At 66.4% G+C, this 54963-nt stretch carries 57 protein-coding genes and 3 pseudogenes (2 of these 60 running past the window's edge); 22 read left to right on the top strand and 38 right to left on the bottom strand.

What is annotated here, in order from left to right; translation table 11 throughout:
- The 3 genes from LFM09_RS15030 to LFM09_RS15020 all read left to right on the top strand — a co-directional run.
- Window positions 1–133 carry the 3' portion of a DinB family protein gene (locus LFM09_RS15030; RefSeq protein ID WP_414097043.1) on the top strand. Its footprint begins 371 nt before the window's first position, so the window shows 133 of its 504 coding nt (coding positions 372–504); its start codon lies beyond the left edge, outside the window; it ends in the stop codon at window positions 131–133.
- Window positions 134–212: 79 nt separating this feature from the next.
- On the top strand, window positions 213–1121 hold the full coding sequence (locus LFM09_RS15025; RefSeq protein WP_414097042.1) for an NADP-dependent oxidoreductase: 909 nt from the start codon (window positions 213–215) through the stop codon (window positions 1119–1121).
- Between the two features lie 71 nt (window positions 1122–1192).
- On the top strand, window positions 1193–2314 hold the full coding sequence (locus LFM09_RS15020) for an endonuclease (RefSeq protein ID WP_414097041.1): 1122 nt from the start codon (window positions 1193–1195) through the stop codon (window positions 2312–2314).
- Here the strand turns inward: LFM09_RS15020 and LFM09_RS15015 are convergent.
- Entirely contained in the window at window positions 2301–2747 is a 447-nt protein-coding gene (locus LFM09_RS15015; RefSeq protein ID WP_414097040.1) for an NUDIX domain-containing protein, read from the bottom strand. The two genes, LFM09_RS15020 and LFM09_RS15015, sit on opposite strands and share 14 nt — an antisense overlap.
- A 10-nt stretch (window positions 2748–2757) precedes the next feature.
- On the opposite strand from LFM09_RS15015, the gene LFM09_RS15010 reads away from it, so the two are divergent.
- Window positions 2758–3816, top strand: coding sequence for a DNA polymerase IV (locus LFM09_RS15010; protein ID WP_414097039.1), 1059 nt, complete (start codon window positions 2758–2760; stop codon window positions 3814–3816).
- Window positions 3817–3847: 31 nt separating this feature from the next.
- Complete coding sequence (locus tag LFM09_RS15005; RefSeq protein WP_414097038.1) at window positions 3848–4063, top strand: hypothetical protein; 216 nt, start codon at window positions 3848–3850, stop codon at window positions 4061–4063.
- Window positions 4064–4087: 24 nt separating this feature from the next.
- On the opposite strand, the gene LFM09_RS15000 is transcribed toward LFM09_RS15005, so the two are convergent.
- Entirely contained in the window at window positions 4088–4813 is a 726-nt protein-coding gene (locus LFM09_RS15000) for a class I SAM-dependent methyltransferase (protein ID WP_414097037.1), read from the bottom strand.
- A 75-nt stretch (window positions 4814–4888) separates the two neighbouring features.
- Between LFM09_RS15000 and LFM09_RS14995 the strand changes: the two genes are divergently transcribed.
- Window positions 4889–5707 carry a hypothetical protein gene (locus tag LFM09_RS14995; protein WP_414097036.1) on the top strand — a complete coding sequence of 273 codons (819 nt, stop codon included), beginning with the start codon at window positions 4889–4891 and terminating at the stop codon, window positions 5705–5707.
- Here the strand turns inward: LFM09_RS14995 and LFM09_RS14990 are convergent.
- Both LFM09_RS14990 and LFM09_RS14985 read right to left on the bottom strand, forming a co-directional pair.
- On the bottom strand, window positions 5693–6577 hold the full coding sequence (locus tag LFM09_RS14990; protein WP_414097035.1) for an SRPBCC domain-containing protein: 885 nt from the start codon (window positions 6575–6577) through the stop codon (window positions 5693–5695). The two genes, LFM09_RS14995 and LFM09_RS14990, sit on opposite strands and share 15 nt — an antisense overlap.
- Before the next feature lie 4 nt (window positions 6578–6581).
- On the bottom strand, window positions 6582–6893 hold the full coding sequence (locus LFM09_RS14985; RefSeq protein ID WP_414097034.1) for an ArsR/SmtB family transcription factor: 312 nt from the start codon (window positions 6891–6893) through the stop codon (window positions 6582–6584).
- Between the two features lie 89 nt (window positions 6894–6982).
- Here LFM09_RS14985 and LFM09_RS14980 point away from each other — a divergent pair, with 89 nt between their 5' ends.
- Window positions 6983–8119 (top strand): PLP-dependent aminotransferase family protein, encoded by a 1137-nt coding sequence (locus LFM09_RS14980; protein ID WP_414097033.1) that lies wholly within the window; start codon window positions 6983–6985, stop codon window positions 8117–8119.
- Window positions 8116–8736, top strand: a complete 621-nt coding sequence (locus tag LFM09_RS14975) for a class I SAM-dependent methyltransferase (protein WP_414097032.1) — start codon at window positions 8116–8118, stop codon at window positions 8734–8736. Before LFM09_RS14980 ends, LFM09_RS14975 begins: the two co-directional genes overlap by 4 nt.
- 16 nt (window positions 8737–8752) lie before the next feature.
- Here LFM09_RS14975 and LFM09_RS14970 read toward each other — a convergent pair whose 3' ends face one another.
- Window positions 8753–9076, bottom strand: a complete 324-nt coding sequence (locus LFM09_RS14970) for a hypothetical protein (protein ID WP_414097031.1) — start codon at window positions 9074–9076, stop codon at window positions 8753–8755.
- Between the two features lie 53 nt (window positions 9077–9129).
- Entirely contained in the window at window positions 9130–9543 is a 414-nt protein-coding gene (locus LFM09_RS14965; protein ID WP_414097030.1) for a PPOX class F420-dependent oxidoreductase, read from the bottom strand.
- Window positions 9544–9645: 102 nt separating this feature from the next.
- Here LFM09_RS14965 and LFM09_RS14960 point away from each other — a divergent pair, with 102 nt between their 5' ends.
- The gene (locus tag LFM09_RS14960) at window positions 9646–10344 is read left to right on the top strand and encodes an SDR family NAD(P)-dependent oxidoreductase (protein ID WP_414097029.1); all 699 of its coding nucleotides are present in this window, start codon (window positions 9646–9648) and stop codon (window positions 10342–10344) included.
- Window positions 10344–11135 carry a helix-turn-helix transcriptional regulator gene (locus tag LFM09_RS14955; RefSeq protein ID WP_414097223.1) on the top strand — a complete coding sequence of 264 codons (792 nt, stop codon included), beginning with the start codon at window positions 10344–10346 and terminating at the stop codon, window positions 11133–11135. Before LFM09_RS14960 ends, LFM09_RS14955 begins: the two co-directional genes overlap by 1 nt.
- Before the next feature lie 250 nt (window positions 11136–11385).
- On the opposite strand, the pseudogene rnhA reads toward LFM09_RS14955, so the two are convergent.
- From rnhA to LFM09_RS14935, 4 genes and pseudogenes are all read right to left on the bottom strand, one after another.
- Window positions 11386–11823: pseudogene (gene rnhA, locus LFM09_RS14950) on the bottom strand (ribonuclease HI); the annotation flags it as partial.
- 11 nt (window positions 11824–11834) lie between these two features.
- On the bottom strand, window positions 11835–12212 hold the full coding sequence (locus tag LFM09_RS14945) for a DUF1801 domain-containing protein (RefSeq protein WP_414097028.1): 378 nt from the start codon (window positions 12210–12212) through the stop codon (window positions 11835–11837).
- 63 nt (window positions 12213–12275) lie between these two features.
- Window positions 12276–12932 (bottom strand): hypothetical protein, encoded by a 657-nt coding sequence (locus LFM09_RS14940; RefSeq protein ID WP_414097027.1) that lies wholly within the window; start codon window positions 12930–12932, stop codon window positions 12276–12278.
- Window positions 12933–12983: 51 nt separating this feature from the next.
- Window positions 12984–13937, bottom strand: a complete 954-nt coding sequence (locus LFM09_RS14935; protein WP_414097026.1) for an amidase family protein — start codon at window positions 13935–13937, stop codon at window positions 12984–12986.
- 10 nt (window positions 13938–13947) lie between these two features.
- Between LFM09_RS14935 and LFM09_RS14930 the strand changes: the two genes are divergently transcribed.
- Window positions 13948–14517 carry a hypothetical protein gene (locus LFM09_RS14930; RefSeq protein ID WP_414097025.1) on the top strand — a complete coding sequence of 190 codons (570 nt, stop codon included), beginning with the start codon at window positions 13948–13950 and terminating at the stop codon, window positions 14515–14517.
- A 4-nt stretch (window positions 14518–14521) separates the two neighbouring features.
- On the opposite strand, the pseudogene LFM09_RS14925 reads toward LFM09_RS14930, so the two are convergent.
- Window positions 14522–14713, bottom strand: a pseudogene (locus LFM09_RS14925) (MBL fold metallo-hydrolase); the annotation flags it as partial.
- Between the two features lie 32 nt (window positions 14714–14745).
- On the opposite strand from LFM09_RS14925, the gene LFM09_RS14920 reads away from it, so the two are divergent.
- Window positions 14746–16251, top strand: a complete 1506-nt coding sequence (locus LFM09_RS14920) for a recombinase family protein (RefSeq protein WP_414097024.1) — start codon at window positions 14746–14748, stop codon at window positions 16249–16251.
- Window positions 16252–16287: 36 nt separating this feature from the next.
- Here LFM09_RS14920 and LFM09_RS14915 read toward each other — a convergent pair whose 3' ends face one another.
- Complete coding sequence (locus tag LFM09_RS14915) at window positions 16288–17043, bottom strand: hypothetical protein (RefSeq protein ID WP_414097023.1); 756 nt, start codon at window positions 17041–17043, stop codon at window positions 16288–16290.
- On the opposite strand from LFM09_RS14915, the gene LFM09_RS14910 reads away from it, so the two are divergent.
- The 3 genes from LFM09_RS14910 (at window position 17033) to LFM09_RS14900 (ending at window position 19543) form a co-directional block, all read left to right on the top strand.
- Complete coding sequence (locus LFM09_RS14910; RefSeq protein ID WP_414097022.1) at window positions 17033–17239, top strand: helix-turn-helix domain-containing protein; 207 nt, start codon at window positions 17033–17035, stop codon at window positions 17237–17239. The genes LFM09_RS14915 and LFM09_RS14910 overlap by 11 nt on opposite strands.
- A 391-nt stretch (window positions 17240–17630) precedes the next feature.
- Window positions 17631–17987, top strand: coding sequence for a hypothetical protein (locus LFM09_RS14905; RefSeq protein WP_414097021.1), 357 nt, complete (start codon window positions 17631–17633; stop codon window positions 17985–17987).
- Entirely contained in the window at window positions 17984–19543 is a 1560-nt protein-coding gene (locus LFM09_RS14900) for a relaxase/mobilization nuclease domain-containing protein (protein ID WP_414097020.1), read from the top strand. Before LFM09_RS14905 ends, LFM09_RS14900 begins: the two co-directional genes overlap by 4 nt.
- A gap of 164 nt (window positions 19544–19707) precedes the next feature.
- On the opposite strand, the gene LFM09_RS14895 is transcribed toward LFM09_RS14900, so the two are convergent.
- From LFM09_RS14895 to LFM09_RS14875, 5 genes are all read right to left on the bottom strand, one after another.
- Window positions 19708–20640 (bottom strand): S-4TM family putative pore-forming effector, encoded by a 933-nt coding sequence (locus LFM09_RS14895; protein WP_414097019.1) that lies wholly within the window; start codon window positions 20638–20640, stop codon window positions 19708–19710.
- The gene (locus tag LFM09_RS14890) at window positions 20637–21494 is read right to left on the bottom strand and encodes a CBASS oligonucleotide cyclase (protein ID WP_414097018.1); all 858 of its coding nucleotides are present in this window, start codon (window positions 21492–21494) and stop codon (window positions 20637–20639) included. The genes LFM09_RS14895 and LFM09_RS14890 overlap by 4 nt, the downstream gene beginning before the upstream one ends.
- 33 nt (window positions 21495–21527) lie before the next feature.
- Window positions 21528–22040 (bottom strand): hypothetical protein, encoded by a 513-nt coding sequence (locus tag LFM09_RS14885; protein ID WP_414097017.1) that lies wholly within the window; start codon window positions 22038–22040, stop codon window positions 21528–21530.
- Window positions 22037–22459: a hypothetical protein gene (locus tag LFM09_RS14880; RefSeq protein ID WP_414097016.1), complete on the bottom strand. Its 423-nt coding sequence runs from the start codon at window positions 22457–22459 to the stop codon at window positions 22037–22039. Before LFM09_RS14880 ends, LFM09_RS14885 begins: the two co-directional genes overlap by 4 nt.
- A 68-nt stretch (window positions 22460–22527) precedes the next feature.
- Window positions 22528–23427: an AAA family ATPase gene (locus tag LFM09_RS14875; RefSeq protein WP_414097015.1), complete on the bottom strand. Its 900-nt coding sequence runs from the start codon at window positions 23425–23427 to the stop codon at window positions 22528–22530.
- Between the two features lie 132 nt (window positions 23428–23559).
- Between LFM09_RS14875 and LFM09_RS14870 the strand changes: the two genes are divergently transcribed.
- Window positions 23560–23985: a helix-turn-helix domain-containing protein gene (locus tag LFM09_RS14870; protein ID WP_414097014.1), complete on the top strand. Its 426-nt coding sequence runs from the start codon at window positions 23560–23562 to the stop codon at window positions 23983–23985.
- A gap of 112 nt (window positions 23986–24097) precedes the next feature.
- On the opposite strand, the gene fxlM is transcribed toward LFM09_RS14870, so the two are convergent.
- The 12 genes from fxlM to LFM09_RS14810 all read right to left on the bottom strand — a co-directional run bounded on the left by fxlM (window position 24098) and on the right by LFM09_RS14810 (window position 37621).
- The gene (gene fxlM, locus LFM09_RS14865; RefSeq protein ID WP_414097222.1) at window positions 24098–26521 is read right to left on the bottom strand and encodes a methyltransferase, FxLD system; all 2424 of its coding nucleotides are present in this window, start codon (window positions 26519–26521) and stop codon (window positions 24098–24100) included.
- Window positions 26518–29586: a lantibiotic dehydratase gene (locus tag LFM09_RS14860; RefSeq protein ID WP_414097013.1), complete on the bottom strand. Its 3069-nt coding sequence runs from the start codon at window positions 29584–29586 to the stop codon at window positions 26518–26520. Before LFM09_RS14860 ends, fxlM begins: the two co-directional genes overlap by 4 nt.
- Before the next feature lie 84 nt (window positions 29587–29670).
- Window positions 29671–29844, bottom strand: a complete 174-nt coding sequence (locus LFM09_RS14855; protein ID WP_414097012.1) for a hypothetical protein — start codon at window positions 29842–29844, stop codon at window positions 29671–29673.
- A 112-nt stretch (window positions 29845–29956) separates the two neighbouring features.
- Window positions 29957–30274: a hypothetical protein gene (locus LFM09_RS14850; RefSeq protein WP_414097011.1), complete on the bottom strand. Its 318-nt coding sequence runs from the start codon at window positions 30272–30274 to the stop codon at window positions 29957–29959.
- Window positions 30271–30480, bottom strand: a complete 210-nt coding sequence (locus tag LFM09_RS14845; RefSeq protein ID WP_414097010.1) for a hypothetical protein — start codon at window positions 30478–30480, stop codon at window positions 30271–30273. Before LFM09_RS14845 ends, LFM09_RS14850 begins: the two co-directional genes overlap by 4 nt.
- Window positions 30477–30662 carry a hypothetical protein gene (locus LFM09_RS14840; RefSeq protein ID WP_414097009.1) on the bottom strand — a complete coding sequence of 62 codons (186 nt, stop codon included), beginning with the start codon at window positions 30660–30662 and terminating at the stop codon, window positions 30477–30479. The genes LFM09_RS14845 and LFM09_RS14840 overlap by 4 nt, the downstream gene beginning before the upstream one ends.
- 343 nt (window positions 30663–31005) lie before the next feature.
- The gene (locus LFM09_RS14835) at window positions 31006–32262 is read right to left on the bottom strand and encodes a helix-turn-helix domain-containing protein (RefSeq protein ID WP_414097008.1); all 1257 of its coding nucleotides are present in this window, start codon (window positions 32260–32262) and stop codon (window positions 31006–31008) included.
- Window positions 32263–32614: 352 nt separating this feature from the next.
- Window positions 32615–33256, bottom strand: a complete 642-nt coding sequence (locus LFM09_RS14830) for a hypothetical protein (RefSeq protein WP_414097007.1) — start codon at window positions 33254–33256, stop codon at window positions 32615–32617.
- An 11-nt stretch (window positions 33257–33267) separates the two neighbouring features.
- Window positions 33268–35112: a hypothetical protein gene (locus LFM09_RS14825; RefSeq protein WP_414097006.1), complete on the bottom strand. Its 1845-nt coding sequence runs from the start codon at window positions 35110–35112 to the stop codon at window positions 33268–33270.
- A gap of 270 nt (window positions 35113–35382) precedes the next feature.
- Complete coding sequence (locus LFM09_RS14820) at window positions 35383–36009, bottom strand: DUF2637 domain-containing protein (RefSeq protein WP_414097005.1); 627 nt, start codon at window positions 36007–36009, stop codon at window positions 35383–35385.
- Window positions 36010–36217: 208 nt separating this feature from the next.
- Window positions 36218–36805 carry a helix-turn-helix domain-containing protein gene (locus LFM09_RS14815; RefSeq protein ID WP_414097004.1) on the bottom strand — a complete coding sequence of 196 codons (588 nt, stop codon included), beginning with the start codon at window positions 36803–36805 and terminating at the stop codon, window positions 36218–36220.
- Window positions 36806–36943: 138 nt separating this feature from the next.
- A complete protein-coding gene (locus tag LFM09_RS14810) occupies window positions 36944–37621 on the bottom strand; it encodes an MBL fold metallo-hydrolase (RefSeq protein WP_414097003.1) in 678 nt (225 codons plus the stop codon).
- 138 nt (window positions 37622–37759) lie between these two features.
- On the opposite strand from LFM09_RS14810, the pseudogene LFM09_RS14805 reads away from it, so the two are divergent.
- A pseudogene (locus tag LFM09_RS14805) lies at window positions 37760–38719 on the top strand (acyltransferase family protein); the annotation flags it as partial.
- Between the two features lie 47 nt (window positions 38720–38766).
- Here LFM09_RS14805 and LFM09_RS14800 read toward each other — a convergent pair.
- Window positions 38767–39519: a maleylpyruvate isomerase family mycothiol-dependent enzyme gene (locus LFM09_RS14800; protein ID WP_414097002.1), complete on the bottom strand. Its 753-nt coding sequence runs from the start codon at window positions 39517–39519 to the stop codon at window positions 38767–38769.
- Between the two features lie 224 nt (window positions 39520–39743).
- Here LFM09_RS14800 and uvrA point away from each other — a divergent pair, with 224 nt between their 5' ends.
- From uvrA to LFM09_RS14785, 3 genes are all read left to right on the top strand, one after another.
- A complete protein-coding gene (gene uvrA / locus LFM09_RS14795; RefSeq protein WP_414097000.1) occupies window positions 39744–42623 on the top strand; it encodes an excinuclease ABC subunit UvrA in 2880 nt (959 codons plus the stop codon).
- A complete protein-coding gene (locus tag LFM09_RS14790) occupies window positions 42623–42805 on the top strand; it encodes a hypothetical protein (protein WP_414096999.1) in 183 nt (60 codons plus the stop codon). Before uvrA ends, LFM09_RS14790 begins: the two co-directional genes overlap by 1 nt.
- A gap of 304 nt (window positions 42806–43109) precedes the next feature.
- Complete coding sequence (locus LFM09_RS14785; RefSeq protein WP_414096998.1) at window positions 43110–43577, top strand: SRPBCC family protein; 468 nt, start codon at window positions 43110–43112, stop codon at window positions 43575–43577.
- Here LFM09_RS14785 and LFM09_RS14780 read toward each other — a convergent pair.
- From LFM09_RS14780 to LFM09_RS14770, 3 genes are all read right to left on the bottom strand, one after another.
- Window positions 43574–44758, bottom strand: a complete 1185-nt coding sequence (locus tag LFM09_RS14780) for a hypothetical protein (protein WP_414096997.1) — start codon at window positions 44756–44758, stop codon at window positions 43574–43576. The genes LFM09_RS14785 and LFM09_RS14780 overlap by 4 nt on opposite strands.
- A gap of 109 nt (window positions 44759–44867) precedes the next feature.
- Entirely contained in the window at window positions 44868–45155 is a 288-nt protein-coding gene (locus tag LFM09_RS14775) for a hypothetical protein (RefSeq protein WP_414096996.1), read from the bottom strand.
- 559 nt (window positions 45156–45714) lie between these two features.
- Window positions 45715–46311 carry a TetR/AcrR family transcriptional regulator gene (locus tag LFM09_RS14770; RefSeq protein ID WP_414096995.1) on the bottom strand — a complete coding sequence of 199 codons (597 nt, stop codon included), beginning with the start codon at window positions 46309–46311 and terminating at the stop codon, window positions 45715–45717.
- A 76-nt stretch (window positions 46312–46387) separates the two neighbouring features.
- Here LFM09_RS14770 and LFM09_RS14765 point away from each other — a divergent pair, with 76 nt between their 5' ends.
- Together LFM09_RS14765 and LFM09_RS14760 are read left to right on the top strand one after the other, a co-directional pair.
- Complete coding sequence (locus LFM09_RS14765) at window positions 46388–47539, top strand: FAD-dependent oxidoreductase (RefSeq protein WP_414096994.1); 1152 nt, start codon at window positions 46388–46390, stop codon at window positions 47537–47539.
- A 69-nt stretch (window positions 47540–47608) separates the two neighbouring features.
- Window positions 47609–48769, top strand: coding sequence for a hypothetical protein (locus LFM09_RS14760; protein ID WP_414096993.1), 1161 nt, complete (start codon window positions 47609–47611; stop codon window positions 48767–48769).
- 47 nt (window positions 48770–48816) lie between these two features.
- Here LFM09_RS14760 and LFM09_RS14755 read toward each other — a convergent pair whose 3' ends face one another.
- From LFM09_RS14755 to LFM09_RS14735, 5 genes are all read right to left on the bottom strand, one after another.
- Window positions 48817–50907, bottom strand: coding sequence for an alpha-galactosidase (locus LFM09_RS14755; RefSeq protein WP_414096992.1), 2091 nt, complete (start codon window positions 50905–50907; stop codon window positions 48817–48819).
- Window positions 50908–50995: 88 nt separating this feature from the next.
- Window positions 50996–51544 (bottom strand): hypothetical protein, encoded by a 549-nt coding sequence (locus LFM09_RS14750; RefSeq protein WP_414096991.1) that lies wholly within the window; start codon window positions 51542–51544, stop codon window positions 50996–50998.
- A 4-nt stretch (window positions 51545–51548) separates the two neighbouring features.
- The gene (locus LFM09_RS14745; RefSeq protein ID WP_414096990.1) at window positions 51549–52946 is read right to left on the bottom strand and encodes a GntP family permease; all 1398 of its coding nucleotides are present in this window, start codon (window positions 52944–52946) and stop codon (window positions 51549–51551) included.
- Entirely contained in the window at window positions 52943–54541 is a 1599-nt protein-coding gene (locus LFM09_RS14740) for an N-acyl-D-amino-acid deacylase family protein (protein ID WP_414096989.1), read from the bottom strand. The genes LFM09_RS14745 and LFM09_RS14740 overlap by 4 nt, the downstream gene beginning before the upstream one ends.
- Window positions 54542–54551: 10 nt before the next feature.
- A protein-coding gene (locus tag LFM09_RS14735) for an amino acid deaminase (RefSeq protein ID WP_414096988.1) crosses the window boundary here: on the bottom strand, window positions 54552–54963 show its 3' end. The gene runs 869 nt beyond the window's last position; the window shows 412 of its 1281 coding nt (coding positions 870–1281); its start codon lies beyond the right edge, outside the window; it ends in the stop codon at window positions 54552–54554.

Here is a 54963-nt window from a genome sequence, read left to right as displayed (position 1 = left end):
TGCAGTCGGGCCGGCGGAGGGGCCGTTCGCTGAGGAGCCGATGGCGACGTTGGTGCTGCACATCAACCGGGAGGTGATCCACCACGGCGCCGAGATCTCCCTGCTCCGCGACCTGTATCTGAGGGAGAGCTAGTTACCTCAAAGTGCCTACTTTCTAGAAGTTGGCGCTAACTGCAAGATGGTGCCCATCGAGATCATCGAAGGGGATCATCATGATGCGAGTCATCACGCAGAAGACCGTCGGGGACGCGTCCGTGCTGGAGGTCGCCGAGGTCGAGCGCCCCGTGCCCGGACCGGGTCAGGTGCTGGTCAAGGTGGGTGCGGCGGGCGTGAACCCGGTCGACACCTACATCCGCGCCGGTGGCTTCCCCGCGCTCGGCGAGCCGCCGTTCACGCTGGGCTGGGACGTCGCGGGCACCGTCGAGGAGGCCGGCGAGGGGTTCGAGGCCGGTGACGAGGTGTACGGGCTGCTCACCTTCCCGGGCACGGGCGGTGGCTACGCCGAGTACGCCGTCGTGAACGCCTCCGACCTGGTGCGGCGGCCGTCGTGGCTGACCGTCGAAGAGGCGGGCGCGGTGCCGATGGTCGCGCTGACGGCGTGGCAGGCGCTGGTGGGTCGTGGCGGGCTTTCCGCTGGTCAGCGCGTGCTGATCCACGCGGCGGCCGGTGGTGTCGGGCACGTCGCGGTGCAGATCGCCAAGGCGCGCGGCGCGTACGTGATCGGCACGGCGTCGGCGGCCAAGCACGACTTCCTGCGCTCGCTCGGCGTGGACGAGGTCATCGACTACCGGCACGAGGACTTCACCGAGATCGACCCGGTCGACGTGGTGTTCGACGCGATCGGCGGGGACTACGCCGAGCGTTCCGCCAAGGTGCTGAAGCCCGGCGGCGTGCTCGTGTCGATCATTCCGGGCAACCCGGGTTTTGACGTTGACCGAGCTGTGGACCTCGGCATCCGGTTCGAGCTCTTCACCGGTGTCTCCGCATCCGGTGCCGACCTCGCGGCATTGCCGCAGCTCAGGGTGCAGCTCGACCACGTCGTGCCGCTCGCCGACGTCGCGAAGGCACACGAGCTCGTCGAGTCGAAGAGGACCACGGGCAAGGTCGTCCTGGTGCCGTGATCGGGCGTTAACCATTTGTTGACCATGTCCACCGATCGTGTGCGAAACATCCACACGATCGGGGAGTGCTCATGGCGCGGTGGAGTCCACTGGCATTAGTCATCGGTTTGCTGGCGGCGGTCGGCCTGTACGGGTCGACCGCCGCTGTTGCAGCAGCTCCGCTCACCGTGGCCGAGGCGATCGCCGGTCAGAACGGGTCGTCGGCGACGGTCCGCGGGTACGTCGTCGGTCAGCCCACGGCCACGAACACCGTCATCACTTCGGGTTACCCGAACGACTACGCGCTCGCGCTGGCCGACTCGGCGTCCCAGACCAGCACTTCCAGCATGATCTACGTGCAGATCCCGTCGGCGTTCCGCGCGGAGTGGGGGCTTCGCACCAACCCGTCGTTGCGGGGCAGGCAGATCGACGTGACGGGCACGTTGAGCGCGTACTTCTCGCACGCCGGTCTGACCTCGTCGACGGCGTTCGCGTTCGCCGGCACAACAACACCGCCTCCCGTGACCTGCGAGGCCTACTACACGGGAGCGTGCGGCAAGTCGGGCGCGGCGCTGAAGTCCGCTCTGAACACGATCATCCGCGACCAGACCAAGCTCAGCTACGACGCGGTCTGGAACGCGCTGAAGGTCACCGACGAGGACCCGGCCAACGTGAACAACGTGATCCTGCTGTACAGCGGCACTTCCCGGTCGAAGTCGCTGAACGGCGGTGACCCCGACGACTGGAACCGCGAGCACGTCTGGGCGCAGTCCCACGGCGGTTTCGGCATCTCCGCGGGCCCCGGCACCGACCTGCACCACCTGAGGCCCGAGGACGTGACCGTGAACGCGGTCCGCGGCAACCTGGACTTCGACAACGGCGGCAACCTGACGCACCCCGAAGCTCCCGGCAACACCTACGACACCGACTCGTGGCAGCCGCGCGCCGCCGTGAAGGGCGACGTCGCGCGCATGCTCTTCTACATGGCCGTGCGCTACGAAAGCGGCGACGGCATCAACCTGGAGCTCAACAACACGACGTCCAACGGCTCGTCGCCGTACCACGGCAAGCTCTCGGTGCTGAAGCAGTGGAACGACGCGGACCCGCCGGACGCGTTCGAGAAGCGGCGCAACCAGGTGATCTTCGACAGCTACCAGCACAACCGGAACCCGTTCATCGACCACCCGGAGTGGGTCGCCTCTATCTGGCCGTGAGTCGTTCTAGGAAGGGGCGTTGCGCGGAGACGATCTTCGCGCTCGCCTCTTCCACGGTGAACCACTCGACCCGGTCGACCTCGGGGAACGTCTTCTTCTGCCCCGACTTCGGCGGCCACTCCATCTCGAACGTCCCCGGCGTGACCGTCTCCGGGTCGAGGTCGCCTTCGAGCGCCCAGACCGTGATGACCTTGCCGGAGCCCTTGGCCTCGCCGAGCGGGATCAGCTCTCCTTCGGGTACGGGCAGTCCGAGCTCTTCCTCGAACTCGCGGCGGGCGGCGGCTTCCGGCGTCTCGTCGTCGGTGTACTCGCCCTTCGGCACGGACCACGCGCCTGCGTCCTTGCGGGCCCAGAACGGGCCGCCCATGTGCCCGAGCAGCACCTCCAGCCGGGTCGTTCGTCTGAACAGCAGGATTCCGGCGCTCCGTTTCATACTGTCCAGCATGGCGGACTGGGTCCTGCACGTGGACCTCGACCAGTTCATCGCGGCGGTGGAGGTCCTCCGCGATCCGTCGTTGCGCGGCAAACCCGTGGTGGTGGGCGGCAACGGCGACCCGACCGAGCGCGCGGTCGTGGCCACCGCGTCGTACGAGGCGCGCGAGTTCGGCGTGCACTCGGGGATGCCGTTGCGGACGGCGTTCAAGAAGCTGCCGGACGCCGTGTTCCTGCCTGCCGACCACGCGCTGTACGAGGCGGCATCGGCAGACGTGATGGCGGTGCTGCGTTCGTTCCCCGTCGTCGTCGAGGTGATGGGCTGGGACGAGTGCTTCGTCGGCGCCTCGGTCGACGACCCGTTCGAGCTGGCCAGGTCGTTGCAGGCGGCGGTGCTGGACTCGACCGGGCTGCACTGCTCGGTCGGCATCGGTGACAACAAGCTGCGCGCCAAGCTCGCGACGGACTTCGGCAAACCGGCCGGCGTGTTCAAGCTGACCAGGGAGAACTGGGTCGAGGTCATGGGCCACCGGCCGACCTCCGCGCTGTGGGGGATCGGCGCGAAGACCGCCCGCAAGCTCTCCGACCTGGGGTTGGAGACCGTGACGGACCTGGCCACGGCCTCGGTCGAGGTGCTGGCCGCCCGGTTCGGCCCGCGGATGGGCCCGTACTTCCGCGACGTGGCGCTGGGCGCGGGCGACCCGGTCGTGAGTGCGACGCCGTGGGTCGTGAAGTCCCGTTCGCACGAGAAGACCTTCCAGCAGGACCTCGCCTCGCTCGACGACATCCGCCGCGAGGTCGTCGGTCTGGCCCACCAGGTGGCAGTTGACGTGGTCGCCGAGGGCCGCCCGGCCGTGCGCGTCGGCGTGAAGGTGCGCTTCGTGCCTTTCTTCACAAAGGTGCGTTCGATGAAGCTGCCAGCGCCAACGTCCTCCGCGGACGATCTTGCGGCGGCCGCTCTGGTCGTCCTGGACCGCTTCGAGCACGGCCGCGCCGTACGTCTTTTGGGGGTACGTGCGGAATTCTCTGAGGATCGTGTCGAACCGAGTCCTTCTTCTTCGACGTACTAGTAAGTACACGCTTTACCGCTAGGAGAAGAAGATGACCGCCTCATCGCTCACCCACCGCGACCGCGCAGTTCTCAGAGCCGTTGCCGACGGCCGTTGCGAGATCTCCGGAAGCGCCCTGCTCGTCGACGGCCTGTGCTGCGCCGACCAGTTCGCCGGCCTGCGCCTGCGGACCGCGGGCCTGATCAGCACCCGTCCCGGACCCGCCGCGCTGACCTCGGCCGGCTACGAAGTGTTGTCCGCTGCCTGATTTCCAGCTTCTGGGGACCTCCTTCTAGATCTCGTTCTTGCGGAAGACCGACATCAGGTACTTGTTGGCGAACCGATAGCCGCCATCTGCGGTCCGAAACTGTTCGGTCGCGCCCCTGATCTTCTCCGCGACACTTTCTTCGCCATCGCTCTCGATGAGTGGCTGGTAGCCGCCTGTGCTCAGGAAGGCGCGCACCATCGTGTCCTCATCCGGGTGGTGCTGGGGAATGTCGATCGTGAGTTTCTCGTGCGGCTCCGGCGTCCGCGCGCGCCGACGCCCGCTGGGTCCTTTGACGGTCCAGCCGACGGTGATGATGTCGCTCGGGTGGTCCGGGTGCCAGTCGCACACGACCACGAAGTCCCTGCTGACTCTGAGCGCTTCCGCGAACGCCGCCTCGGGATCGGGTGCGAAGAACAACGCGTTGAACGCCGTGACGACGTCGAAAGTGCCGTCCTCCCAAGGCAACGGGCCTAGCGCCCGCACGTGGAACTCAGCCGCGGGCGCGGTCTGCCTCGCGAGTTCGATCATCCCGCGAGACGCGTCGATGCCGGTGGCGTGCGCGCCGGCTTCCGTTGCGAGGGCACAGAACTCGCCGCTGCCGCACCCCAGGTCGAGCACCGTGGTGCCGCCTGTGACACGGGTGCGCTGAAGGGCGGTTTTCCACGCGGGCATGGACATCTTCGCGCCGAGAGCGGCCCGTTGCGCGGCCCGGCGGCCCCAGAGCTCGCCCACCTGCGTCGCGTCGGTCATGCTTTCGAGGGTAGCCAAGTGAGCTGTTGGAGTGCTTGCGGAAAACCACTGGCCGGTACGCGGATCATCGATGGCATGGGTGTGCTGATGCGGGTCTTGCGGACGTTGGGCGAGGACGCGCTGGACCGGCTCGACGGGTTGTCCGGCAGCGACCTCACGACCTTGCTGCTCGCGCTGATGCGCCGCCGCGCCGGTGCGCTGTCCGGCCCGGACGTGTTGCGCCGCTACCGTTCCGACCGGTTCGTGGCACCTTCCTCGGTACCGTTCGGCGTGCTGCGGGCGACGGAGGACCGGTTGCTGGGCGCATTGCCTTCGTCGTTCGACGTGGTGGGGCTCGCGCCGGTGGTGCCGCTCGGGACCTGCTCCGCGGTGGCCGAGATGGACCAGAACAACGTGCTGTCGACGATCCGCGGCACCGAGGTGGCTGCCGACGTGACCAACGCGCTGGCGCTCGAAGCCGCCGTGCGCCGCACTGGGTCTGACGTCCGGCTCGCGGCTGTGCAGCGCGTCGTGCGGGCGCAGCGTTTCGACGGTGCCGGGCAGTTCGCGCACTTCACGTTGTTCGGCGCGGTGTCAGCTGGCCGGGATCGCGGCTCGCTGGCGTTCGAACGCGAGCACTTCGCCGAGCACCTCTCGTTCCTGCGCGAGGCGTGCGGTGACGTCGAGGTGCGCGTGACGGTGCTGGACCCGCGGTTCGAGGTGCTGCGCGGGGACCTGCCGGCCAACCCGTCGCGGCAGACCGGGTACTACCAGGGCCTGTGCTTCAAGGTCCTCCGCGACGGGGTGGAGATCGGTGACGGCGGGTTCGTCGACTGGACTCAGCGGCTGCTCGGCAACCGCAAGGAGCGGCTGCTGATCTGCGGTGTCGGCGTGGACCGCCTAGCCACGCTCTGAGTAGCGCTTGGCCAGTTCCTCCTCACGGTCTTCTGGCCACGGGCAACGGATCTCGCCCTGTGTGGCCGCGAAGAACAGCTCAAGGTGCACGTGCCACGCAGCTAGCGCCTCAGGGCCGTGGGCGTTCTCCTGGGAGAGCGTGACCGTGGTGCCCTGCAGCGGCACGTGGTCGAACTCCCAGCGCACGACGCCCTGCGGTTCGCCGTCGTGGAGCCACTCGTACTCCAGCAGGCGTGGGGGTTCGGCTTTGGTGATCTTGCCCGGAGTGAGGCCGGGGTGCGCGGCGCGGGTTGGGACGGTGTCCTCGGTGCCTTCGGTGAGCAGCTGCCAGACCTCGTCAAGCGGCTTCCAGACCAGGTCGCGAACGAACTTGATGCCTTGGGGTTCGTCGGTGCCCTCGTCGAGACCGAACTTCGCGATGTAGTGCTCGATGCGCTCCAACCACTCCGTCGGTGCCTCGAACTCGGTGCCGTTGACGCGCGCTTCGAGGGCGTCCAGGCAGGTGGTCCAGCCCGGCGCGTCGCGGCCGACGGACAGCTTGTTCGTGACCACGGCGGTGAAGACCAGCAGGCAGCCGTCCTCGCGCGGCAGGATCTCGAAGCGCAGCACGTCGTTGATCCAGCGGAACGCGAAGACCTTCGGCGGGTCGTTCTCGAGCAGCTCGCCCTCGCCGCCGTCGGCGTCGACCGGGGCCGCGTCCGGGAAGGTGAAGCGCATCTTCTGGCCGTCGATCGTGACCTCGGCCGGGAACCAGTGCTTCATCTCGGCCGGCTCCGTGACCACCCGCCAGACCTTCTCCGGCGAGTGCCGCAGCCTGCGCTCGAAGCGCAGGACGGGCTTGCCCTCGATCATCTGCAGTTCGGCGTCCACGGGTTCAGTCCCCTTCGATCTCGTCGAGTCGTCGTTCGAGCGCGTCCAGGCTCTTCTCCCACATCCGGCGGTACGGCGCGAGCCAGGCGTCGATCTCGGCCAGCGGCCCGGGGGAGAGCCGGTACCAGCGGCGTTGCGCGTCGGTGCGCACCTCGACCAGGCCTGCCTCTCGCAGCACCTTCAGGTGCTTCGACACGGTCGGCTGGGTGAGCGTCAGCCTCTCGACCAGGTCGTTGACCGGCCGCTCGCGGTCCCGCAGCAGGTCGAGGATCTCCCTCCGACTGGGATCCGCCAGCACTGCGAACGTTGATGCCATGTGGGCAATATAGCTCATCCGGCATATACCGTCGACCACAGCGTGGGAAATCGTGTTGGACAGCGGGTCGATTTGGTTAACGTTCGTTCATGCACCGCACCCTTCCCGTGGCCAGCTCTCCGGTGCGCGACCTGCTCGCGCTGACCTCCCGCCCTGAGGTGATCTCCTTCGCGGGCGGGCTTCCCGCGCCCGAGCTGTTCGACCTGGACGGTCTGCGCGCCGCCTACGACCTGGCGCTGCAGGACCGCTCGGTGCTGCAATACGCGCCCACGGAAGGGAATCCGGCACTCCGCTCGCTGGTTTCCTCGCGCTTGACCGCTCGCGGACTGCCCACCTCGGACGTCCTGATCACCACCGGCTCCCAGCAAGCGCTGACCCTGGTGGCCACGGCCCTGCTGTCGCCGGGCGCGGTCGTCGCGGTGGAGGAACCGACGTATCTGGCCGCGTTGCAGTGCTTCCAGATGACCGGCGCCCGCATCGTGCCGGTCGCGAGTGACGCTTCCGGGTTGGATCCTGAGTCGCTGCGCTCCGTCATCGCTTCGGAACGCCCGACTCTGCTGTACCTGGTGCCGACGTTCGCGAACCCCACCGGCCGCACGCTGTCCGCGGCGCGCCGTGCGGAGATCGCTGCTTTGGCCCAGGAGCACGACCTCTGGGTCGTCGAGGACGATCCTTACGGCGAACTCCGGTACCGGGGTCCCGCTGTCCCGTCGCTCGCCTCGATGAGCGATCGGACCATCTACCTGGGCAGCTTCTCGAAGATCGGCGCACCCGGCATGCGCCTGGGCTGGGTGAAGGCGCCCGCGGATCTGCTCCGCACTTTGGTGATCGTGAAGCAGGCCGCCGACCTCCACACGTCCACAGTGGACCAAGCTGCGGCTGCTTTGTACTTGGCGAACAACGATCTCGACGCTCATGTCGCCCGGTTGCGCGTCGAGTACGGGGCTCGCCGGGATGCGATGATCGCTGCGCTGCCGTCGACGGTTCCCGATGGCACGACGTGGACCGATCCGGACGGCGGCATGTTCGTGTGGCTGCGGTTGCCGGGCTCCGTGGACACCGCCGAGCTGCTGAAGGAGGCTTTGCGGCACGACGTCGCTTTCGTGCCGGGCGCGCCTTTCTTCGCGACGACGCCGGACCACGCGACGTTCCGGATGTCCTTCACCACCAACACGCCTGCGGAGATCGCGGAGGGCATGGCACGCCTGGCCCAGGTGCTCCGGTGAGCCTGCTGGACGACGAAACGCTGTGGCGCTCCTCGGTCGTGGCGAACTGCGCGATGAACCGTGAGCGAGGCCTGGCGAGCTACTGCCGCGAGCTGGGCGTCGACCTGACGCCGGCGCCCGGCACGCGGTGGGTGGATCTCTGCTGTGGCTCGGGCAAGGCGCTCGCGGAGGCTGCGCGTGCGGACGTGGCCGTCGTCGGGGTGGATCTCGTCGACCACCACGTGCCGGCTCGTCCGGGCTTGAGCTTCGTGGTCGCGCCGGTGGACCAGTGGGAGCCTGCCGAGCCCGTCGATCTCGTGACATGCGTGCACGGCCTGCACTACGTCGGCGACAAGCTCGGCCTGCTGGTGCGCGCCGCGTCCTGGCTCGCGCCCGGTGGCCGGTTCGTCGCCAACTTCGACGCCTCCAGTGTGCGCCGCGCCGATGGCACCCTTCTAGGTCGCGCTCTGTCGAAAGCCTTGCGCGAGGCGGGGTTCACCTACGACAGCCGCAACCGCCGCGTCGCGTTCGCCGGCTCGGGGCGGCCGGAGTTGCCGTTCACCTATCTGGGCGCGGATGACAAGGCGGGTCCGAACTACACGGGCCAGCCCGCAGTCCACTCCTACTACGACACCTAGGCCGTGTTGCCGAAGGTCAGACGGGATCGGTGAACGAGATCGGCTTGCCGGTGGCCTGGGCGTAGGCGATCTCCCTGCTCGTGGACTCGCCGATGTACCCGCCTGGGTTGACGACCAGGACCCGGTCAGCCAGGTCGATCTTGCGCAGGTGGAGTGCGTCCAGCGCAGCCTTCTGCTCGTTGGTGATCAACGCGTCTGCCTCGCGATCCTCGGCGCGCAGGAAGACGCCTGGCGCGACGACGATGGCTCCTGCGAAGGTCAGATCACGGTTCGCCGCGCTCATCTCGTCCACGAAGCGGGTAGAGCCGCAGATGCAGACAATCTCAGGTCGGTCGGGCACGGCTCAGTCCTTCGGGGTCGTACGGGAAACCGTCAGTGTGCCCATAGCCATCACTAGGACGCCCAGGGACCGACGCCGGCCACGCGGTCAACTTTGATCCGTGTGACGAAGCCGGGCGGAGGGTTGTCGAACGGCGGGAACTTCACCTCCGGCCCGAGGTAGGTGTGCGCGAGGCGTTGGAGCAGCTCCGGTGCGCCGCCCTCGGTGATGCGCGCGGTGCCGTAGATGACGAGGTGTTCCTGCAGGCCCATCTCGTTGATCACGGGCGTTTCGAGGGACAGCACGACGCGGCCGTCGTTGCGGATGTTGCGGACCTTCTTGTGCGCCATGAGGTGGCCGGAGACGATCTCGTCGCCGTCCAGGCCCACCCAGACGATGGTGACCTGCGGCGCGCCGTCCGGGCCGAGCGTCACGAGGTGGCCGAGCGCGTTGGATTCCAGCACTGCCCTGGCGGATTCGGGAAGCATGCGGTGGACGCTACGCCGGTTCGCCGGGTTCAGCCTGGTCTTGGCAGACCCAGGAAACGGCGGGTCTGGTTCGCGGTCGCGGGTCGGTTGACTGTGGTTGCCATGAAGACGTTTCTGATCACGGGTGGCGGTAGTGGCATCGGGCTGGCGACGGCGAGGGTGCTGGTCGAGGAGGGCGCGCGGGTGGTGGTGACCGGGCGTTCCGAGGAGCGGTTGGCGTTGGTGCGCAAGGAGCTCGGCGTCGAGGCGGTGGCGGTGGCGGCGGACGTGTCGCGGGTGGCTGACGTCGAGGCGTTGATGGAGCAGGTCGGGGAGGTGGACGGGGTCTTCGCGAACGCCGGGGTGGGGGTGTTCACGGAGTTCGCGACGGTCACCGAGGAGGACGTGGATCGGGTGCTCGCCACGAACTTCAAGGGGGTGTACTTCACGGTGCAACGGGCGCGGCTCAGGGCCGGCGCGTCGGTGGTGATCAACGCGTCGTGGACAGTGCATCGGGGGTTTGCCGGTGCGTCGCTGTACACGGCCAGCAAGGCGGCGGTGCACAGCTTGGCGCGCACGCTCGGGGCCGAGTTGCCCGGGGTTCGGGTCAACACGGTGAGTCCCGGGTACATCGCCACGGACATGTTCCGGTCGAACGTCGTCGACGACGAGCCGTTCCGCCGGCAGGTGCCGATGGGGCGGTTGGGGACGCCTGAAGACGTGGCGCACGTGGTGGCGTTCCTGTTGTCGGAGCGTGCGGGGTACGTGACGGGGCAGGACTTCGTGGTGGACGGCGGCCTGGTCGGAGCGATCCCGGCATGATGGGTGCCGTGAGCGAGTTGGGGGAGTTTCTGCGCGCCCGCAGGGCAGCACTGGATCCGCCGGAGCGGGCCACGCGGCGGCGGGTTCCCGGGTTGCGGCGGGAGGAGTTGGCTCAGCTGGCCGGGATCAGCGTCGACTACTACACGCGCATGGAGCAGGGGCGTGCTCCCAACGCGTCCGACTCGATCCTGGACGCGTTGGCGCAGGCGCTCGGGCTCGACGGGGCCGAGCGCGCGCACCTTTACCGGCTGGCGCGCCCCTTGCGGGTGGAGGCGCCGTCGGAGGAGGTGCGGCCGGCGTTGCGGTGGTTGCTCGACGCGTTGCAGGGCGTGCCCGCGATGGTGCTCGGGCGGCGGCTCGACGTGCTGGCGTGGAACCCGTTGGCCGCAGCGCTCATCACCGACTTCCGCGAGCAGCCGAACATGGCGCGGTACATGTTCACCGATCCGGCGGCGCGGGAGTTGTTCCCGGCCTGGACGGACTGCGCGCGGGAGAACGTCGGCTACCTGCGCGCGGACTACGGCGTGCACCCGGACGACCCGGCGCTGCTCGCGCTGGTCGAGGAGATGGCAGAGGTGTCGCCGTTGTTCCGCGCGCTGTGGGCGGAACATCCGGTGCGCGAGCGGGAGCCCATGTTCAAGCGCATGAACCACCCGCAGCTGGGACCGCTGGAGCTGGCCGTCGAGACGCTGAACTCGGACGCCGGGCAGGCGCTCGTGACCTATGTGGCGGCGCCAGGCAGCCCGTCGGAGGAAGCGTTGCGGTTGCTGGCTTCTCTCGCCGCTAGTTGAACAGCTCCAACGCGTCCTGGTGGTACTCGCACCGGCCGCCGCCCGTCGCGATCGTGCAGGGCGCACCCTTCTTCGTGTGGGCGCCGCACTGCAACGCCGGGTCGTGCACGTGGCACAGCCCGTTCGCGCCGGCGGTGATCGGACACGGCGTGCCCTTCTTCGTGGGCGCGCCGCACGGTTCGCCGCTCAGCTCGCGCTGTTGCTTCGGCTTGGCCGCTTTCTTCGGTTTTGCTTGGGGCTGCGTGATCTCCCGTCCCGTCACCTCCGCTACTCCGCGGACGGCCAGGCGATCCGCGCGCTCGTTCTCCGGGTGGCCCGCATGGCCCTTCACCCAGTGCCACTCCACCTCGTGCCTGTCGGCGGCTTCTTCCAGGCGGCGCCACAGGTCGGCGTTCTTGACGGGCTCACGTGCCTTCGTGAGCCAGCCGTTCGCCTTCCACCCGTGCACCCAGGAGGTGATGCCGTTGCGGACGTAGGTGCTGTCTGTGTAGAGCTTCACAGTGGACGGGCGAGTGAGGCTCTCCAACGCCACGATGGGCGCCATCAGTTCCATGCGGTTGTTCGTCGTGGGGCCGGCATCACCGCCGTACATGTCCTTCTCATGCTCGCCGTAGCGCAGCACCGCGCCCCAGCCGCCAGGGCCGGGGTTGGGGCTGCAGGCGCCGTCGGTGTAGATCTCGACCTCCATGCTCGATGAGGCTACCGACGGGGTCTGACAGCCTTCCGCTCGCGGTTGTTCGCGATGATGTGGCGGAACATCTCGACCAGCGCCGGCCCGTTGATCGGCTGGTCGCGGTACACGGAGATCATGCGCGCGGTCTTGTTGCCGTGGCCGCTCGTGATGATGTTGTGCGGGTCCGGCACGATCGCCTTGTCGTAGAGCATCACGTTCACGTGGTCCTTGGTGCCGAGCAACGCGCAGATGTTGCCGTCCAGCACGAAGTACGGCCGGTTCGTGAACTTGATGGTCTCCTCGACGTCCGGGTCGGCCTCGTGGACGAGCCTGCGGACCTCGCGGCAGATGTCCTGCTGCCAGTCGGGCAGCCCGGCGATGTAGTCGTCAACGCGTGTGTCCATGACCCTGTGTCGCAGTCGCTTGCTGATTCTCTACATCGTGCCTGTGCAGGAACACGCCCGCGCCTAGCGCGGCAGCCAGCTCGCCAGGTCGGCGGCCGCGTCCAGCACATCTCCACCGACGTGGCCGGACGCGGTCTCGGCCTCGGCGATCACGACGGTGCTGCCGTCTGGCCTGGACTGGTAGTGCAGACCGGTGAACCGGATGTCCGCCAGGTCGAGCAGCGGGGTGGCGAGCGGGGTGATGTCGCCGGTGCCGTGCACGTCGATCAGCTTCTTGAACTCGCCGGCGTCGCCGCGGTTGCGGAAGCCGACCCACGCCACGGACACGACCGCGACGTTGCCCCGCTCGTCGCCGATCGCGAACAGCGTGCGGTCGAGCGACGTGCACGGGTTGCGCAGGAAGTGGTCCCGCACTTGGCCGAACGAGTGCGACACGCATTCCAGCGCGGGTTTCGCCGTGCGCTTCAGGGTTCGCATGTTCAGCTGACGCCAGGCGCAGTCCGCGTCACCTTTGCGCGCGGACTTCCGGCCTTCGGACTTCGCCCTGGTGAGGTTCGTGCCCACGGAGTCGACCGAGGTGGTCGAAGCACCACCGCCGAGCGACAAACCTCCGCTGCCCGCAGCGACCGACACGGCCAGTACTCCTGCGGCCACCACGGCGCCCGCCTTGCCCGCGCCGGGATCCGACCCGCCGCCCTTGCCGCCGATTCGTCGCGCCATCCGAGGCCTCCTCGCGCCACGAGGAGACCGCAGGCAGGGTGGTGCGCGAGGTCAATTGGGGTCAAAACACCCGATCGGATCAGCATCCCCGAGAACGGCGCGGGCGGCGGCGATCAGATCCGCCTCCCGTCCGTGCCTCGCCACCGCCTGCAACCCGACTGGCAACCCGCAGGAGTCGAACCCGGCCGGAATGCTGATCGCCGGATGCCCGCTCAGATTGAAAGCCCAGGTCAGCGACGTGTTGATGCGCGAACCCGGCCCGTCGTGCCCGTGCGGCGGCCCGGGCGTGGTCGGCGTGAGCAGCAGGTCCGCGCCGGAGAACAGCTCGTCCAGCACCGGATTCGGGCCGCAGCGGCCCGCGAACCAGTCCTCGGCGGGATCCCGCAGCACCAGCGAGACGGGCCGCGGACGCAACACGGAAGCCGCCCGCCAGGCGATCTCGGCCTGTTCCTCGTCCACCGAGGCAAAGCCCAGGTCAGAAGACCAGACAGCGGTGGGAGAACTGACCTCCGCCACACCGAGGTAGACAGCGAGCAGCGAAGGATCACGGGTGAACACACCAACCGCAGCCCGCTCTGACGAAGTGGTCTTCAGACCGAGCACACCGCACCAAGCGGCCGGAATGCGGATCGAGCCCGCACCGTCGACGCCCGTGGCCAGCGGCACCACACCGGAAGCGACCGCCACGGCCGAGCCCGCGGAGGAGCCGCCGGGCGTGCGAGAGAGATCCCACGGGTTGCGTGTGACGCCGCGAGAGTTGCGGCCCCACGTCTGCCAAGGGGTGCTGCCATCGGGCGTGGTGGTCAAACCGATGGGCACACACCCGAGAGCCATCAGCGCAGCACGGTGACTGAGACGTTCGCCGCGCTTCACCGCGATGGGCATGCCGGCGAGCGGCAACGAAGGGTCGACCGGCGCGAAAGTGCGGAAGACCTCGTGGAACGCGCACAGCGTCGGCTCGACGAGATCCAGGCGGGCCAAGGCCTCGCGAACCTGGTCAGGCATGATCCCCCACGTGAAGTGGACTCGCGCTGTGCACCACCTGGCTGAGCTCGCGGAGAAGTGCGGCGAGCTGCCGGCTTCGTTCTTCCGGTTCCAGGTGGTCGAGCTGTGGGTCTTCGGTGATCTTCTCGACGTGCCGAAGGACCTGGAGGTCATCCAGGTCGCGCTGGTCACGGACCTGCCGGAGGTGCCGTGGCTGACCGAGCCCACCGGCGCCGAGCACTGGGCGAACTCCACCCGGTTGTCGCGCAACCCGTTCGACGCGCGGTGGCGGTCGAAGAACGGGCCGGTCTGGAACCACCGGATCGTGCGGCCCGCGTTGATCTGGAGTGCGCAGGACGGGATCAACGAGGAAGCGCTCGTGGCGGTCGGCGACGGCACGGCTGAGCTGGTCAGGCAGGCCGCGCCGACGCCGGAGGAGCTCGCGGAACGGATCGAGGACGAGCGGGAGGTGAGCTTGCGGGCGTTGCGGCAGGCGAGCCAGGACTACACCGACCGCCGCTGGAGCCCCGGCAAGCTCACCCCCTACTCGGACGCCCTGTGGCGCACGACCACCGGTTATCTCGATCTGCTGGACGCCTAGAACGTCACCAGCCGCGGGCGCGCCACTCCGCCAGCGAGGGGCGTTCCTTGCCCAGCGTCGAGTCGTCGCCGTGGCCCGGGTAGAACCAGGTGTCGTCGGGCAGGACGGCGAACAGGCGGTCCTCCACGTCGTTGATCAGCGAGGCGAAGTTGTCGGGCGACGTGGTCTTTCCCACACCCCCCGGAAAGAGTAAATCACACTAGCGGTGAACATCGGTAGCCTCTTCTCATGACCGAGGTCGTGGGGATCTACGCTCGCATCAGCGAAGACCCGTTGTTGCAGGAGAAGGGCGTCACCCGCCAGCTTGAGGACGGCCGCGCACTCGCGCAGTCTCGCGGGTGGACCGTCCTTGACGAGTGGGTCGACAACGACCTCAGCGCACTGCGCGGGGGACCGCGGCCTGCGTACGAGGCGCTCATGAAAGCGGCTTCGCGCGGCGAGATCACCCGCATCGTCGCCTACGGCATGGCGAGGCTGTGGCGCAATCGCAAGGAACGCGTAGACGCGATCGAGCTGTTGGCGGCGGCCCGCGTGTCCATCTCGCTGGTGAAGGGCTCCGACATTGACCTCACGAGCGCAGCCGGCCGCATGGTCGCGGGCATCCTCGGCGAAGCCGACACGTTGGAGTCCGAGCTCAAGGGTGAGCGCGTTGCCCGTGCCGCACTGCAACGTGCGGAGGAGGGACGCGCCAACGGGGCAGTTGCATACGGGTGGCGCCGGGTCTATGAGCAGGACAAGAACGGCCGTGTCCTGAGCTTCACGGATGAGGTCGACGAAGCCGAAGCTGCCATCGTGCGCGAGATCGTCGATCGCCTGCTCGCACGCGAGTCCTTGAACGTGATCACCGCGGACCTGAACGCCCGCGAGGTGCCCACGCCGTACGGCGGCGACCGATCGTGGGGCACAAGCTCAGTCCGGAAATTGGCGCTTCGGCTGTCCAACATCGCTCGTCGGAAGCGTGCCGGAGAGGACTTCGGACCGGCAGCCTGGCCGCCAATCGTCGAGCAGGACAAGCATGATCAGGTGGTCGCGCTCCTCACCGATCCCTCGCGAGTGCAGACGCGTGGCGGTGCCCGACAGCATCTTCTGACGTTCGGAATCGGCTGCTGTGGCAAGTGCGGTTCAGCGCTTCGAGTCTCCAACAGGTGGGTGAACCAGCGCCGCAAGGAGCTCGGCAAGACACCGCTCTACGTCTGTGATGCGGCGTCCTCGTGCGTTGGGCGGCGTCAGGAATGGGTGGACGACCTGGTGGAACGCGTGGTCGTGCGACGGCTCCAGGAACCCGATGCCCGCGACCTGCTGACTCGGGACGATGTCGCCGCGCAAGCCGCGCGAGAGCATGCCGCTGGCATCCGCGCCCGGCTCCAGGCCGCAGCCGACGACTACGCGGATGACCTCCTTGACCGCGATCAGTTCCACAGGATCAACGCGAAGCTCCGGCCGGCTCTTGAAGAGGCTGACCGAGAAGCCATGCGTCTGGTCGTCGGTGTTCCCAGCGACATGGTCACTGAGATTGTTGGGCCTCAAGCGCAGGAGCGCTGGAAGCAACTGACCGTGCTTCAGCGCCGGGCACTTCTCACGGCGATGGGTGTCACGGTCACGATCATGCCGTCCCGAGGTGGCCCAGGCTTCAAGCCAGAGTCGGTCAAGATCCAGTTCGAACGGGACGACGATCATGCCACTCGCGAGGAGATTCGCAATCTGCCCACGGATCTCTTGGAAGCCCGTTCCTGAGCTGTCTACTGTGGTCACATGAGTACTCGGGGGAGCTCAGAGGCGCGGCGGGACGCAGTGGTGCGTCAGTTGACCGCGCCTGCCGCTCGCGCCGAGTGCTACTCCGCTCGTGAGATCCATCGAAGAGTGCACCTCGTTCGCGAGCTGCGTAAGTCCCTTCCGCCTGAAGAGATGCAGGGCATCGAGTCGGTATTGCCTCGCGGTCTGCTCGGTGGCTTCGAGGCCTTCGCCGACCGCATCGACGCGGCGAACACGAGGGTTGCCGCGAGTCATCCGAAGCGACTCAGGTTGATCGCGAAGGCGATGGATCTTCCGTTCACGGTCCACCAAGAGCTGATGATCCTCAGCGAACATGACCCGTTCAAGCGGTCCGTAAGCCGTGACTTCGGCCGTGCGTACGGCCTCGGTGTGAAGTCCGCGGATCGACCAACGATCGCGCTTGAGGTCGACGCGGCGATGCGACTCATCCGGCTCTTGGTGTTGCTGTCCAGGGCTGCCGAGCAAAAGTTTCCTGTGTCGGTCCTGCTGTGGCTGCTTGACCTCCTCGCCGGTGAGTTCGTCGCGCCGCCGGCCACCGAGCCGTTGCAGAACGCGCCACCCGCGCGTCGAGCGCGTCCACCAGGTCGACTTGTCGTCACCGGGCCGCGCGTTGCCCGTGCTCCAGGACGCCGCGTCCCTCGCAGCTCGTCGCAGCGAGGGCCGGGATGGGCTGTGCGCGTTCGGGGGAACGCTGTAGCCGCATAGCGCGTCGCTGGCCTTCCTGTTCAGGAAGGGCCACACCGTGGCAGACAAGACTCCACCTGCTTACCTCCCTGTGTCGGAGGCGGCCGCACATCTGTCCGTCTCCGAGGTCACAATCCGCCGGGCGATCAGGGCCGGCAAGCTCCCGCACGTCCGTCTTGGACGGCTCGTGCGGGTCGCCGTCGACGACCTCGACGCATTCGCGGCGGCCCATCGGGTAGCGGGGGTGACCCGTGACCCGCAGTAGAAGGACACGCGGAAAACCTGCTCGTCACATCGACGACTACGTCGAGGAGATCGTGCGTAGCGCGCCGCCGTTCAGCGCGCGGCAGCGACTGAGGATTGCCGCGATCTTGTCGACCGGCGACGACTCAAGCCCGCGCGGCGTATGTCGTTGACCGGCGTGATTTTCGGGGTGCCGGTGCGCGTTGTGACACCGGCACCTCGCCACTCCCAGCAGGAGTGGCGACAGGAGCAAGGTAGACAAAAAGCAGCCTTTGGCCTCGCTGGCCGACGGCCATCAAGCTTGGCTCATCCGGGGGGATGGCATGGCGCGTAACGGAAGCATCGGGGGATACCGACCGCACGCTCTGCAGAAGCGTGACTTCGCGAAGACAGCACGGTTCAACGAGCCCGAGATGAGTGCAGTCGTTTCAGCCGCAGCGCGAGCACAGCTCCAAGTCGGTGCATGGATCGCAAAGGCAGCCGTTGAAGCGGCACTCGCTGACAACAACCCGCGGCGAGTAGCCGCGAAGGAGATCGGGCAGCAGCTGATGCAGGTGCAGACGGAACTTCAGCAGCTGCGTCGCGCGAGCATCCTGCACGGCAACAACTTGAACCAGCTGGCGGCAGTAGCGAACACGACCGGCGAAGTCGGCATCGCTTCGTCTCGCGTCATCGCGAACATCGATCGAGTCGTGGCTCAACTGGATGAGCGCTTGCCCGCAGTCGATGCACTCCTGGCACGCATCGTCGATCGCTTCGAGTCGACATGATCGGAAAGGTGACGCGCGGCTGGAACGTCTACGGCCTCATCCGCTACCTGATGGGACCAGGAAGCACCGAGCAGTCGGCGCACACGGATCAACATGTCTTCGCGACGTGGGATGGTCGTCCCGAAGCGCACCAGCCCGAGCAACTGGGACCCGACCGGTTCGACATAGGCGCCTTGGTCGCAGCTCTTCGGGCACCTGCAGCGCTCGCCGGGGTGCCGAAACGGCGTCCGCGTGAGGACGGCTGGCCAGGCACTGTCAGCCGGGTTCCGAAAGGTCCTGTCTGGCAGTGCTCGTTACGCAACCATCCTGACGACCCTCTTCTGACGGACGAGCAGTGGGCCGAGGTTGTGGCGGACGTGCTGCACCGCACCGGGATCGCCGAGCACGATGATCCAGGCGGCTGCCGATGGGTCGCGATCCGTCATGCGCCTGACCACGTGCATATCGCCGCGGTGCTGGTTCGACAAGACACCGGCGAACTTGTGCACCCGCATCGCAACTACGACTTCCGGCGAGTGAAGGAGGCGTGCAACGCGGCCGAGGACCGGTATGGCCTCACAAGCACCGGTGCCGCGGATCGGACGGCGACACCTCGTCCAACTCGCGCTGAGAACGAGAAAGCGTCCAGGCTCCATGCCGCTGGCCAGAGGCGGACGGACGTCGCGGTTCGCAACAAGCTGCGTCGTCAGGTCTCCAGCGCCGCTGCTGCCGCGCGGAACTGGGACGAGTTCGTGGAGTACCTGCAGTTGGCGAATGCGACGGTACGCGTCCGTCAAGGTCACCACGGCCGGATCCTCGGGTACTCGGTCACGGACGCCTCCGACCCGGCGTGCCGCACCGCGTCGGGTGATCCGCTGTACTTCGCCGGAGGAAAACTCGGTCCGGATCTCACCTACTCGAAGCTCATGAGCCGGTGGAAATCGGTGGAGACGACCGTGCCCGCCTCGGTGCAGGGGATCGTCGATGAGGTGGTTCTGCCTGCACGTGAGCGGATGCGGCACCGCGGACCATTGAATAAGACCGAGTTCGGACAGGAGGCTCTGCAGGGCATCGCTCATGCGACGGGCGACATGCTGTTGGCTCTCGTCGTTGTCGCCGATGCGGATCGAGTGCCACTGCTGATCGACGCGTGGGAGACATTCGCGCGTGCCGGCCGCGTACCCGAGCAGATCCTGCCGCGACGGTGGGCAGTGGTGTCGCGCGATCTGCGTACGGCTGCCAACCAACTGATCAGAGCGGGTGTGCGTAATCCAGCACGCCAACGGGTCACACCCGACCAGTTCATCGCGCTCTTGACAGCGGTGGCAGCGCTCGTTGCCGAGATCGCGGCTTGGCACGAGGCGCACCAGCGCCACGTCGCGGCTCGGCATGCGCGGGCTACCTGCGGTGTGCTGCATCAGATCGCGGCAAGGCAACCAGACCGCGTGAAAACTTTAGCCTTCACGCCATCAGTGACTGCAACATCAAAACCGCGTGGAGAGCTGACCAAACGACCATCGGTAGGAGCGTTCTCAAGTCATCAGTCGGCTTCCGCAACGAGCCGTCGCGCGCACTGACAAATTTAAGATCGAGCTAGTCGTCCGCCAAGTCGGGGCAGCTGAGACCTCCGCCTTACTCGTAGGCTCTATGAGTGGGACAACCTCCGGTGCGGCACCGGGGAAGACGTCGATTAATACCGCTCCGGGCTTATTGGGAAGATGTGACCGCGCAAATGAAATAATCAGGCTTCCGGTACGATTCCAAGGAGGCGCGCCTTCAAGCGAGATGCGGCAGTCTGTGCGAGGTTCTCATTCTTGGTTTTGCTCCTGCGGTAAAGAAAACCAGGAACTCGCTCAGGGTGATTTCGGTGTCGAAAGATGCGATCCTGCAGAACTCGGCATTGGGTCATGAGTTCGGCGTGGATAGCTTCTGACAGCGCTCCTGCGGTTGTGATCGCAGGTAGGACGCTGAGTTTTTCGTCAACTTGAAGCGCGAGCTGTTGTTTTTCTCTGGCAATCTGACGATTCTTGACGACCAAGTTCGTTGCCAGCGTAAGGCTAGGCAGGCTGGGGATCAGCCATCGCAATAGCAGCTCTCGGGTGCTCCAGTCCGCGATAAGTGCGATCGCGAGTCCGGAGGCAATCCAGATGCTCGCAGCCTTGAGGACGAGTGACGCCCATTGGCGGCGCAATGGCCAGTCCCATTGCAGATTCTCCCGTTGGCATAGGAGGATGGCATAAGCCTGGGGTAGGCCGGTGACGTCGACGTACCAATTGCGTTTCTTGCCCTTATCTTTGTACTTCTGTGCCAAGTCTCCTATTTCCTCGTCGGTGGGGAACGGCTTGAACTCATCTGTGGCAGGCAGGCCGAAGAGTTCGTAGTCGAACCGTTCCTGGATTTTGGTCGCCTCCTTAGTGCGAACCTGGCTGATGAGCGTCATAGCCAACAGGATGGCCGTTCCAAAGCCGCCCAGGATTGACATGGGCTTAGCCGCTGTGTGCCAGAACGCCGCGACGAGCGCGCCGCAGGAGGAAGCCAAGGCGACGATCGCCCGGGCCGTCTCCCACCGCTGCGCGTAGACATGCGCGGTGTCGGCGGCGTGCAGCATCTCCAGGTAAATAGGCTGGTTCTGTTTGAGATTGATGGTCTGGCCGAACGGCACCTCAGTCGTCATGGCCGTGGCATCCGGTTTCCGAAGAGCGTTCGCCAGGTTTCGACGGCGGCTTTCTCCTTGCCGGCCTGCTCCTGCAAGATGGCAGTCTCGCACGTCTTGAGCCAGCCACGCATGACCTCCGCCAGGGTATGCCGCTCGGCCATGGTCATCTGACTGTTGACTGCTGGACCCAGCCCTGCCGGGTCTGGCCAGTCGTCAGTGATTTGGTCGATGGCCGAGGCCAGAAACCATCGGATCTCGTCCTGATAGCGAGTGAAGGGCGTATCCACGAGCTCCAGCGCCATCACCTCGATCAGGAACGACGGGCTGAGCGGGTCCCCCGCTTCCCGGTTGATGCCTTTGACCATCTTGACGAACGGCACGAACTTCTCCGCGCAGTCCTTGTTCTTGGCCGTGACGAGCTCGGCATGGATGTTCGGGTCGGTGGCCATCCAGGTGCTGCCGTTAGGCATCAGGAAACCGCCCTCGGCGCGAGAAAAGACGGGCGCGACCTCGTAGGAGGCGACGTCTTCACCTGCGTAGTAGATCGTGACGACGTAGTCGTCGGCCTGGACGTCGTCCCACCCGGACTCCAGCACCTTCTTCAGTGCCGTAACGGCCGCAGTGCCGGTGCCGTCGGCCAAATCGCCCTGAGGACCATCGGGGTCGATCACCGCGAAGATGTCGACGTCCTTGAGCTTCTTGGTCTTGGTATGACGGTCGTAGCTTCCGGTCAGAAACGTCCTGTCGAGCGTCCACTCCTTCTCGATGTGATCCCGGATTCGATGGTGCCGGGTCGAAGCGAGGCTGGCTTCCGTGGGTGTGATCTCCAGATTGGACTTGAGTAGCCCGAAGGCATCATCGACGTACCCCATTGAGTGGGCTCTCCTTTCAGGCCGGATGAGAGGTCAGGGGTTGGTGAGATAGCGCATGCTGGCGCTGGCGTGATGCGCCCCCGCGAGCGTGCCGAAGCTTCGAGAGCGCATGCCGTCTGTGCCCGCGCGTGTACCAGGACCCCAGCCCGGTTGCTCGGTACGCGGCCCATTGAAGGTGGCGAACATCTTGTAGGTCGTGTTGCGAGGCACCGTCTGAAGTTTGGCCAGATAGCGCGCCAGGCTGGCCCGGTCGGCTGTGAAGGTCGCGTTAGCGGCGCCACTGGCCACATAATCCACGGGGAACTCGATGATCGGGCTGACCGTGCCGTCGGGGCGGTGGCACTCCAGCACAACGGCCTTCAAGGACCGTTCGGAGATCCAAGCGATGATGGCCGCTTCATCCTGCGCCCAGCTGCCGAACAAGCGTGTGGCGTCAATGCCCAAGTGCCCGAGGATGTTGACAATGGAGCCGAGGATGACGTCTGCCAACTGGGTGGCGGTGTGCGTGATCGTGTATGTACTGGTCGAGGTTGACGAGCTACTCATGATGAGCTCCGCAAACTCTTAAGAGCCTCCAAGTTGATCGTGGTGCTCGTCTTGGTGGCCGAGGCGGATTCAACTTGGCGCTCGTCGGGGGCGGGCTCGACCGACAGGTGTGCCGACTGTTTGGCTGCAGTTGCCAGGACGGAGGCCAGCGGCGGGGGTACGGGCACGTACAGCATCCAGTCGGAGGTGGCCGAACCACCGCCCGGCACGGGGTTGAGGTTTTCCTCGACGTCCAGTGCCGCGTCGTCGGTGGCGACGGTGATGCTTAGGTGCAGGTTCTCAGACACCAACACCAGAGGCGTCGTTGCGAGATGCCCGCCGGCTACCAGGGCGGCTCCGATGCCCTTCAACGGCGCCAAGGCGGTGGCTACGTCATCCGCGGTGATGTGCGGACTGACGACCAGCGTGTCGCTGATCAAGGTGGTCAGGACGTCCCAGGCGGCAGTTGCAGTGCGTTGAGGCGCTCCGGCCAGCTTCCTAGTGCGCTTCATCGGGGGTCATCCTTCGTGTCGCGGGCCGCAGCTCCGCTGATCCGGGACGCGGCGTGGCGGAGGTCCGCGATAGTCAGCGCGCCGGGGTCCTGAACCGTCTCCAGCCGGACCGCCATTGCTTCCGCCACGGTCTTGCGAATCTGCCGTCCGTCGTTGCCGTGAAGGAGCGACGCGACAGACGGCAGGTCCGGGTCATCCGCCAACACCTTCAGCGAGGGAAAGGCTTGCGCCATGTCCTGAAGGGTGGCGGCCAGGATCGTTGTGACGGCGTCGGCGTCGGGCAGCGGGATCTCGACTGCGACATCGGCGCGTGAAAGGAAGGCGGTGTCGAGCGCGCTGGTGAAGTTGGACGTGGCGACCACCAACAGGTTTGGGTAGTTTGCGGCGTTGTGGTCCAAGGCCGTCAGTACGGCGTCGGTGGCTCGGTGAACGTCCGCCGGGTTAGCCGACAGCGACGCTTCGCTTCGGGCAACCGCCATCGACTCGACTTCGTCGAGCAGAACGATGGTCGGTAGCCCGTCGTCGGCCAAGGCGGGGATGTGCTCCGTGAGCAACTCGGTGACCTTGCGCTGCGACTGGCCATGCTCGGCACTCATCAACCCGTGCGGTGAGACCTCGACCAAGCGGGCTTGGCCCTGGCTGGTCAGCGGGGCAAGTTGCTGCGCCAGGCCTCGGGCAAGGGTCGTCTTGCCGGTGCCGGGTGGGCCGTGCAGGACGAGCAGTCCGTGCAGGGCGGTTGTCTCGAAGGACAAAGTTTCGCGTAGCCGCAGGCTCAGGATCGCCCAGTAGAGGAGGCGCTCCTTGGTCTCTGGACTGGTGATGATCGAGTCCCAGGTACCGGCATAGCGCTTGTCGGGAAGCATTACGTTGCTGGTCACAGCCTCGGCAACGTCCATTCCGATCACTCCTCCGCGTTGGTTGCGAAGGAACTTAGCACGAGTGCGAAGGCACTTTGCGCACACCCTGGTTCGTGTCGTGCGCGTCGCGTTGTTCTGTTGGTCAGCCGGTCGACTGCCTATGGTGAGGTCATGGGTTACACGTCAGAGTGCCTCACGCCACCGACAAATACGGCTGAAGCCAGTGACATCGATGTCACCGATGACCCTGGCCGGGTAGCTGACACGCTGCGTAGAGCGCGTCAGTACCGAGGGTGGAGCCTGAGAGAGGTCGAGCGTCGCACCGGCCGGGCCAACGCTTACCTGTCGCAGGTGGAGCGAGGCGTGATTCGTCGGCCTGATCCTGCCGTGCTGTTGCAGTTGGCTGATCTCTATAGCCTGAACTTCGACTTGCTCATGCAGTGGTCGGAACCTGACGCAGAGCGTCTGGACGATCCGCTGGGCGAGGCGACCACTCGAGCGCTCATTCGCCAGGTCGTGAATCTGACCCCGCAGCAACGTCGACGGGCGCTGGAGCTTCTTCAAGATCTCTCTGACGAGTCGTCCACAGATGGCTGACCAGCCAGTGGCGAGCACGTAAGTCGGCCCCGTCTCCTGTGGACAGTGTCCCGAAGGCGACGAGGCCGATGTTCGTATAGCTAAGCGGTTGTCGGTACTCAGGGCAAGGCACTCAGCGTGAGACGACCAACCGAATGAACTGCTTGTAGATGACCTGGCCGCCGGTGAGTGCGTCGTCTGGCGTGCTCGCGCGGTAGGCGGCGATGGTCGGTTGGGCAGTGCGATCCTCGCCCCAGGAACGGATTACGGTGCAGAGCCGTTCGGCGAGTTGCTCCCCGGCAGGGCCGTGACCGATCGCACCAAGCTCCCAGCGCTTGTCCTGCGCGTCGGGCTCAGGATTATTCAGCGTCATGTAGGCCAACGATTCTCCGTCGACGAGGGCAACGCTGCTGTACCGGAAGGCGGGATTGGCCAGTCCGGCTTCCACGGCATCGTTTCCAGCGCAGAAGCGCACCGTTCCCGACTCAACCGCGGTGACCAGCGGCCAAATGAGGTCGGTGGACTCCATGGCCACGATCGACGTGCCGGACCACACGGTGCTCGCAGGGGTGTCCAGAACCCCTTGCAGGGCATCGAGATCCACCGACTGATCAGGATCCCAGTACAGCAGGACGTCGTCGGCGATCTCGCCCTTCTGCTCGCCGTTCTGGCCGTCGCCGATCATCGGGATGAAGCCGCACAGCTGGCTGTCGGTGGCGCGCAGCACGCCGTTGTCGTTGACGAACGCGACGCTGCGGGTCTGACCACGCCAGGTCAGCGGGACGACGAGCCGGCCACCGGGGGCGAGCTGGTCGAACCAGGCCGGGGGCAGGTCCCAGGGGCCGACGGTGACGATGATGCGGTCGAACGGGCCGTTCTCGGGGGCGCCGTGCGCGCCGTCTCCGGTGATGACATGCACGCGGTTGTAGCCGGTGGCGGCGAGTGCCCGTTGGGCGTGTTCGGTGACGTCTGGATGGATGTCGATGGTGCTGACATGGCCGGTCTCGCCGACGAGTTCGGCGAGCAGGGCGGCGTTCCAGCCGGTGCCGGCGCCGATCTCCAAGACGCGCTGGTCGGGACGAGCGTCGAGCTGATTGAGCATCATCGCGACGACAGTGGGTACGGAGATGCAGCTGGCGGGCCTGCCCCCGGGAGGGCCGGGCTTGATGGTGATGGCCCGGTTGGCGTAGGCGTCCTCGATACTCGCGTCCGGCACGAACGGGTGGCGGGGAACCTTGCGCAGGACCCGCTCGACCTCGGCCGACAGCGCTTGGCTGTTCTCCACGATGTGGTCGACCATCCGGTTGCGCAGGTCTTCGGGCTGGGTTTCCGTGGTGGTCATCCCGTTCCTCTCAAGTTCGGTACTGCGGTCAGGTGCGGCGAGGAGCAGGCACGCATCCCAGTGGAACGCGGGCTCGGTCGCCGAGTACAGGGCCAGCGCGACACCGGTCGCGCCTTCCAGCAGGCCGTCCCCTGCCGGTGGCCGGTGATCGCGCAGGTGCTGTTGGAAGTCTTTGTGCAGTTGCGGCAGGAGTGTCGCGAGTTCGCTGCCGGGGCCAGCGTTCTCCGCGGCGCGGCGGACAGTTTGGACCAGTCCGGCCCAGCCGTGGCACAGCGACGCGCCGTCGAGCTGATCGAGCTGCTGTTGGTCGGTGACGCACGAGGCGAGTGCGTTCTCGGCGGTGCGCTGCCGCTGGTGGTCGCCGAGGGCGATTCCCGCGAGTTGTTGTGCGCGGGTGATGCCGGGCGTGCCGTAGCACCACGACGGCCTCTGCGGACCAACCTGACTGGTGGTGCCCGTGCGCCACTCGTGCAGGTTGATGGTGCCCGGCCACCACGGTGTGGTGCGGGTGCCGAGTTGCCAGCGGTCGAGCACCCCGCAGATGTTCTCGATCGCCTCGGCGTGTGCTGGCACGGCGATGCCGCTGATCTTGGCGGTCGCCAGCAAGGCCAGCGGCCCGGCGACGCCGTGGGCGATCGAAAGGTTCGCGTGTCCGCCGGGCCACTGCGGGCAAGGACGGTCGGCGGGTTCGTTGCCTGTCCACCAGGCGGGCAGCTGCTCGCCGCCAAACGTGATCGGCTCGCACACCAGCCGCACGAGGTAGGACAGCACGTCGCGCAGGAGCGCGTCGTGGCCGGTGTGCATCAGGTAGGTCCCGATACCGGTAAGTCCATTGATCAGATCGAACTCGCGCAGACGCGCGGGGAGTCCGTCGTCGATGCGCTGGTGTGCTGCGTCGAGTCGACGCCGCGTCAGGCGTGAGATGTGCGCGTCGACGGTGTGCAGTGGGTTGGCATAGACAGGGTTTCCCGTGGTGCGCAGCACGAATGCGACGGCGGGCGCGCCGTTGAACAGGCACGCGTCGAGGTGGGCGGCGAGCGGGCTGCTGGTCATCGACGTGATCCACTGGTGTGCCGCTGGCCAGCCGATGAGGCCGGCGCGGGCCTGGCCGACGCGCAGCAGCGCGGTCCCGGCCGCGCCGTAGGACAGCGACTGTCCCCAAACGGGAGTGGAGTCGTGCTGTGGCGGCGCGGCGCGTGGGATTGTTGGCGTCATCGGGAATCGCCGCCTTGGTGCAGTGCCCGCCAGGCCAACGCGGCGTGCCTGGTGAGGCGCTTGCATAGGCGCTCGTGGTCAGGATTGATGCCGATGGCCCGGTTGTGGTGCATGTGTAGCAACGACTCCAGCGCGGAGTTGATGTCGATGCCGGTGCCGGGCAGCAGATGCCTGCGGTAGGCGGCCAGGGCCTCGGCGCGGGCCTGCCAGGCCTGCTCGACCGGCTCCGTCCAGCCGGGCAGCTCGCGCAGCGCCGTGAGGTCGATCGAGAGCCGCATCGCCTCGTCGAGGATGTCCCGTGCGATGGTGAGGGCGGGCGCGGTGCGGTTGATCAACCAGTCGGCTGCGGCGCCAGGCGTGCCGAGAAGTCCGCGGACGATGCCGACCATGTTCGCAGTGGCCAGCGCAGTGGAGTTGACCGACTTGGCGGGTAGGGCACGGAGCATGGCAGCGACCAACCGCGAGTCGGCAGCGAAGACTTCCTCGGCCGCTTCCAGCGCCGCGCCGTGCCCATAGCGGCCGATCTCGGGCTGGTAAGAAGCGAACCGCACGTCCGTGATCAAGCCTGCCTGCCGTATCCGCTGCGCCCATTCCCCGACCGTGATCGTGCACGCAGAGTAGTGCTCGGGTGTGGGGCGTAGACGCAGCCGGAGATGATCGGTCTCCTGCTGGCTGTGGTATCGCACGAACCACCAGGCGGTGCCCTCGGGAAGGGCGTTGACCAGCTGCGGCAGGCGGGTGGCGAGGATGCCGTCCAGGCGCTCTGGGTGAGTGTGGATCTTCGCGGTGAGCCAGGTGGCACCGGGGTCGCAGGGGAGTTGACCGTGCTGGTTGGTGACCACGGGTAGCAGACCGCACAACGGGGCGGGAGCAGCTGGACGGGTGGTGACCAGTGGCAGCGCGATCTCGTGAGCGTGGCCGTCGATCCAGCCGTGGTCGGCCACGTCGGCGGCTTCGTAGAGGATGGCCTGGCCGTGCTTGACGAGGTGGTTGTGCAGGAGCGTGGCATGGACGGGCTCGTCGAGACTCAGCCGCAGTGTGCGGTCGGCGTCGCGCAGTTCCACCACGTCCGGGCAGTTCCAGCGTGTCCGCCAGGCGGTGAGCAGCTCGCGCCAGCCCTGCGGGCTGGTGCCCTCTGGCGGCAAGTCGGTAGTGGACAGACGCCACTGTGCCGGGGACAGCACTGTGCGGCCGTAGCGCACCCGAGACAGCGCCGGCAGGGTCACATGTGGACCCCAGTCGAACTGGTACCAGGAGGCGCTGAACGCGCGCGGCAGCTCGGCCAGGAACCGCGCCAGCGGATGCGGCTGCTTGTCCAGGGCGAGGGCGTGGAACACCTGCGGCTCGACCACCCGACGCCGTGAGCGGCTGACCAGGAAGAGCCGGTCACGGGTTGCGCAGACAGCCAGGTCCTCCAGCGGAATCAGGGTCGCGGGGTCGTCGTGGCCGCGGTGCTCGCCCAGCGGGATCACGTGATCGAGGTAGGCGGGCACCCGGCAGACGTTCTCGGCGGGCACGAACTTCGGGCCGAAGCTCAGCTGCGCGCGCAGCGCTCCGTCGGTCGCGGCGGGGAGCGCCCGGTAGGCCTCGGCGAGACCGGACCCGGTGGCCATCGGGGTGAACCGGCTGGTGAGGGTTCCAGCGGAGCGAGCCGGTGCGACGGTGAGCATGAACTCGCCCCGGTTCAGCGCATCCACACTGGTGCAGTGCACGCGCGCGGCCAGTTCGACGTGCGGCGGGATGTAGCGCTCGTCGAAGTCCGGGGAGGTGAGCACAGCAAGGTCGTTGTCGGACAAGACAATCTCGCGGCTGCCGTTGGCCATCGCCTGCCATGCCAGTGCCAGAAGTCGTTCGTCGCGTGGCCCGAGCGCGACGGCGGGAGCGGAGCGCAGGCTGCCATGGAAGCGTGCCGGATACCCGAGGCCGGCGTCGGGCGAAACGACCTCGAGTAGCGGCACCAGCGTGCCAACGCCGTAGCGATCGGTGAACTCGGCCTGATACTCGCGCCAGGCTGGGTCACCGGCGGGGTGGCGGGTGGTGCGCAGTAGTGCGCTCGCGGCGGCGGCCATCTCCTGTGCGACCTTGAGAGGCAGTTCGATTGTGTTGTCCAGCAACAGATCCGCGGCGATGGGGGTTCGTCCTGCCGAGGACAGCGTGCGCATCTGGCTGATCAGTGCTGCGCGGGCCTCATGCTGTTCGGTACCCGAGGTCGCGGGGGCGTTGTGGTGGCGGAGTTTGGCGTGCACTACGTCAAGTTCGCGCAGCAAGTCTGCGATCTCGGGCAGTTCGGCGGCGTCCGCGTCGTGCAAGACGGTCAGCACGTGGGTGAACGGGTCGGTGACGGTGAACGGAGCGCGGAGGCTGGTCAGCAGGAACCCCGGCCGCACAAGCAGCGCGGTAATGCTGTCGCGGACCTTGAGGCGGTCGGTGGTGAAGTCGTTTGCCAGCTTGTCGATGAGGTCGCCGAAGCGCATCGGTGTTGCTGCGGCCTGCCACGCGGCGAGGATCGCGGAGGTGCACAGCACCCTTGCCCGGTCCGTTCCCTGCGGGAGCTCCAGCCGGTCACCCCGACGCACTGTGAGGTCGTTGACCGTGACGTGCAGACGCTCCAGCAACTGCGGGCAGGATTCGGCCCGCGTGATGATGTTGGCCAGCCACTGTGCGTCGGTCCGTGCCGCGGCCCGGTGCCCCGCTCGCAACTGGACATGCCCGGCCTCTGCCAGCGTCACGGGAGCAACGCCGGCGAACAGCCCGAAGGGCGTAGGCCGTCCGATGCTGCGCAGCACGTAGCGCACGGCCGACACGGTGGCGCTGCGCACCTGTTTGTCGGACATGGCGTGCCCGGCGCGGATGTCGTCGACGCGGTCGGCCAGCGACGGGCTGGCCTGCCGCACGGCCGCGGCCAAGCCATCGAGTGCCCACATCCGGTCGAGCCATGCCCGGCAGGAAGCGATGCCGGTCAGGTCGGGCCACTGATTGGGGGCACTGGTCAGGGGAGTAGCCGAGGCTCGCAGCAGTGCGACTCCAGTGTGCCGATACAGCGGCTTGTGGTCAGCGTGACGCATCCGTTCCTCCAGATGTGACAACGAGAATGAGTGCCTCGGGGACCAGAGCCGCCTGGCCCCGAGGCGCATCGGGAACTTCTGGTGTCACACCCCTCCGGTGACACACGCTGACGCGCAGGTCGGGTCGCAGCCGTCGTCGGTTCCGTTGGTGCAGGGGTTCATCGCGGCGTCAGCCGGGACATCGGTGATGAACTCCAAGTGCTCCAAGGCGAACAGATCGTCTGCGGCGATGGGCTCGTCGAGCATGATCAATGACATGGCATCCCCTGTTTGTTCGTCGATTCAACATCAACCTGACTAGAAGGCGTTGTGGTGCAACGGCATTCGAGTCAGGGCTTACCGGATGAGCTCATGGGTGAGCACCCGGAAGTCATCGCGGCCCCGCTGGGCCGGTAAACCACCAGCTCTGGTCGACCTGCAGTACAGCGGTCGCGGTGGCCAGTTCCTCGGTGTCACCGTCCGTGTCGGGCGCCGGTTCTGGCGTTGTGGCCGCGAGCATTTCGGGGGTGATGACGGGCATCTCGATGGTGTCGAAGTTGTTGCCCGGCCAGTCCCACGTGGTGCCGTCCTCGCTCCACTCCAGATGCAGCGGTCGTCCTTCGGCGACGGCGTCCTCCAGCAGTTCGGGAACCGTCATGCCCCATTGGTTGCCCTCGTGGTAGGCGTGCTGAGCTGCCACGGCGCTCACCGCCAGAGGCTGCTGTCGTCCACCTTCGACCCGACCTTCTGCAGGCAGTCGTCGCAGAAGCTGCCGCTCGGCGACTTGCCTGCCTTCTCGATGTCGAGCACCCGGCCGCACTCGGTGTCCACCGTGCCGTCGCCAGGACCGGTGCTGTCCCCGATCGCGTGGGTCAGGTCGTCCAGTGGCGAGGTCCACCAGACGTGGCCGCTCACCGGTTCTCCTGGCGCGCAGCAACGCGAAGACGAGCCTGCCCGCCGTAGGTCGGCAGGCTGGTTGCGCGGATCGACGCTGCGAGCCGGTCATGGGCGGCCAGCCAGCTCGGATCGGTCGCGAGCGATTCGAGTGCCCTGCTGCCACCGGGCGATCGAGCGGGATCGGCGTTGGGCAAGGACATGTTCGGCGTCTCCGTTCACGTACGGCGCGACCCGCATACCCGAGGAAGAGAGATGCGGGTCGCTGCTCGTAGGGCTCTGCGCCGGAATGGTCGACCAGATCAGCACGGTGTCGGCATTGATAAGGGCGCACGATGCAGTGGACGCGGCGTCACGGCCGGAGCGTCGGGGAGCAACCGGCCGTGACACCGCAGCATGCGAACGGAAGGTGAGGACCCGCGCGACCTGATGCGACAACGTTCTCAACAGCAAAGATCCCACCTAGTGTCACCTCCCGTATCTGGAAAGTGACGCTAGGTGGGATCTTGGATCGCTATTTCACAACTTGTGAACGGGCGGCGTGGATCACCCGGATGGGGCTACACCGACCCTGTAGGCCAGGCCGCGAAGGTCACGGCCGCCGGCCTCTCGCCTGGCCTGAGCGAGCAGACCAGCCACGGACTCGCGGACGAAGACGTTGTTGCGAACCTTCTGCGGAGCCAGCTTCTCCGCCTCCAGAATTGCGGCGAGGCCCTGATCGCGGTGCTTGCGCTCGGTGAGCAGACCGCGGCCGACGTCGATCCAGAACTGGGCTTGACGCGACTTGGACACACCAGCTGGTCGCACGGTGGAGGCGATCTCGCGAACCTTCGCGCCTGCGCCGAGCTCCAGGCCGATGGACACCTTCCAGATCCCGACGTTGGTGCGGCCGAAGTTGGTCTGCATCCACGGGCTGACATCCGGCTCGATCCGATCCGCGAGCGCGGTGGCCTCGGTCAGGTGGGTCTGGGCGGCGTCGGCGTCTCCCCGCGACGCGCACGCCAGGGCCGCAGTGAGGTGCGCGAGGCCGTGAACCTCCACCCGTGCACCAGGAACCTGCGCGGTCTGCACGGCGAGGTCGTACTGGCGAGATCGGTTGGTGCCACTGATCAGCTGCGCGCGCTGGTAGGCGGCATACGACAGCCAGACCGGGTCGTCGAGCTCCTCGGCGGCCTCACGCATCCGTTCCACCGCTAGTACGGGCAGCCCGGCCACACCGAGGTCGTGGGCGAAGTAGGCCACCGCCTTGTAAGTCGCGATGAGTCCCACCAGGGCGGCTGTACGCCGTTTCGGGTCGCTCGCGGCGACGAGCAGATCCCGGATCAGCGAAGGCAGCAACGCGCCTTGGGCGGCGTAGTCGGCGTTGGGGCGCAGCGTGAGGTTGAGCAGGTCCAGTTCGGCGCTCACCTGCTGCCACGGTCGCGCCGGTGCGTCGGGCACCTCGCCGATCCGCCATGCGGTCATGGCGTCTTCGACCTCGAAGATGTGGCTGTGAGCCTCTTCGGAGGCCGCATCGGTCGGTGCGTAGGGCTTGCCGGTCAGCTCGGCCGGCGACACGCGCAGCGCGTTGGCCAGCGCCTCCAGCGTTGCCCGCTGGTTCACTGGCCGCAGCCCTCGTTCGATCATGCTCAGGTAGCTCGGTGCCATGCCCGCGAGCTGCGCTGTCGCGGTCAGACTCATTCCCCGGAACGAACGGATCTCACGTACCCGTCGACCGATGTGCGTCTCGTCCACCGCCACCTGCCTCTCGCCGGAGAGTTCTTCTCTGTCGAGGTACCCCTTGGCCGACAGCCGGAACAGCACCTCTCGTGACGTCAGGCTAACTGTCCTCCGCCGAGTGTCAGCCACGGTCGGTGCTTTGAACGATCCCGGTGTGATCATCAGACCGCTGTCGTAAGACTTCACGGGCTGCGCCGACCCTACGCAGTGACCTGCGTCTTGCACTCTGAGTGGCCATCGACCACCACGAGCAGGTCTGTAAACACAGGGAAGCGAACGCGCGGGCCGTACGTGTTGGTATCGGACAGCTTGTCCAGCACGATCGAGGCGTCCGCACTTGTTACCGAGAGTGCGCTCCACCGCTCGTGTTCTTGATTATGCCCGGACTGATGGTAAGCCGGTTGAAGAGACAGGGTATTCGTGGAATTTCGGCTAGTTATGCGTTAATAGATACTTCGGATTCGGCCTGAGAAGTCGGCGGTAAGGTTATGGCGTGCGGCTTCCCTCTGTCAAGAAGTAGATTGCATCGCCTTCTTATTTGGAACTCAAGGTAGGCCTGGCCCGTGCCCTCGATATACTCCTGATCTGGGCCGAATTCCTCTTGTAGTGCTTGGAGTGAGGAGAAGACTGGCGCGACCGGATAGCCGGCTTCCTCTTCTACGACTATCGGCAACTGACTACCTGGTGCAAATAGTATGAACTTCCGCAAATACTCGTCTTTGAACTGCTGCTGAGTCAACTTTTTGCTGCGATAAGCATTCGCTGCCCTGGCGAGAATTCTGCGGGCGTTCTTCTGGTCAAACTGGCGAGCCCGCTGTAGTCGTTCTTGGCGCATTCCTGGATCGCCGAGCTCCTCCAGGACCTCTGTCAAGGCTACGTTAAACATCTTGCGTTCATCTTCGGAGTGGATGGCTCGCATTAAGTCTAAATCTTCATCGGTGGTCTCGGGCATCCTGAAAACAGCTCGTCCCTCGGACCAGTCTGGGTCGGGAGGCGCTTGTGGTGCCGCTTCCTCCAGTCGGTTCTCTTGGTGGCGTTTTTTGAATCGGGGCAGCCAGTGAAACTGTTCTGCAGACATGGGGAAGATCATTAAGTTGCTTCCCTATCGTTTTGAAGGTCCTTCTTCTTGTTGTCGACCGCAGATCTTGTCAGCATGTTGAGGTAATAGTTTGTCTGTGCCCTCTTCTCCTTGTAGATGAATATCGTGGTAGCCGTTGACCAGAGCCCAAGTGTCAACCAAAGTCCGTTTGTGCTTACCAGAGTAGACTGAGGAAGGAAAGAAAGCGTTACGGTTACGTTTCCTGGAATACTGTTTACTGCGTTGAGTATGTAGAAAACTACTGAAAGTAGCGAGTTGAGCACAACGATGCCTAGCGCGATCGATACGGTGAGCGAAGATCGTGCAAGACCTCGGCCGTCGACACCGCGCCCGAGTGCTGCTGCGACGAACGCAGGCAGGGCGAGGATCAACGCTGGAGCTCCTTGAAATGTGCCAGTGGGGTTAAACGGTGACCGAGCGAATGTGAAGAACATGATCAGAATGCTGGTCATCAACGATACAAGTGCGATTCCGGAAATTGAGCCGGGTGGAATTTCTCGGAATCTAATTACGGACTTGAAGCTTGGCGCGGTGACGTGCGGAGAGCTCGTGGATGTCGACAATTGGGTATGCGGGTGAGCTCCTTGCCTTCTCACGTAGAGGTGCGCAATAGAGCGGCCTTCTTCATGGTAGAGGCGCATGTAGGGACGGATAGGCTGAGCGTTCTCGAAGCTATCCTGTTCCATCTTGTTTCTTGAGCCAAGCTCCTCTAAGTGGTGATCAAATACATATTGCCCTGGTGGGGCCTGTATCTGCAAATGGAAGCTGTCTGCTTGAAAAGCGCGAGATACTGGCAAGTCAATTGTGACCGGGTCAAGTCCGAACCTAGCTCGAAGAAGTTCTTCTCGCTTGGTTCGCATGAGGTCGGATGTCACCATGTGCTCGTAAGAGACTACGAAATTTCCCAGCTCGGGTTGGGTCATTTCGGCCACTATGAGGTAGTTGTAGGTTAGTACGCGGCAAATTCTCGTAATCTTGTTGCGTACATCCTTACTGAACAGTAGTGGCCACTGGGATAGTTTGTGGTCGATATCAGCTAGAGTCTCGCTTCGGCTATCGACCAGGGTGAATGAGGCGCCTGGACGTGACGGTGTATTTCCAACAAAACATACGGCGTTGATGAGAACGTCGTTCATGACATCGCGCAGGCCCTGTTCCTGATCTGGCGTAAGGCTCGCGCGGTTACCGTCTGCTTGTGTTAGATGTTGCGTGAATAGCGCTTGTATCGCGGTGGCTAAGAGGCCGCGGATCTCGTATTGGGAGATCAAGTTTACCTTAGCGCCGCTGCTTGATCGTGCGGCAAAATTGTCGAAAAGGTGGCCCTTTCTTGCCGTGACAATCGGCAGTAGTATTGATTTCCTGTCGTTCTTTGCGATTTTCGCGACATCGACCGATTTTGCGGCAAGGCTGCGGGTTTCGTCGGCGCCGTTTGCTTCATGGTTCTTTTTGGGTTGATCGTCATGCAATTCGTATCTGAATGTAAGAGTGGTTGTGGTAAAAAGATCTCGGCCGTTGAGTGATAGTTCCTGATCGACGCGGACCAGGTAACTTGCCAGATCGAGTAAGGCGTTCTGGAAGTATCGTATGGCGTCATCGCCATACTTGTCCTTAACGTACTGCGCCGCAGCTTCGACGTCTTCGAGGCGAGGCTGTTTTGGGTGTGGTTTGCCGAGTGCGTTTTTCTTGAGGTCGGGCTGATAGCCGATCCAGGCGAGGGCTGCTGCGAGCATAATTGCGATCACGCTTGGAATAAGATGCCACCAGCCACGGATGGTGCCGACGTCGATAGTTGCCAGGTATAACGAGAAGATCAGCCCAATGCACAGGCCAACCATGATCCACCTCGTACGTAGCATCCCGTCTCGCACGGTGTCCCCTCAAGCCTGAGCGACGATGGTCGCACGTCGACTGCGCCTGCTGATCAATCTCCACTAACGTTGTGTCATAGCCATCGAAAGGATTAGGCGATGCGTTACGACTTGTAGTCGCAGTACGCCGAATGGGTAATCTGTATTCCATGATCACGCGAACTTATGCCAGCGCAACTGCGGACGCTGGATGGTGACTCCTCGGCGCCTGCTTCTCATGGAGCGGCATCGAAGTCATCACTGCATCCCTGTCTTAAGAGTTGCGGCGATCTTCGAAGAGAGGCCGTGCGAGCAGCTAGTGACTTCGCGAACCCAAGCAGGGGTGACGTTCACGTCCGGCCTCAGGTGTTCACGGGCCTCGTTGACGTAGTCCTGCAGCAGCTTTCGCGGGCGCTTGGGCGGAACTTCAGGGAGACGAGCCCGGTGTTCATGAACGATCGGGGCAGCCTCGACGACCCGCTGGTCAGCGGGTTCATGAACGGTCGTCGTCTCGCGGATCAAGGTCAGCAGGAGTTCATACGACAGGCCGAGTGCGACCGGTGGCCAGGCTGCCACGAGGCGGCCGATCAGCGTTGGTTCGGCGGCCGCGACGTTCGCGGCGAGCGACACCAGCAGCCCGAGGACGAGGCCGATCCAAGCGAGCGTGCCGACTGGTTGGCCGGCCCGCTTGCGGGTGAGCATCACCAGGGACGCCGAGACGAGCATGCCGTCGACCGAGATCGGCAGGATCCAGGCCTTCCAACCTTCACCGGCATCAGAAGCGAGCGCCCGCATGTGATCGAACGAGACGACGGCGGCCACCGCTGCGACCGCAGCGACGGCGACGACGCACGTTCGCTTGATCCAGATCGTGGGTTCGTTCACGACAGCCACCGATCCTGTCGAGGCTCGGAGCATGTGCATGGGGTGAAGTTCCAGGTGCGGCGTCGAGCTGCGTCCGGGCCGGACAGGAAGTTGGTCGCGTCGCGCAGTTTCTCCGCCGCAGCGCGGGACTCGTAGCAGCGCGCCGGTGACGTCCAGCCGCGCGGATGGATCCGTGAGACTGGCTCGGAGTAGGACAGGTGAACGCGGCTCATCGCGACATCACCGCAGGGTGGCAGCGAGGGCAAAGAGACGACCGCGTTCGGTCCTCGTTGAGCCAGATGACCCGAGCCGACACCGGATCGGAGTCGCGGGCGTCGCACTCGCCGCAGACCGCCGAGCGCCCACCGGGCGCGCTCGGCGCGGGAAGGTTCCTCGGACGGTTAAGGGAAGGATCGGGTGCAGTGCTCGCACCCCGTCGCGTCGTTGTTTGCACCTCGTGGCGCGTTGATTGCACCCCGTCCTGCTCAGCGAGGTGCAAGACGTGCACCTCGTCACACATCGCGAGGTCCCAGCCCTGAGGACGGCGGTCGGCGCGCTTGATGTGCGCGGCCAGGATGTCCGGATCCGAAGGCTTGATCAGGCGCAACGCGTGAAGACGATCAAGAGTCGTGCGCACGGTTCGCTCGGACAGGCGGGTGTAGCGGGTGAGCGTCGCGACCGACGGGAACGAATTTCGCCCGAAAGGGTCAGCATGGTTGGCGAGGCCGATGAGGACTACTGCGAGTGAGCTTGAGTCCTTGCGGTTGGTTGGGATCGGGGCGCTGTTGAGCGCCCACGCGATCGCTTCGATGCTCACGGCGTCACCACCGTGATGAGGGTCATGCGGCAGGATGTGCGCACGGTCGGACCTCCACTGTCCGATCGAGGTCCCGTCCCGCTGCTGGAACAGCGAACGGGACCGCCTACGTCGGTAGGCGGCCCCGTTCGGCCAAGATCACCAGCCTCGCTCGCGCCATTCGGCGAGCTTCGGACGCTCGACACCTAGGGTCGAGTCGTCGCCGTGACCTGGGTAGAACCACGTTTCGTCCGGCAGTTTGCCGAAGACGCGCTCTTCCAGGTCGGCCATCAGGCTGGCGAAGTTGTCTGGACTTGTTGTCCGCCCAGGACCACCCGGAAAGAGTGAATCTCCGGTGAAGAGGTGCGGGTGGCCGTTCGGGTCGTCGTAGAGCACGGCGATGGAGCCCGGTGTGTGGCCGCGCAGGTGGATGATCGAGAGCGGGACTTCTCCCACGTTGATGGTGTCGCCGTGGTCCACGAGGACGTCCGGTGGGACGGGGAGGACGGAGGCGTCCAGCTCGTGCGCGACGGTGTTCGAACCGTGGGCGCCGGCCAGTGCACCGAGTGCCTGCCAGTGATCGGCGTGCTGGTGCGTTGTCACGATCGTGCGCAGCCGCGGCCGTGAGGGGATGTGGCCGAAAAGGTCGGACAGGCGCTCGTAGTCGTTGGCCGCGTCGATGAGCAACGCCTCGTTCGTGGACCGGCAAACGAGCAGGTAGGCGTTGTTGTCCATCGGTCCGACGGAGATCTTCGTGATGGTCAGCGCGTCCAGGGTGCGACGGGCCGCGGGGCCGTCTGGATCGACGTGACCGGTGTAGTTCTCGAGTACGTCCACGGTGGCAGACGGTAGTCGCTCGATGCGGCGAGACGCACACCTTCAGGTTGCATACAGGTCTCACTCATAGGGTAAGTAAGGATCATCCCCCGCCCTCTGAGTACTCCGAAAGCACCAACGAACAGGTCCCCGCTTCTCGTGATTCCAGCTCAACGACAAAAGCCCAGGACGGTCCGCAAGGTCAGCTGGGACGTGCTCCGGGTCGTCGCGATCGGCTGTGTGTTGTTCCACCACGGCACGGTCACGAGCCTCGTCGACCACCCGTACCTCATGCCGATGCCCTTCACCTTCGACATGTCCATGGGTGCCAGCACGTTGATGGTGTTGTCGGCGTTCTTCGCCTGCGCCACCCTGAGCCACGGCCGGCCCGGCCAGTTCCTGTGGAGAAGACTCGCGCGGCTGCTGCCGGTCTACTTCGTGGCCGTCCTGCTCTCGTTCGCCGTGCAGCGCTGGGTCGCGCCGGCCGGGTGGAGCCATCTCGACGGCCGTGATCTCCTCTACAACCTGCTGCTGATCAGACCGTGGTTCGAGGACGCCCACATCGTCGACTTCGCGTACTGGACGATTCCGGTGCAGGTCAGCGCGTTCATCGCGGGTGCGGTGCTGGTGCGGTACGTGCGCGGCAGGGCGTTGCTGGCCTTTCCGTGGGTGCTCATCGTGACGCCGTTGGTGCTGCGGGAACTGATCGACTACTCGCACACGCTGGACCTGGCCTACAACGCGACTTCGGTCCACCGTGCGCAACTCTTCGCGGCAGGAATTGCCATCTGGCTGTGGTCGAAACATCGGCTGGGTGCGGCACATCTCGTCGCGGTGCTGACCGCCACCCTTGTGGCGCAAGCAATTCACACGGAGGAGTACGGAGCCACGTTCGGGTTCGGAGTTTTTCTACTCCTCGTGTGCGTGGCGGCCGGCGGACCCGATTGGGTGTTCTTCAAGCCGATCCGGCGGCCCATCACGTGGCTCGCCGGCATCTCCTACGGCATCTACCTGGTGCACCAGGCGATCGGCACCGTGGTGATGGACCGCATGCACTTCTTCGGGCTGCGGTCCTGGTGGCTGCTGGCCGGCTACGTCACCTCGGCGCTGGTGCTCGGCTGGGTGCTGACGAAGTTCGTCGAACGGCCCGCGTACCGGATGCTCACTCAGATCCACTCGGGCAGTTCGGGCAGGTCACCGCGCAGGCCGCCGCCGTCGGTCCTGCCGGTCAGCCAGCCCAGGACGGCGCTCGCGGACCCGCTCACGGAGCTGCGGCTCGGCGCGCCGTTGACGACCCAGTTGCGTTGAGTGCCGTCGGGCAGCGTCACCTCGATGGTGAACGGGTCGACGCGGCCCTCGAACTGTTCGACGGCGTCGTCGAGGAACTCCTCCACGAAGTCGGTCGGCAGGTCGTCGAAGCCGATGCCGGCGTTCAGGTCGATGAGGTGGATCCAGACCTCGCGCAGCCGGAACAGCGGCACCTGCGAGGCCGGGATCGCGGCGCCCTTGGGTGCCGTGACCTCCGAACGCCAGGAGTGCGCGGGCATCTCGCGGCAGGCGTTCTCGAACCGGACGCACGCGGAGTCCAGATCGGCCTTGATCACCTGCAGGATCCGGCGGGAGCCTTCCTCGATGTCGGCGTCGCGGTCCGCGCGCGACGCGTAAGCCTGGTGCTCGACCCCGGTGCGCGCCCAGGTGAGCAGGTTCACCAGCGCGTCCGCGTTGCGCGCGAGGTGGGTGATGACGTGTCCGCGGGTCCATCCGGGCAGCAGGCTCGGACCGCGCACCGCGGCCTGGTCCAGCTCCTCGACGACCTCGTACAGCACGTCGGTCGCCTGCCGCACCGCGTTGATGTGCCGGTCGGGCACACCGCGCGGCGCGGGTACGGACGTGTGCTGCGTGGACGGCGTGTAGGTCATGTGCTGCCTCTCCCCGACGTTGAGGCTCTGATCGAAGTGACCAGCCTATGAGTAAACCCAGCTCAGGGGAATGCGACAGCGGCCCGAACCGTTTTTGTCAGGGGTGGGACCTAGCATGGTCGGCGGGTCGGTCGCAGCCTCCACATCGATGCTAGTAGTCTTCGAACGCTTGTTCGGAAGAGTGTGGCGTGAGTGACCCGCCAATCGCAGCCGAAGGGACCCCAGTGGCAGACCGTCTTGTCGTTCGCGGCGCCCGCGAGCACAACCTGCGCGGCGTGGATCTCGATCTGCCGCGGGACAGCCTCATCGTCTTCACGGGGCTGTCCGGCTCCGGCAAGTCGAGCCTCGCGTTCGACACGATCTTCGCCGAGGGCCAGCGGCGCTACGTCGAGTCGCTCTCGGCTTACGCGCGCCAGTTCCTCGGGCAGATGGACAAGCCCGACGTCGACTTCATCGAGGGCCTCTCGCCCGCGGTGTCGATCGACCAGAAGTCGACGTCGCGCAACCCGCGGTCGACCGTCGGCACCATCACCGAGGTCTACGACTACCTGCGCCTGCTCTACGCGCGCGCCGGCAAGCCGCACTGCCCGCAGTGCGGTGAGGCGATCGGCAAGCAGACGCCGCAGGAGATCGTCGACCAGGTGCTCGCGATGGAGCAGGGCACCAAGTTCCAGGTGCTCGCGCCGGTCATCCGCGGCCGCAAGGGCGAGTACCTCGACCTGTTCCAGAACCTGCAGTCGCAGGGCTACTCGCGCGCGAAGGTCGACGGTGTCGTCTACGCGCTCGCCGAGGTGCCCAAGCTCAAGAAGCAGGAGAAGCACCACATCGCGGTCGTCATCGACCGTCTCAGCGTCAAGGCGTCGTCCAAGCAGCGCCTCACCGACTCGGTCGAGACCGCGCTCCGGCTGGCGGACGGCCTGGTCGAACTGGAGTTCGTGGATCTTCCGGAGACCGATCCGAAGCGGATCAGGGGTTTCTCCGAGAACCTGGCCTGTCCCAACGGGCACCCGCTCGCGATCGAGGACCTGGAGCCGCGGTCGTTCTCCTTCAACTCGCCGTACGGCGCGTGCACGGTCTGCACGGGCATCGGTGTGCGCAAGGAGGTCGACCCGGAGCTCGTGGTCCCGGACGACGAGCTGAGCCTCGAAGACGGTGCCATCGCGCCGTGGGCCGGCGGCCAGACCGCCGAGTACTTCATCAGGCTGTTGCAGTCGCTCGGCGAGACCATCGGTTTCCGGATGGACCAGCAGTGGCGGCTCCTGCCGGCCAAGGCGCAGAAGGCGATCCTGCACGGCATCGACGAGCAGGTGCACGTCCGGTACAAGAACCGCTACGGCCGTGAGCGCTCCTACTACGCCAACTACGAGGGCGTGATCCCGTTCCTCGAACGGCGTCAGGAGCAGACCGAGTCCGACTACATGCGGGAGAAGTACGAGGGCTACATGCGCGAGGTCCCGTGCCCCGCGTGTTCCGGCACCCGTCTGAAGCCCGAGATCCTCGCTGTCACGCTGCACCACGGCAAGAAGGGCGACAGGTCGATCGCCGAGGTCTGCGCGATGAGCGTCGCGGAGTGCTCGGAGTTCCTCGACGGCCTGAAGCTCGGCAAGCGCGAGTCGATGATCGCGGGCGCGGTGCTCAAGGAGATCCAGGCCCGCCTGCACTTCCTGCTGGACGTGGGCCTCGACTACCTGTCGCTCGACCGCGCGTCCGGCACGCTGTCCGGCGGTGAGGCGCAGCGCATCCGGCTCGCCACGCAGATCGGTTCCGGACTGGTGGGCGTGCTGTACGTGCTGGACGAGCCGTCGATCGGCCTGCACCAGCGCGACAACCACAGGTTGATCGAGACGCTGACCCGGCTGCGGAACCTCGGGAACACGCTGATCGTCGTCGAACACGACGAGGACACCATCCGCGCGTCGGACTGGGTCGTCGACATCGGGCCCGGTGCAGGCGAGCACGGCGGCAAGGTCGTGCACAGCGGCCCGTACAAGAAGCTGCTCACGAACAAGGACTCGATCACCGGCGCGTACCTGTCGGGCCGCAAGTCGATCCCGATGCCCTCCAAGCGCCGCAAGATCGACAAGAAGCGCCAGCTCACGGTCGTCGGCGCGCGCGAGCACAACCTGCGCGGCATCGACGTGTCGTTCCCGCTCGGCACGCTGACCTCGGTCACGGGTGTGTCCGGCTCCGGCAAGTCGACGCTGGTCAACGACATCCTCGCCACGGTGCTCGCGAACAAGCTCAACGGCGCGCGCCAGGTGCCCGGCAGGCACACCCGGATCAACGGTCTGAACGAGGTCGACAAGCTGGTGCGGGTCGACCAGTCGCCGATCGGCCGCACCCCGCGGTCGAACCCGGCCACCTACACCGGCGTGTTCGACCACGTCCGCAAGCTGTTCGCGGCGACGACCGAGGCGAAGGTCCGCGGCTACCAGCCGGGCCGGTTCTCGTTCAACGTCAAGGGCGGCCGCTGCGAGGCGTGCGCGGGCGACGGCACGATCAAGATCGAGATGAACTTCCTCCCGGACGTCTACGTCCCCTGTGAGGTGTGCAAGGGCGCGCGGTACAACCGCGAGACCCTGGAAGTGCACTACAAGGGCAAGACGATCTCCGAGGTCCTCGACATGCCGATCGAGGAGGCGGCCACGTTCTTCGAGCCGATCAACGCCATCCACCGCCACCTGCGCACGCTGGTCGACGTCGGCCTCGGCTACGTGCGGCTGGGCCAGCCGGCGCCGACGCTGTCCGGTGGTGAGGCGCAGCGCGTGAAGCTCGCGTCGGAGTTGCAGAAGCGGTCGACCGGCAAGACGGTCTACATCCTCGACGAGCCCACGACCGGTCTGCACTTCGAGGACATCCGCAAGCTGCTGGGCGTGATCAACGGCTTGGTGGACAAGGGGAACACGGTCATCGTCATCGAGCACAACCTCGATGTCATCAAGACGTCCGACTGGATCGTCGACATGGGTCCCGAAGGGGGCTCCGGCGGCGGTATGGTCGTTGCAGAGGGCACACCCGAACAGGTCTCCGAGGTCGAGAAGTCCTACACGGGGCAGTTCCTGCTGCAGGTGCTCGAGAATGAGGAGGTGTCGGCGGCAGGGTGATGATTCCACTCGATGCGCTGGCCCACCGCGAGCGCGCCCTTCAGGCGTCGCGCGGCGAGCCCGTGGCGTACCCCTTCAGCCTCGTTGAGGCGCTCGACTCGTCGGAGCAGGCACTCCGCCGCGTCGTGGCTGCAAGCTGGTTGCGAACCGTCGAACGGCTTCCTCGGCTCATCGACCGGTAGGCGCTAGTGCCGTGACCGGCGGCCTTCGCCCCGTATTTCGGTGTCCAGACGGGTGTATCGCGGTGCAGGCCCCGCGTCCTCATCCTGGTTGGCTGTGGGCGTGGGGCCTGTGCCGCGAGGCGCCCTGCTGGGCGCCGGAAGACGCGGCGGAGGCTGTCGGTCACGGCACTACCCAACTCGGTCGGCCTAGTGAGACGCTCAATTTTCGCTAGAGCCGCATTACACGCCGTTAGGAATTCCCGGTCCGGTGTGAGTTTTGTCGAGGGCCTGTCACCTGAACGAGCTATCCGGGATGATGGCGGCCGTGTCACTTCACCGCTACCGGTTCCGCAGCGTGTGGCACGTCTGCGCGCCCCCGGCAGCCGTGTACGACGTGCTGTCCGACATCGCGAACTACCCGCTGTGGTGGACCGAGGTCCGGTCGGCGACCAAGATCGACGATGAGAGCGGCGTGATCAGGTGCCGCTCGTTCCTGCCGTTCGACATCGTCGTGAACGTCCGGCACAGCATCGCGAACCAGCAGGCCGGCCTCTTGCGCGCGCAGTTGTCCGGTGATCTCGAAGGCTTCGCGAGCTGGGAGATCATCGGCCGCGACGGTGGCACCGACCTGGTGTTCGACCAGGAGGTCGTGGTCAACAAGCCCCTGCTGCGGCGGTTGGTGCTGATCGCCAAGCCGTTCTTCCGGGGCAACCACGACCTGATGATGCGCGGCGGCCTCAAGGGCCTGAAGCAGGTCCTCGCCGACCGGACGACCACCCCGCCGGACGCCTAGTCGCCGATCTGCACGATCGACTGGTCGGACTTGCGCGAGCACTGCAGCGGAGACTCCGAGTGCGGCCGTCCGGACTGGTAGATCCAGGCGCACTCCCAGTCGCCGGAGAACCAGAACGCGCCCTGCCCCTCGGTCTGACCGGCCTTGATCGCCGCCTGGTACCGGTCCGCGATGTCGAGCGCGGCCTCGCAACCCACCCAGCCGCCGAGATCGGTCACCTTCTGCTGGCCCTCACGGCAGACGACCGGCTCGCCGACGCACCGGACGCCCAGGTCCTTCCACACGTCCCTCGGCACGTCGCCGCACGGCACCTCCGTGTCCGCCCACTGGTACTGCCACGCGTCGTTCTTGAACTCGAACAGCGTCGGGACGTCGTTGGACTCGATCTGCGTCGAGCGCATCATCGCGAGCACGTAGCGGTCCTGGGCGCATTTGACGTCGGCGTAGACCACACCGGGCTCCGGCGGGCGCACCGCCGTGAGGGTCTCCGGCGTGACCGTGTCGCACGGTGGGACCTTGACCTCCCCGGCCTGCAGGTCCGCCGGGATCGAGACCTCCTTCATCGTGGTGACGAGCTCGTCGGAAGTCTTGGTGAGGCGCGGTTTCTGCGCCTCGGCCGCGGCCGCGACGTCGCTCAGGACCTTGACCTGCTCCGGCGTGAGCCGATGGCCGACGAACCGAAAGTCGATCTTCACGCCCGCACGTGAGGTGTGCTCCTTGATGATCGAGCGCACCTCGTCGGCGCTCTTGCCGCACGCGTCGGCCGCACCCCGCGCGACCACCACGATCCGGTTCGTCTTGTCGCCGCGGAACGGATACGTGCGCGCGAAGTCGTCGATCGCCGCGAGGATGCCGCTGAGCAACGTCGCCTTGCCACTGGGCGTGATCGAACGAGCGGCATCACCGATCGCGGCCGCCTGCCCGGTGCCCGGCGAGACCAGTTCGGCGGTGTTCGCGGAGTCGCACGAACCACCGAACCGGCGCAGCGCCAGCGAGTCGTCGGCCGGCATGTTCGACGCCGCCGCACCAACGGCGTCCGCCGCCTCGCGGAAATCGGACGACTCGGACGCGTCGACGAGGAACGTCGTGCGGTGATCCGGTGGCAGCACGACCCACAGCCCGCCGGCGACCAGCCCCAGCACCACAACGACGGCGCCCGCCACCAGCAACCAGCGTTTCATCGCGTTCCCCCAGGGCCCTGCGCGCGCAGCGTCGTCAGCGCTTCCGTCATCTCCCGCGCCTTCGCGTTGTACGCGTCGGCGGCCTTGGAGTAGACGGCAAGGGGCTCCTTCAGGTTCCGCCCGAACGAGCCGAGTCGAACAACGCGCCGGCCGCCTCGATCACCGACGCCTGCAACGCCCGCAGACTCGAAGCCATGTCGCGCAACCGCACCGCTTCGGGCGAGCTGGTCCGGCCGTCGAGATCCTTGATCTCGACATCTACGACGGCGTTCCTCGCTTCGGCCAGCGCGGTGTCGGCGAGGTCGAACCGGCCGCCCCGCAGTGCCTCCGCCGCGCAGTTCAGCTTGTCGACGGTCGAGTTCAACACGTTCACGACCGACTGCGACGACCTCAGCACCGGCTCGATGGTCGTGTGCCAGGCGAGCGCGCGTTTGAGCTCCTCCGGGGAGTTCGTGAAGGTCGGCTCCTGCGCCTTGAGCTCCGTGGTCAGCTCCTTCAGGCGTTCGCCGTCGCCGACCTGGTAGCCGATGAACCGGAACTGATCTGCGCCTGCACGAACTCGTCACCGGATCGCAGGTGTCTTTGCCCCGCGTGGTGACGATGATGATTCGGTTGATCTGTTTGGACTTCTGCGTCAACGGTGTCGCTCTCGTGCCCCGCCGTACCGATCGGGCGGTGTCTGCGCTCTCCTGCTGGTTGCCGGTGCCGAACCTGAAGAGTTGCGGGGTGTTGTCGTCCGAACCGCACTCGCCGCCGAAGCTGTGCAACGACCGAGAGTCGTGCTCGTCAGATTGCGTTCAGTGGCGTCGATCAGGAACGTCGTCTCGCAGGAAGCGAAGATCGGGACGACCCACCGCACGACCGCGGAACTGCCGGCGGCGACGAGCGTCAGGACGATCAACCGCTTGCGGCGCTCCGGCTTTCCGAGTTCCTCGTGGGCTTTCTGGATCGCTGCGTCAGGTTCGGCCGGACAGGTGCCGCACCAGCAACGCCAACTGCTCCGCGTACTTCGCGGCGAACTCGGGCGTGGCCGGGTCCTCGCCGGTGATCTGACCCGCGGTCTGCCGCAGCGTCAACGGCGCGGCGGCCGCGGCCATCAACGCCAGCAACAGCATCCCGGGGTCCAGGTCGGCAGGAAGCTCGCCCGCGGCCTGCCGCTCGCGCATCTGGTCGACCTGGGCGCGGAGAAAAGCCTCGTCGGTGGGCGGGCTGTCGCCGGCCAGGTTCGACCACGCCCACAGGCGGCCGTGATCGGTGAGCGTGGTCGCCACGAAGCTCGCCAGGACCTGGTCGAGCGGCTGTTCCTGGCTCGCCATCTCGGCGGCTGAGCTGTGCCAGCTCGTGGCGAGCTCCTTGTACAGGCCCTCTTTGCCGCCGAAGTAGTACGAGATCAGCTGCTTGTTCACGCCTGCGCGCGCGGCGATGTCGGTCGTGCGCGTGGCCGCGTAGCCCTTGGCGCCGAACTCCGCCGCGGCCGCCTCGATGATGCGGGCCCGCGTGCGTTCCGGGTCGCGCTTGCGTTCCGAGGCGGTGGGAGAGCGGCGTTGATCCACCTGGACACGGTAGCCGACAGGGTCAGTTTCAACCAACGGGTTGACTTAATCAACCGTGCGGTTGAAACTCGGTGGCATGAGAATCGCAGTGGTTGGTGGAGGGATCGGCGGGCTGTGCCTGGCGCACGGGTTGCGCAAGGCCGGCGTGGACGTTGCGGTGTACGAGCGCGATCGCTCGCGCACGGACCGCCTGCAGGGGTATCGGGTGCACATCAACCCGGATGGTGCCGCTGCGTTGAGAGAGTGCTTGCCTGCGGCGAACTGGGAGCGGTTCGAGCGGAGTGCGGGATCTGGCGGCAACGGGTTCGGTTTCTTAACGGAACAACTCAAGCCTCTGCTCGTGCTCGATCCGGAGGAGGAGAAGCACTACTCCGCCAGCCGGATCACGCTCAGGCAGGTGTTGCTGGACGGGTTGGACGTGCAGTTCGGTAAGCGGTTCGAACGGTACGAACAGAACGGCGCCATCACCCTGCACTTCGAGGACGGCACGACCGCGGAGTGCGACGTGCTCGTCGGTGCGGACGGCATCCGGTCCCGTGTGCGCGGCCAGTACCTGCCGCACGCCGGCACCGAGGAGGTCGGGGTTGTCGCGGTTGCGGGGAAGCTCTTCCTCGACGAGCACGACTGGATCCCGCGGAGCCTGGTCGACAGGGCCAACTCGATCGTCCCGACCAGCCGGTGCGGGATGTTCCTGGCGGCTCACGACGGGCTCGGGCACACGGACGACGACGGCGTGTTGTTCGACAACGTGCGTCCGTACCTGATGTGGGCGTATGCGGCCAACGACCTCGACGTGCGCAACGGGCTGCAGGCGGAGGTGCTGCGGCGGATCGCAGGGTGGAGTCCTGACCTGCGCAGGATCGTCGAGGAATCGCACCCGGACACGGTCAGTCAGTGGCGCATCAGGTCGTCGAAGCCGATCGAGCGGTGGGAGAGCACGAACGTCACGCTGCTCGGTGACGCCATCCACGCGATGACGCCGATGCGTGGGATCGGTGCGAACGTCGCGCTCAAGGACGCGCAGCTGCTGGCGCGGTGCATCGCAGAGGGTGGTGACGCCATCGCACGGTACGAGCGCGAGATGTACGACTACGGGTTCGCGGCGGTGCGTGACTCGCTGCGTGCGGCCAAGCAGTTCGCGGACGGTGGCCCGGTGGCGCGGACGATCTTCAAGACCGTGCTGAGGACCGCGAACGCCGTCCCCGCGTTGAAGCGCGCGATGTTCTAGAAATCAGTTTGAACCGACCTGGCCCGCTCTACGTGTGATGGACGTTGGAGGGCACTAGCCAGGAGGTTCATGATGATCCGCAAGGGTGTTGCGGTCGTCGCGTTGGGGTTGATCTCGCTGACTGCCTGCGCCGGCACGCCGGAGAGCAAGCCGGTCGCGCAGCAGCAACAGGAAAGCGTTGTGGCGCTGAAGGTTGCGGAGATCGACGACCTGGGGCCGGTGGTCACCGACGTCAAGGGTTTCACGCTTTACCGGTTCGACGGCGACAAGCCGAACGAGTCCACTTGCGACGGTGAGTGCGCCGCGACCTGGCCTCCCGCAACGGTCACCGACGAGAACTTCTCGGTGAACGGCGTGGACGAAAGCTTGGTGGGCAGCATCGTCCGCAAGGACGGCAGCCGTCAGCTCACCGTCGACGGCATGCCGCAGTACCGGTTCGCCAAGGACGGCAAGCCCGGCGAGACCAAGGGGCAGGGCCTGCAGGGAAAGTGGTTCGCCACCGGCAAGAACGGCGAACGCACCAGGCTGGCCGCGCGCACCGGTGTCATCGCCGGACTCGGCGCGGTGCTGACGAACGACGCGGGTCTCACGCTCTACCGGTTCGACGGGGACAAGCCCGGTGAGTCCACTTGCGACGGTGGCTGCGCCGAGTCGTGGCCGCCGGTGTACGTGGAGGGCGAGCAGCCGCGCGTGAAGGGCGTGGACCCGAAACTGCTCGGCACGATCACCCGCAAGGACGGCAAGAAGCAGCTCACGGTCGCGAACTGGGCGCAGTACACGTTCAAGAACGACACCAAGCCCGGTGAGGCCAAGGGTGTCACGGTGCCGAAGTGGTTCGCCACGGCCACCGACGGCAAGAAGGCCCAGCAGAACAAGGCGCTCGGGCTCACCAGCGCGACCGTGAAGGACCTCGGCGTCGTCGCCACCGACGCCGACGGCATGACGCTCTACCGGTTCGACAACGACTCCGTGAACCCGCCCACGAGCAACTGCTCCGGCGAGTGCGCGGTGCAGTGGCCGCCCGCTTTCGTCAGCGAGGGTTTCCAGGTTCAGGGCGTGGATCCCGCGCTCGTGGGGACGATCGAGCGGGACGGCAAGAAACAGCTCACCATCGCAGGATCGCCGCAGTACCTCTTCTCAGGTGACAAGGTCTGCGGTGATGCCAACGGACAGGGCGTTGGCGGCAAGTGGTGGGCGACCAAGGCCGACGGAAGTCGCGCCGGCCAGTAGAAAAGAGAAAAGCCCCGGCGGGAACGTGTCCCGCCGGGGCTTCTTCTTCAGCGCAGACGCAGCAGGAGGGCCTGCTCAGGTTCCATGACCGGCAGCTGGATCCCGACCTCGGACAGCACGGAACCGGGCAGCTCCACCGCGTCCCAGCCCTCGATCCGCCGCTGGTTCAGCTTCGGCCAGCCGGCGGGAGCGTCGAACGTCAGCCGGTACGTGCGCGCCGGGTCCAGTCCCGGCAGTCGCACGCGTCGCGGCTTGCTCTGCACCGAGGTCGCGATCTGCGCGTAGCAGAACAACGCCTCGGACCGGTCCGCCGCAACGATTCCGTGCACCCAGGCCGCGGGGTCCGGGTGGTCGGAACGCACCACGGTTCCGGTGTGCACCAACGACCGCACGTCCTTGTAGTACTCGATCGCGGCCTGCAGCCCGGCCCGTTCCTCGTCGGTCGCCGAGTTGATGTCCCACTCGATGCCGAAGTGCCCGAACATCGCCGTGGCCACCCGGAACGACAGGTCGTGCACGCGACCGGTGGTGTGCGACTTCGTGGGGCCGACGTGCGCGCCCATGAGCTCCGGCGGCAGGAACACGCCGGTCCACCGCTGGATCAGCTGGCGTTCCAGGGCGTCGTTGCAGTCCGACGTCCACACGCGGTCGGTGCGCGACAGCACGCCGAGGTCGATGCGGGCGCCACCTGAGGAGCAGCTCTCGATCTCCACGTGCGGGTGCCGGCCGCGCAGGTCGTCCAGCAGCCGGTAGAACGCCGCGGTCTGGGCGTGCACGCGCGAGCCGATCAGGTCGCGGTTGTGGTCCCACTTCACGAACGCGATGTCGTTGTCCGACAACACCGACGAGACGCGTTCGAGGATGTACGCGTACGCGTCGGGATGTGCGATGTCGAGGACCTGCTGGTTGCGCCACGACGGCGGCAGCACGCCGGGACGCGGCCCCAGCACCCAGTCCGGATGTGCCCGGTAGAGGTCCGAGTCCGTGTTGATCATCTCCGGCTCGAACCAGAGGCCGAACTCCATGCCCAGCGAGCGGACGTGCTTGATCAACGGCGTCAGGCCGTCCGGCCACACGGTCTCGTCGATGTACCAGTCGCCGAGGCCCGCGGTGTCGTCGCGGCGGTGCCGGAACCAGCCGTCGTCCAGCACGAAGCGTTCGACACCAACGGCCGCGGCGGTGTCGGCCAACGACGTCAGCCGCGCCAGGTCGTGGTCGAAGTACACCGCTTCCCACGTGTTCAGCACGACCGGCCGGGGGCGCAGCGCACGTTCGCGCAGCTGGCGGTGGAAGGCCGCGCTGATGCCGTCGATGCCGCTGGACGAGTAGGCCGCGTAGATCCACGGAGACTCGTAGGTCTCGTTGGGCTGGAGCGTGATCTCGCCGGGCAGCAGCAGCTCGCCGCCACCCAGCACCGGCGAGCCGTCGGAGAGGTTCTCGGCGTAGGTCACGTGGTTGCCGCTCCACGCGACGTGCAGCGCCCACACCTCGCCGTCGCGGAACGAGAAGCCCTCGGTGCCGGCGAGCAGCCCGATGGTCGCGTCGTGGCCGGTGCGGCCTCGGCGCGATTCGCGGACCCACGAGCCGTAGTTCAGCGCTTGTCGTTGCGGTGAGCGCTCGCGGCTCCAGCGGCCGGTGAAGTCGAGCAGCTCGGTGGCCGCGGCTGGGATCGGGAGCGCGGTTTCCAGGCCCTCCAACGCATACGGCGTCGTGCCGTCGTTGCGAACCGAGTGCCGCAGCCGGAGCATGCCGGACTCCAGCAGCTCCACGGTGCCGTGCACGGTCAGCTCGGCGGCCGCGTCCTCAGCCACGTATCGGAAGATCGAGTCGTCCTCCCCGGAGAACGACGTCACGGCCAGCGCGGGTGCGAAGTGCTCGCCTTGTCGGTGGCCGCGCAGACCGGGGCGACCGGAGTGCCCGGCGCCGGCGTCGGGCAGCAGCGAAAGCGGGACCGCGCTGTCCGGTGAGTTGTGCGGGTTCGACCACGTGACGGCGTTGACCAGGCCGCGCAATGCGGCCTGGTCAACGTCTCCGAGCGTTCGCCCCCAGTGCGTGACGACCGGCAGTCCGGTGCCTTGGACATCGATGACGACGCTGGAGGTGGTGTCGCGCAGGTGCACGACCTCCGTGTTGTTCATGCGGGCCCCGTCCACATCAAACACAAATGAACATTGCGCCGATCCTGAGACGCGAGGCTCGCGTTGTCAAGCGTTTGAACTTGTTGAGTTATGTCCGATTCGGACCGCAGTTGGGCGCCTGTTCGTAGACCTCGGCGACGACGGGCTCCGCCTTGATCAGGTCAGCCAGCTTCGGACCGCTCGGATCCCAGAACACGACGTCCTTCGTCACGAACTCGGCAGGTCCGGCGAGCTGCTCAACCGGCACCTTCTGCGTGTTGGCGAGCACCTCGTCCAGCTTGGTCACGAACGAGGCGAGGTCACGCTGGTTCGCCGCCACCAACTCGTCGCCCTGGGCGAACGGGGAAGGGCCGATGGCGTCGAAGATGGTCTTGGACTTGGCGAACATCTCCCGCAGTTCGGTCAGTGCGGTCACCAGCGCCGCCCGGTCCGCTTCGACCGGAGGCCGGTCCGGGGTGAACTTCGGCGCCTTGGACACCGCCGTGCCACGGGTGTAGACGGCCCACTCACCGGCGCACACCTGGTCGACCCACGCGGTGACGGCGGGCTTGTCGGTGGGGGAAGGTCGGGACGCGGGCGGCGGCGAGGAGCACCCCGCCGCCGCGACCACGAGCAAACAGATCAGGCTTCTTCGCACCCGGTCAGACAACCAGACTGAGCAGCGCGGCGACCACGAAACCGACCACCGAGAGGATGGTCTCCAACACCGTCCACGACTGCAGCGTCTCCTTGACCGACAGCCCGAAGTACCGCGAGACGATCCAGAACCCGCCGTCGTTGACGTGCGAGGCGATGATCGAACCGGCCGCGATGGACATGACCACCAACGCCAGCTGCGGCTGCGAGTAGTTCAGGTCCGCCAGCACCGGTGCCACGATGCCCGCGGTCGTCACGATCGCGACCGTCGCGGAACCCTGCGCGATCCGGATCACGCAGCTGATCACGTACGCCAGCGCGATCACCGGCAGGCCGATGCCCGAAAGCTCGCCCGCCAGCGTCTTGCCGATGCCCGTCGCGGCCAGCACGGCCCCGAAGAAGCCGCCGGCACCGACCACGAGCAGGATCATCGCGACCGGCTTCAGCGAGGCGCCGGACAGCTCCGCGATCTTCTCCCTGGTCATGCCGCGCCGGAAACCCAGCAGCCAGAACGCGAGCAGCACGGAGATCGTCAGGGCCACCGCGGGTGTGCCGAAGAACGTCGCGATCGAGTACGGGCGTGAGCCCTTCTGCAGCAGGATCGAGCCGAACGTGCCGGCGAGGATCAGGACCAGTGGCAGACCGATGATCGAGAGCACCAGGCCCAGCGACGGCGGCTCGCGGTCACCGTTCTCCGTGCGCGCTGCCTCGGCCGCGACCAGCATCTCCTCCGGCACCGGCACGTTGATGCGCTTGCCGATCCAGTACGAGTACAGGACACCGCCGACGAACCACGACGGGATCGCCACCGCGAGACCCATGATGATGATCCAGCCGAGCGACACCTTGAGCAGACCGGCCGCCGCCACCGGTCCCGGGTGAGGCGGCATGAACGCGTGCATGACGGAAAGGCCTGCCAGCAACGGCATGCTGAACAGCACGATCGACTTGCCGGACCGCTTGGCCGCCACGTAGACCAGCGGCGCCAGCACGAAGATGCCGATGTCGAAGAAGACCGGCACGCCGAAGATCAGGCCCGCGAGGCCGATCGCGACCGGCGCCTTCTTCTCGCCGAACGCCTGCATCAGCTTGTCCATCAGCACCTGCGCGCCGCCGGACGCTTCCAGGATCGCGCCCAGCAAGGTGCCCAGACCGATGATCGCGGCGATGTGGCCGAGGATCGAGCCGAAGCCCTTCTCCAGCAACGAGTCCGAGGCCTTCTGCGCCGACCCGACCAGGGTTTCCGTCGGCACGCCCGCCGCCAGCGCGACCAGCAGCGCGACCACGATCAGCGCGATGAACGGCTCGACCTTGAACTTGATGATGAGGAGCAGCAGCACCGCGATGCTGACTACCGCGAGGGTCAGCAGACCCGGTGTTGAGTGTTGCAACCAGTCGATCACGGGCGGCTCCTGAGTGAATGGCCTGGCAATGCGCCGGTGGCGGTTCCGTCGTCGATCACCGGCACCCCGTTGCAGAACACGTACGGGATGCCGGCGGCCTGCTGCCGAGGCTGGTCGAACGTCGCCGTGTCGGCGATCGTCGAGGCGTCGAACAGCACCAGGTCGGCCGCGTAGCCCTCGCGGACCAGACCCCGGTCGGTGAGCCGCAAACGCTTGGCGGCGCGGCCGGTGAGGTGCTCGACGCACTCCTCCAGGCTCAGCACGCCCAGTTCACGGACGTAGCGCGCGAAGTAGCGGGGGAACGTGCCCCACGCGCGCGGGTGCGGCCGGTCGCCGACGAGCAGGCCGTCGCTGCCGCCCGTGTGCGCCGGATGCTTCATGATCGCCTGCACGTTCTCCTCGTGGCCCACGTGCATGAGGCACGAGGTGCCCAGGCGTTCGTCGACCAGCACGTCGAAGTACAGGTCGGCGGGCGAGCGTCCGAGCCGCAAAGCCGACGCGTGGACGCTGGCGCCGACCAGGTGCGCGTTGCGGTCGTTGCGGACGCCGTTGATCTCGATGGAGTCCCAGTCGACCGGCACGCCGTGGCAGCCGTCCGACCCGGTCTCCTCGATCTCGACCCGGATCTCCTCGCGAACGTCCACATCGGACAACCGTGCCAGCGCCTTCTCCGGTCCGCCTTCCGTGGCCCACGAAGGAAGCAGCGCGGACAGGTAGGTCGCGCCCGGCAGGTACGGGTAGGTGTCCAGCGAGATGTCCGCACCTGACGCGATCGCGTCGTCCAGCAACGCCAGCAGCTCGGGTGCGCGTCCCTTGTTCACCGGGAAGTTCATCGTGGCGTGCGCGAGGTGCAGCGGACAGCCGGATCTCTTCGACACGTCCACCATCTCGGCGTACGCCTCCAACGCGCCCGCGCCGTAGCTGCGGTGGTGCGGGCTGTAGAAGCCGCCGAAGTTCCCGACGACCTCGCACAGCTGCACCAGTTCGGACGTGTCCGCGTACATGCCCGGCGTGTACGTCAGGCCGGACGACATGCCGAACGCGCCCTGCACAAGTGCCTGCGCCAGCTGGTCTTTCATGACCGCGATCTCGGCGTCGGTCGCCGGCCGGTCGTCCCAGCCGACGACGAGCATCCTCAGGGTTCCTTGCGGCACAAGATAAGCCGCGTTCACCGCGATGCCCTGGTCGAGCCGGTCGAGGTACTCGCCGACCGAGCGCCAGTTCCAGTCGAAGCCGGGCGGGTCGTCGTTCCACCCGGCGAGCTGGCCCCGCAGTGTCGCGAGCACCTCGTCGTTGACCGGCGCGTACGACAACCCGTCCTGGCCCAGGACCTCGGTCGTGACGCCCTGCGAGACCTTCGCCAGGTGGTCGGGCTCGGCGAGGATCCGCAGGTCGGAGTGCGAGTGCATGTCGATGAACCCCGGCGCGAGCACCAGCCCGTCCGCGTCGATCGACCGCGTGCCCGTGAGCCTGGAACCATCACTTTGGGTCCCGATCTGCGAGATGACGCCGTTCTTCACACCCACGTCCGCCCGGTAGGCAGGCGATCCCGTGCCGTCAGCGATCAGTGGTCCGCGCAGAACGACGTCGTCCATCGGTGCACTCCTAGAAGTAGGTGCGAATCAGGTCGACCACGGTCGTGCCCTCGACGACCGGGATGAGCTGCCACTTGTCGAACACCGTGCAGGGGTGGGACAGACCGAGTCCCACCCAGTCGCCGACCCGGACCGTGGACTCGGGCCCGAGCGACAGGAACGCGTGCTGGTCGTTCAACGCCGTGACGCGGGCCTGCGCCAGCGGGGCGATCGCACCGTCACGGCGGCGCACCAGCTGCGGTTCCGGCAGGCCCTCGTCGAACGACGCGTCGCGCTTGCCGATCGTCAGCAACGCCAGGTCGCGCTGCGGTCGTGAGGTCACCTGGGCCCAAGCACGCAACGCACTCCGGAACGGCTCCACGCCCTCGATCCGGGAGAACGGCGAGATCCCGCGGTAGAAGCCGTCGTCGTGCGTGATGTAC

Origin of the sequence: Lentzea alba (assembly GCF_047445655.1) — a bacterium.
GTDB classification, from domain to species: domain Bacteria; phylum Actinomycetota; class Actinomycetes; order Mycobacteriales; family Pseudonocardiaceae; genus Lentzea; species Lentzea alba_A.
This window is presented reverse-complemented; position numbering and strand designations above follow the sequence as displayed.

What these genes read in the sequence shown, in the direction of transcription:
- LFM09_RS14800 (WP_414097002.1), bottom strand. Translation starts at nt 39,519, where the DNA reads ATGACCTACACGCCGTCCACGCAGCACACGTCCGTACCCGCGCCGCGC.
- LFM09_RS14905 (WP_414097021.1), top strand. Translation starts at nt 17,631, where the DNA reads ATGAGTGCAGTCGTTTCAGCCGCAGCGCGAGCACAGCTCCAAGTCGGT.
- LFM09_RS14860 (WP_414097013.1), bottom strand. Translation starts at nt 29,586, where the DNA reads ATGCGTCACGCTGACCACAAGCCGCTGTATCGGCACACTGGAGTCGCA.
- LFM09_RS14875 (WP_414097015.1), bottom strand. Translation starts at nt 23,427, where the DNA reads ATGGACGTTGCCGAGGCTGTGACCAGCAACGTAATGCTTCCCGACAAG.
- LFM09_RS14980 (WP_414097033.1), top strand. Translation starts at nt 6,983, where the DNA reads ATGCACCGCACCCTTCCCGTGGCCAGCTCTCCGGTGCGCGACCTGCTC.
- LFM09_RS14755 (WP_414096992.1), bottom strand. Translation starts at nt 50,907, where the DNA reads ATGAACAACACGGAGGTCGTGCACCTGCGCGACACCACCTCCAGCGTC.
- LFM09_RS14780 (WP_414096997.1), bottom strand. Translation starts at nt 44,758, where the DNA reads ATGAAACGCTGGTTGCTGGTGGCGGGCGCCGTCGTTGTGGTGCTGGGG.
- LFM09_RS14920 (WP_414097024.1), top strand. Translation starts at nt 14,746, where the DNA reads ATGACCGAGGTCGTGGGGATCTACGCTCGCATCAGCGAAGACCCGTTG.
- fxlM (WP_414097222.1), bottom strand. Translation starts at nt 26,521, where the DNA reads ATGACGCCAACAATCCCACGCGCCGCGCCGCCACAGCACGACTCCACT.
- LFM09_RS14895 (WP_414097019.1), bottom strand. Translation starts at nt 20,640, where the DNA reads ATGACGACTGAGGTGCCGTTCGGCCAGACCATCAATCTCAAACAGAAC.
- LFM09_RS15000 (WP_414097037.1), bottom strand. Translation starts at nt 4,813, where the DNA reads ATGACCGACGCGACGCAGGTGGGCGAGCTCTGGGGCCGCCGGGCCGCG.
- LFM09_RS14885 (WP_414097017.1), bottom strand. Translation starts at nt 22,040, where the DNA reads ATGAGTAGCTCGTCAACCTCGACCAGTACATACACGATCACGCACACC.
- LFM09_RS14825 (WP_414097006.1), bottom strand. Translation starts at nt 35,112, where the DNA reads ATGGTTGGCCTGTGCATTGGGCTGATCTTCTCGTTATACCTGGCAACT.
- LFM09_RS14765 (WP_414096994.1), top strand. Translation starts at nt 46,388, where the DNA reads ATGAGAATCGCAGTGGTTGGTGGAGGGATCGGCGGGCTGTGCCTGGCG.
- LFM09_RS14985 (WP_414097034.1), bottom strand. Translation starts at nt 6,893, where the DNA reads ATGGCATCAACGTTCGCAGTGCTGGCGGATCCCAGTCGGAGGGAGATC.
- LFM09_RS14855 (WP_414097012.1), bottom strand. Translation starts at nt 29,844, where the DNA reads ATGTCATTGATCATGCTCGACGAGCCCATCGCCGCAGACGATCTGTTC.
- LFM09_RS14935 (WP_414097026.1), bottom strand. Translation starts at nt 13,937, where the DNA reads ATGCCTGACCAGGTTCGCGAGGCCTTGGCCCGCCTGGATCTCGTCGAG.
- LFM09_RS14870 (WP_414097014.1), top strand. Translation starts at nt 23,560, where the DNA reads ATGGGTTACACGTCAGAGTGCCTCACGCCACCGACAAATACGGCTGAA.
- LFM09_RS14995 (WP_414097036.1), top strand. Translation starts at nt 4,889, where the DNA reads ATGGGTGTGCTGATGCGGGTCTTGCGGACGTTGGGCGAGGACGCGCTG.
- LFM09_RS14965 (WP_414097030.1), bottom strand. Translation starts at nt 9,543, where the DNA reads ATGCTTCCCGAATCCGCCAGGGCAGTGCTGGAATCCAACGCGCTCGGC.
- LFM09_RS15015 (WP_414097040.1), bottom strand. Translation starts at nt 2,747, where the DNA reads ATGAAACGGAGCGCCGGAATCCTGCTGTTCAGACGAACGACCCGGCTG.
- LFM09_RS14790 (WP_414096999.1), top strand. Translation starts at nt 42,623, where the DNA reads ATGATTCCACTCGATGCGCTGGCCCACCGCGAGCGCGCCCTTCAGGCG.
- LFM09_RS14960 (WP_414097029.1), top strand. Translation starts at nt 9,646, where the DNA reads ATGAAGACGTTTCTGATCACGGGTGGCGGTAGTGGCATCGGGCTGGCG.
- LFM09_RS14945 (WP_414097028.1), bottom strand. Translation starts at nt 12,212, where the DNA reads ATGGACACACGCGTTGACGACTACATCGCCGGGCTGCCCGACTGGCAG.
- LFM09_RS15025 (WP_414097042.1), top strand. Translation starts at nt 213, where the DNA reads ATGATGCGAGTCATCACGCAGAAGACCGTCGGGGACGCGTCCGTGCTG.
- LFM09_RS15005 (WP_414097038.1), top strand. Translation starts at nt 3,848, where the DNA reads ATGACCGCCTCATCGCTCACCCACCGCGACCGCGCAGTTCTCAGAGCC.
- LFM09_RS14840 (WP_414097009.1), bottom strand. Translation starts at nt 30,662, where the DNA reads ATGTCCTTGCCCAACGCCGATCCCGCTCGATCGCCCGGTGGCAGCAGG.
- LFM09_RS14830 (WP_414097007.1), bottom strand. Translation starts at nt 33,256, where the DNA reads ATGTCTGCAGAACAGTTTCACTGGCTGCCCCGATTCAAAAAACGCCAC.
- LFM09_RS14760 (WP_414096993.1), top strand. Translation starts at nt 47,609, where the DNA reads ATGATGATCCGCAAGGGTGTTGCGGTCGTCGCGTTGGGGTTGATCTCG.
- LFM09_RS14740 (WP_414096989.1), bottom strand. Translation starts at nt 54,541, where the DNA reads ATGGACGACGTCGTTCTGCGCGGACCACTGATCGCTGACGGCACGGGA.
- LFM09_RS14940 (WP_414097027.1), bottom strand. Translation starts at nt 12,932, where the DNA reads ATGGCGCGACGAATCGGCGGCAAGGGCGGCGGGTCGGATCCCGGCGCG.
- LFM09_RS15020 (WP_414097041.1), top strand. Translation starts at nt 1,193, where the DNA reads ATGGCGCGGTGGAGTCCACTGGCATTAGTCATCGGTTTGCTGGCGGCG.
- LFM09_RS15010 (WP_414097039.1), top strand. Translation starts at nt 2,758, where the DNA reads ATGGCGGACTGGGTCCTGCACGTGGACCTCGACCAGTTCATCGCGGCG.
- LFM09_RS14900 (WP_414097020.1), top strand. Translation starts at nt 17,984, where the DNA reads ATGATCGGAAAGGTGACGCGCGGCTGGAACGTCTACGGCCTCATCCGC.
- LFM09_RS14890 (WP_414097018.1), bottom strand. Translation starts at nt 21,494, where the DNA reads ATGGGGTACGTCGATGATGCCTTCGGGCTACTCAAGTCCAATCTGGAG.
- LFM09_RS14955 (WP_414097223.1), top strand. Translation starts at nt 10,344, where the DNA reads ATGGGTGCCGTGAGCGAGTTGGGGGAGTTTCTGCGCGCCCGCAGGGCA.